Genomic DNA, 57,348 nt, shown 5'->3' with positions numbered 1-57,348 from the left:
AGGCGCGCAAAAGTTCAGACCTTTGCAAAAATCCCATCGCACTTTCCAAAAAGCCCGGAGTCCGAAACAACACGCTCACTCATCATTGCAGGAGAAACACCATGGCTACTACGTCACTTCGCAAAGCCTCGTTGCAGAGTATGGAAGCTGAAATCGAGAGCCTCCTGAAGTCCCTCGAGGGCCTGAAAGCCGATGCTACCGACGAGTCGCGCAAGACTCTGAAGAATCTGAAAGCCAACGCTGAAAGCGCGCTGAGCCATTCGCGCAGCCTGCTCAGCGATGTCTACGAAGACGTCAAAGAGAAAACCCGCGAAAACGCACTGGCAACTCGTGACTACGCTCAGGAACATCCTTGGACCACCGCCGGCGTTGCGGTAGGTGCCATCGGCCTGATCGCTGCCTACATGCTGTTCAAGCGCGGTAACTGATCAGTTTCTGATCGGTTCCCCGGACCGCTTCAGCTCATTTTTCAACCACTGAGCAAGCTGCTGCGCCCGTCCATCGACGGCACGTCTGGGTACCCAAAGCGCCAGCTGCGCCGGGGTTTCACTGAATCCCCAAGGCGCAGCCAGGCGACCGGCTTTCAGGTCATCAATGACCAGAGGTTCCGGCGCAATTGCAATGCCAAGGCCCGCCACGGCCGCCTCCAGCAAATAATACAAATGCTCGAAACCCTGCCCGTAACGCAATGACTGCGGATCGATACCGTTCTGCTGCGCCCAGCTTGGCCACGCCTGCGGACGCGATGTGGTTTGCAGCAATGATTCTTCCAGCAACGCCTCGACAGGTGCATCGCACAGACGCTCGAATCGCGCGAAGCGTGGGCTCAACACCGGTCCGATCCGCTCGCTTGCCAGTTCGAATACCTGCATGTCTGCCGGCCACGGCGGCTCGGCAAAGATCAACAGGGCATCAAGCCCTGGCCGACGCGGGTCAAGATCACCTTCGCCTGCCGACAAGTGCAGACGCAGGTCCGGCAGTTCGGCGTTCAGGCGGCTCAAGCGTGGGATAAACCAGCGCGCCAGCAGGCTGCCCGAGCACCCCAGCACGAACGGCGCATCTGCGCTGCCCTTGCTCAGCTCTGCACATACACCGCGCAACCGGTCGAACGCGTCGCCGCTGACATCGCGTAGACGAATACCTGCATCTGTGAGTTTCAAGCCTCGTCCGTCCTTGCTGAACAGGCTTACACCCAGGTGCTCTTCAAGGACTTTCAATTGGCGACTGACAGCGCCATGTGTGACGTTCAACTGTTCAGCGGCCTGACTGACACTGCCAAGCCGGGCAGTGCTTTCAAAGGCGCGCAATGCATTGAGGGGAGGGAGGTCGCGGCTCATAATCTGTGAGTTTTCCTGACAGGTTACGGCGATCTTATCGGTTTTCATCCGGCCTTGCGCTGGTTAAAGTGGACCCATTGCCAATACGGCTCAACCTATTCGCCCAATACTGCAACTGGAGCACTTCATGACCCAGACCAATTTCCGCAGCGGCCCCGACGCCAACGGCCTGTTCGGCTCATTCGGCGGCCGCTACGTGGCTGAAACCCTGATGCCGCTGGTGCTCGACCTCAACCGCGAGTACGAAGCGGCCAAGGTAGACCCGGAATTCATCAAAGAAATGGCCTACTTTCAGCGCGATTACGTGGGCCGCCCGAACCCGCTGTACTTCGCTGAACGCCTGACCGAGTTCTGCGGCGGCGCGAAGATCTACTTCAAGCGCGAAGAGCTCAATCACACCGGCGCGCACAAGATCAACAACTGCATCGGCCAGGTGCTGCTGGCCAAGCGCATGGGCAAAAAACGCCTGATCGCCGAAACTGGCGCCGGCATGCACGGCGTTGCCACTGCTACGGTTGCTGCACGTTTCGGCCTGCCTTGTGTGATCTACATGGGTGCTACCGACATCGAGCGTCAGCAGGCCAACGTGTTCCGCATGAGGCTGCTGGGCGCTGAAATCGTTCCGGTCACTTCCGGCACCGGCACCCTGAAAGATGCGATGAACGAAGCGCTGCGTGACTGGGTGACCAACGTTGAAGACACCTTCTACCTGATCGGCACCGTTGCAGGACCGCACCCTTACCCGGCGATGGTCCGTGATTTCCAGGCCATCATCGGCAAGGAAACCAAAGAGCAGATGCTGGAGAAGGAAGGTCGTCTGCCGGACAGCCTGGTCGCCTGTGTCGGTGGCGGTTCCAACGCCATGGGCCTGTTCCATCCGTTCCTGGATGACGCCAGCGTGGAAATCATCGGTGTTGAAGCGGGCGGTCATGGCGTCAGCACCGACAAGCACGCGGCCAGCCTGAACGGCGGCGTACCGGGCGTGCTGCACGGCAATCGTACCTACCTGCTGCAGGATGGCGACGGTCAGATCACCGATGCGCACTCGATCTCTGCCGGTCTGGACTATCCAGGCATCGGCCCGGAACACGCATTCCTGCACGAAGTGAAGCGCGTCGAGTATGTCAGCATCACCGATGATGAAGCGCTGGACGCTTTCCATCAGTGCTGCCTGCTCGAAGGCATCATCCCGGCGCTGGAAACCGCTCACGCCCTGGCCGAGGCCATGAAGCGCGCGACCAACCTGCGCGACGACCACCTGATGGTCGTGTGCCTGTCCGGGCGCGGTGACAAAGACATGCAAACCGTCATGAACCACATGGCCGCCGCCGAACACACACAGGAGCAGCTGGTATGAGCCGTCTAGAACATCGTTTCGCCCAGCTTAAAACTGAAGGTCGTGCGGCGCTGGTCACCTTCATCACCGCCGGTGACCCTGGCTACGACACGTCGCTTAAAGTCCTGAAAGGCCTGCCTGCTGCGGGTGCTGACGTGATCGAGCTAGGCATGCCGTTCACCGATCCGATGGCCGACGGTGTGGCGATTCAGCTGGCGACCCTGCGTGCTCTGGACGCTGGCCAGACCTTGCAGAAAACTCTGCAGATGGTCAGCGAGTTCCGTGTCGACGATCAGACTACGCCGATTGTGCTGATGGGTTACTACAACCCTATCCACCGCTTTGGCGTCGAAGCCTTCGTGGCGCAGGCAAAAGAAGCAGGCGTTGACGGTCTCATCATCGTTGACCTTCCACCCGAGCACGACGCCGAGCTGGCGACACCTGCACAGGCGTCCGGCATCGACTTCATCCGTCTGACCACACCGACCACTGACGATGCGCGTCTGCCGCGTGTGCTGGAGCGCAGCTCCGGGTTCGTCTACTACGTGTCGGTTGCCGGTGTGACCGGTGCTGGCTCGGCCACCAACGAGCACGTCACTGAGGCCATCGCTCGCTTGCGCCGCCACACCGATCTGCCGATCAGCGTCGGTTTCGGTATCCGCACACCCGAGCAGGCCGCGGCGATTGCGCGTCTGGCTGACGGCGTGGTCGTGGGCTCGGCCTTCGTCGACAAGATCGCCAGCGCCGAGTCGCCGGAGCACGCAATCGACGGCGTACTGACGCTGTGCGCGGCACTGGCCGAGGGCGTACGTAGCGCTCGTCGCTGAGGGTAAAGTTTCTGATACAGAGGAATCAAAGCCTGAGCGGCGGCTCTATGTAGCAAGACATAAGGGGTTCATGACCAACGTCATGAACCCCTTTTTGCTGCATCGCGTGAAGCCGAGGAAGCACCATGAAACTGCCAAACCGTTTTATCACCGGACTGGGTATCTTGATGATCAGCGCCAGTCCGCTGCTGCAAGCTGCACCACCTGATCAGCGCGGTAATGGCCCGGACGATAACCGTGGTGCCCAACAGCCAGGACCGCCGAACGACGGCGGGCCTAACCAGCGCGGCAATGACCGTGGACCGGGCAATGACAATGGCAGGGGTCTCGACAAAGGCCCGGCCAGCCAACCAGGCAGACAGGCGCATCAGGACAACCGCGGCGGCAACCGCCCACCGCAGGATTTCGGCCCGGTACGCGAGACCTTCCAGCAACACCGCGACGTCATCGGCCGGGGCCAGCCACTGCCGCCGGGCGTACACATCGCCAAGGGCCGTCCGTTGCCACCCGGTTACGGCAAGCGCCTGGACAGCCGCTCGCTGCACTACCTGCCACAGTATGACGGCTACGAATGGCGCCGCCTGGGCACCGACGTCGTGCTGATCGCCGTGGGTTCGGGGATTGTGTACGCGATTCTGGATGGCGTGTTGAATTGATGGGGTGCTGACGTCCTTGAATGCGCGGCGACGCGCAAACGTGTGACACGGAGCGTCACGCAAGGCATTCCTCATCGTTATACACAAGTCCGCTTTTGATTCTGGCCGAAGGCCGTGGAAGCGAACCGGGCGACGCTTCGCTTGTTCGCGAAAGGGCCAGTATAATCGCCGAAAATGCATCGTCTGAAATACCGTCTTCGCGAACAAGTTCGCTCCCACGCCCTTCGGGCAGAAGCCTGAAAGCGCTGCATTCCCGGTTCTGTGTATAAAAGTGAGCACTACAGCGTGGTAGCGCCTTCAGGGTCTGCATCCGTCCCTGAAGGCGCGGCTCAGCTCAACCCTGCTTCTGGTTAACCCGCGCCAGGAACGTCATCAGCGCACCCGATACGAACGCCGGATTTTCCAGATTGGCGATATGCCCCGCCTCAGGCACCAGCACGTAAGGGCAGCCGATCAGGTTCGCCATCTCATGCGTTTCCTCAGGCGGGCGCGGAATATCTGCATCACCACACATCACCAGCGTGGTGTCGGCATTCAGCTGTTCGATCAACCCGAGCCGGTCATCACGACCGAAAATCATTCTTCCCAGCGGTACCACGGACTGACGCAACTGCTCGGCATTCATGCCAGCAAGCGCTGCACGAAACGACGTGTACACAGGCGACTGCGGATCAATCCCAGGACGGAAGAAGATCGGTACAACGATATCCAGCAGCGGCTCAGGAAAGCTCCCGACTTCTTCCAGCTTGTCGAGCAACGAGAAATAGTAGGCTTTCTTGGCCTCGGTCTCTTTGCCCAGATAGGTGTCCATCAGCACCAGCCCGGTGATGCGCTCTGGCGCGAGCAGTGCAGCGATTGCGCCCCACATACCGCCGACCGACAGCCCGACGATGCTGCAACGCTCGATATTCAAATGATCCAGCAGCGCCAGCGCATGCCGCGCCAGGTCATCGAGATTGCGAGTGCCCTCAGGAAACCCGCTGGAATCGCCATGACCCCACAGATCCGGCACGATCACCCGATACTGGCTGGCCAGGGTATCAATCTGCGCACTCCACATCGCCTTGTCCCAGAGATAGCTGTGACCGAGCAATACCACCGGGCCCGTGCCCTGGTCGGAATAGTGAAGTGTCTTACCGTCGATGAGTAGATCCGGCATTTCTGATGATCCTCTGTTCTGGTCTTTCAGCATTCGGTTCAATCGCCCATGGCAGGCAGCTCATGAGGTTGAAGCGTATGCGTGACCATTTTGTTGATGTGCGCGCGGTGATGGACCGATTGGTCACTTTTCAGCGCGGCAATATTACACCGCAATCGACGGCAATGGCCTACCCGCCAGCGAAACCCCGCTCAACGCCTGCTCGCTGGCCAGCCAGTCCACGAACTGCTGAACGATCTGCACGCGGCGTTTGCGCTGGGGCAGGACCACGTAATAGCCCTGGCCGGAAATCGCCGCGCCGGCGATAGGGCGGCAGAGCAGGCCTTGGTCGAGAAGGTCGTCGACCAGGTGACGCCAGCCGATGGCGATGCCTTGTCCGCCGATGGCCGCCTGGATCAGCAGGGTGTAGTTGTCGAAGCGCAACTGGCCGGGCGCGGGGGCCTGGGGGATGTCCAGGGCGCGGAATACACCCGCCCAGTCAAACCAGTGGTTGATGCTTTCGCCACGCAGATGCAGGAGTGGGAAGTCGCGCAGCGCGTCGTTGGGCAGCGGCGTCTGGCGACCGGCGACCAATTGCGGGCTGCACACCGGGAAGACCTCTTCGCTGAACAGCCAGTGGCTTTCGCCCTGTTTGAAGCGGCCGTCACCGAACAGCACGGCAACGTCGATATCAGCACGTAACATGCTGTGGGTACGCTCGCTGGTGACCAGGCTGACGTCCACGTCCGGGTTAACCTTGTGGAAACGGTGCAAGCGTGGCATCAGCCAGTAGGCGGCGAAGGCGAAGTCGGTCGCCACTTGAAGCACTTCGTGCTGATGGTGTTCGGTGATCGCTATCAATCCGCTGTCGATGGATTGCAGTCCGGCCTGCACATGGCTGAACAGCACTTCACCGGCGTCGGTCAATTCGATGCCACGGTAGATGCGGTCGAACAGCCGTGTAGCGAGTTGCTCTTCGAGGCGCTTGATCTGCTGGCTGACAGCGGGCTGTGTCGTGCCCAGTTCGAGGGCTGCCGCCGTGAAGCTGCGCAAGCGCGCCGCGACCTCAAAGGCACGCAGCAGGTCGAGTGACACATCGCCGAAAGATTCAAACATTAGCTGAGCTTATCCTAGGCATTGCTGTGTATGGGCTTTACCCTGAAACGTATGGACTCCATTCTCATACCCGGCACTTTCGCATAACTTTTCACAATGGGACGCAGCGATTACATGAAGCGCAAAAATATTCTGTTCATCATGGCCGATCAAATGGCCGCGCCAATGTTGCCGTTTTACGCCCGGTCCCCGATTCTGATGCCGAACCTGAGCCGCATGGCTGCCAACGGCGTAGTGTTCGACTCGGCGTATTGCAACAGCCCGCTATGCGCACCGTCGCGCTTTACCCTGGTCAGCGGCCAGTTGCCGAGCAGGATCGGTGCGTACGACAACGCGGCCGACTTCCCGGCCGATATTCCGACTTATGCCCACTACCTGCGTGCGCTGGGTTACAAGACCGCCCTGGCAGGCAAGATGCATTTCTGCGGACCGGATCAACTGCACGGCTACGAAGAACGCCTGACCAGTGACATCTACCCGGCCGATTACGGCTGGTCGGTTAACTGGGACGAGCCGGACGTGCGGCCAAGCTGGTATCACAACATGTCTTCTGTGTTGCAGGCCGGTCCGTGCATTCGCACCAACCAGCTGGACTTCGATGAAGAGGTGCTGTTCAAGTCCCAGCAATACCTTTATGACCATGTGCGCCAGGACGGGGATGCGCCGTTCTGCCTGACCGTTTCCATGACTCACCCTCATGACCCGTACACCATCCCTCTGCCGTTCTGGGACCTGTACGCCGACGACGAAATACCGATGCCCACGCCGCACGCCAATCAGGCCGCGCTGGACCCGCATTCGCAACGGCTGCTCAAGGTCTATGACCTGTGGGACAAGCCCATGCCGACCGACAAGATTCGTGATGCTCGCCGCGCCTACTTCGGTGCGTGCAGCTACATTGACCTCAACGTCGGCAAGCTGATGCAGACGCTCGATGAAGTCGGGTTGGCGGAAGACACCATCGTGGTGTTCTCCGGCGATCACGGCGACATGCTGGGCGAAAAGGGTCTCTGGTACAAAATGCACTGGTTCGAAATGGCCGCGCGCGTACCGCTGGTGGTGTACGCGCCGGGCCAGTTCAAACCGGGAAGGGTCAGTGCGTCGGTGTCGACTGCCGACTTGCTGCCGACCTTCGTGGAAATGGCCAAAGGCAAACTGGACGCCGGTTTGCCATTGGACGGACGCTCGCTGATGCCGCATTTGAAACGCAAGGGCGGACACGATGAGGTCTTCGGCGAGTACATGGCCGAAGGCACCACCAGCCCGCTGATGATGATCCGTCGTGGCGCGTACAAATTCATCTATTCGGAACAGGACCCGTGCCTGCTGTTCGATGTGAAGAAGGACCCGAAAGAGCAGAAGGACCTGAGCCAGTCACCCGCCCATGAAAAGCTGTTCACTGACTTCCTGGCCGAAGCTCGGGCCAAGTGGGACATACCGGCGATACACCAACAGGTGCTCGCCAGCCAGCGCAGAAGGCGCTTCGTCGCCAAATCGCTGGCAACCGGCAAGCTGAAGAGTTGGGATCACCAGCCACTGGTCGACGCCAGTCAGCAGTACATGCGCAACCACATTGATCTGGACGATCTGGAGCGCAAGGCACGTTTTCCGCAACCTTGACCCTGCCCACACCAAAAAAACCAAAGGGGTACATCAATGAAGAAGTTATCCACAGCCGTTGCGGTCGCGGTCATGACCCTCGGCAGCCTTGCAGCGCAGGCAGAGGACGCCAGTTGCAGTACCGTGAAGATGGCCGATCCCGGCTGGAGTGACATTGCGGCCACCAACGCGATTACCAGCGTGGTACTCGAGGGCCTGGGCTACACGCCCAAGGTCGATACCCTGGCCGTGCCGATTGCCTATGGCGGTTTGAAAGACGGCAAGCTCGATGTGTTTCTGGGTAACTGGATGCCGGCGCAGCAGGGCTTTTACGACAAGTTCGTGGCCACCGGTGATGTGACGCAACTGGCGAAAAACCTTGAGGGCACCGAATTCACCCTGGCCGTGCCGGATTACGTCTGGGATGCCGGTGTGCATAACTTTGCCGACCTGAACAAGTTCGCTGACAAGTTCGACAAGAAGATCTACGGCATCGGTTCCGGCGCACCTGCCAACCTGTCGTTGCAGGAGATCATCAAGAAGAACGAATTCGATCTGGGCAAATGGAAGCTGGTGGAATCCAGCGAGACCGCGATGCTGGCCGAGGTCAATCGCAACGTGAAGAAAAAGGCCTTTGTGGTGTTCCTCGGCTGGACGCCGCACCCGATGAACGTGCAGATCAAGGGCATGCACTACCTCAAGGGCGGCGAGAAATATTTCGGCGACACCGGCTCGGTCTTCACCCTGACCCGCAAGGGTTATGCTCAAGCCTGCCCGAACGTCGGCAAGCTGCTGACCAATCTGAGCTTCACCCTGGACATGGAAAACAGCATCATGGCCGAGGTGGTCAACAAGAAGGTCAGCAATAGCGCAGCCGCCAAAGCCTGGATCAAGGCCAACCCGGCGGTGCTGGAAAAGTGGCTGGAGGGCGTACAGACCGCTGATGGCAAGGACGGTCTGGCGACGGTGAAGGCGAAGTTGTAGGCCTCGACACTAAGTAGTGACCCGGCGTCAGGAGTTTCCACTGCGCCAGCTTTTCAGCAATATTAGCGCTCCGAAGCGTCATTCTGGAATAGCAATAAGGAACCAACGAAAGGGGACAAACCACTAGACTGCCGTGAGGCCTGTCCGCTAACTCTGGAGAACAGTATGAAAAAGTCACTTATACCCCTCTCGCAGGCCCTGATTCTGAGCGCATCCTTTGCCTCTGCGGGTAGCTGGCCACCAGAAACCAGCGCCAAAGTGCCTGGAAACGCTCTGGAATATCCGACCAAGCTGGAGGCCGTCAATGTCTCTATGGAAGAGATGCTCAATGCAGGAGCAACGGTCGTTTCTTCGTACGTGGCAGACATTGGTCCGGTAGTGACCCTCAAGAACAAGAAACACTATGTTATCTGCATGCTCAGAGGCGCTGGAACCGGGTCAGACACAAACGTCGCCACCTCGAAATGCTACGCCATGAACTAGCGTTCGCTCACGGCTCCGGGCAGAAACGGTCTGACGTAGTGATGCAGTGACCCATCCAACATGAGGGACCGATGCGCTGGCTCAATCGCCATAAATTTCTACCCTTTCTCGCTTGGCTGCCGCAGCAGAATCGCGTCAGCGTCGGGCGTGATGCGCTGGTGGGCCTGAGTGGCGCCATTCTGGCGCTGCCGCAATCTATCGCTTACGCACTGATCGCCGGGCTGCCGCCTGAGTACGGTCTCTACGCTGCGATTGTTCCAGTCCTCGTGGCCTGTCTGTGGGGATCGTCCTGGCATCTGATCTGTGGGCCGACTGCGGCTATATCCATCGTGCTGTATGCCAGTGTCAGCCCGCTCGCCGTGCCGGCCAGTCAGGACTACATCATGTTGATCCTGCTGCTGACCTTCATCGCCGGTGTGTTTCAGCTGTTGCTGGGGATGATGCGCTTCGGTGCGCTGGTGAATTTCGTTTCGCATTCGGTGGTGCTGGGTTTCACGCTGGGCGCTGCGGTGGTGATTGCGCTCGGGCAGATGCCCAATCTGTTGGGCATCGATCTGCCGAGTCAGACCACCGCCCTCAAAAGCCTGACCGCCGTGCTCGAGCATTGGCGTGAAGTGGATCTGTCTTCGCTGATGCTCGGTCTGTTGACCCTGGCATTGGGCATCGGACTCAAGCTTCTGGTGCCTCGCTGGCCGACGCTATTGATCGCACTGGTATCGAGCAGCCTGCTGGTGTGGCTGTGGCCAGCGATGTTCGGCCATGTCCGTGTGGTCAGCGCCTTCGTCGGCCATCTGCCGCCCTTCAGCCCGTTGCCGCTGGACCTCGAACTGATCCTCAAGCTGCTGCCGACCGCCGTGGCGGTGGGCATGCTCGGGCTGGTCAACAGCCTGTCGATTGCCCGCTCGCTGTCGGCTCGTTCGCAGCAGATGCTCAATGCCAATCAGGAGGTGCGTGCCCAGGGGCTGTCGAACATGGTCGGCTCGCTGTTCTCCGGCTACCTGTCAGCCGGGTCTTTTACCCGTGCGGCATTGAGTTACGAGGCAGGTGCGCGCTCGCCGTTGGCGGGAGTGTTTTCTGCGTTGTGGGTGGCGTTGTTCGCGGTCGCCGGCGCCTCGTTGATATCGCACATTCCGATCCCGGCCATGGCCGCCTCAATTCTGCTGATCTGTTGGGGGCTGGTGGATCGTCGAGGCATTCGTGCGCTGTTCCGCGTCAGCCGCGCCGAGTTTTTCGTGATGGCGCTGACCTGTCTGGCCACCTTGTTGCTGGAGCTGCAAACCGCGATCTACGCCGGTGTACTGGCCTCGCTGTTCTTCTACCTCAAGCGCACCTCGCAACCGCGCGTCCAGCAATGGCGCGAGGGCGACGAGGAGGTCCTGCGGGTCGGCGGATCGATCTTCTTCGGCGCCAGTCACTACCTGCAAACCCGCCTGCAACGTACCGAAGGTGTGCGAGTGGTGATCGATGCGCAGCAGATCAACTTCATCGATTACTCAGGCGTGGAGATGCTTCATCAGGAAGCCAGACGACTGGGCCGGCAGGGCAGAGTGCTGGTTCTGCGCAATGCCAGACCGCAGGTGATCGAGGAATTGCACAAGCTGGAAGGGCCGGAGAACTGCCCGATTCTGTTTGAGGATTGAGCTGTAACTCATCGTCGCGATGCTCTGCGTTCTACAAAGGTCCCGATAAGCCCATAGATTTGGCTTCTGCCCGGAGGGCGTGGGAGCGAACTTGTTCGCGAAAGGGCAGGTATAATCGCCGAAAATACATCATCTGAAATACCGCCTTCGCGAACAAGCGAAGCGTCGCCCGGTTCGCTTCCACGGCCTTCGGCCAAAATCAAAAGCGGACTTGTGTATAACTCGGAGCATTGGCACGATAGTCCGCAGATAGCCGATCAACCCGCAGCCAGCAATCTGCGCAACTCCGCCAATACAGGCGCTGAATCCGGGCGCACACCGCGCCACAGCAGGAAGGCTTCCGCGGCCTGCTCGACCAGCATCCCCAGGCCATCAACCGACTGCGCCGCACCCTGTTCTGTGGCCCAGCGGCAGAAGGCGGTGGGCGCTTTGCTGTACATCATGTCGTAGCAAAAGGTCGCACCAGGCTGGATCAGGCTCGGGGAGATGGGTGGCAGCTCTCCGGCCAAGCTGGCCGAGGTGGCATTGATGATCACGTCCACTGACTCTTCAAGCCAGTCGAAGCTGCTGGCGAATACCGGCCCGAGGTCGGCGAACTCCTGCGCCAGTCGCTCGGCTTTCTCGACCGTACGATTGGCGATCACCAACGCAGCGGGCTGTTGCGCAAGCAACGGCTCCAGCGCGCCACGCACCGCACCGCCCGCGCCCAGCAACAACACGCGCTGACCGCGCAAGCTGCGTGCGCAATTGACCGTCAGGTCGCGCACCAGCCCCGCACCGTCAGTGTTATCACCCAGCAGAGTACCGTCGACGAGCTTGCTCAGGGTGTTGACTGCCCCGGCGCGCTGCGCACGTTGGGTGAGGCTGTCGGCCAGGCGCCAGGCTTCTTCCTTGAACGGTACGGTGACGTTGGCACCACGCCCTGTCTGGAAAAACGCCTGGGCGAACGCGGTGAAATCGTCCAGCGGGGCCAGCGAGGTTTGGTAATCCAGCGTCTGCCCGGTTTGCTCGGCAAACAGGCGATGAATCAACGGCGACTTGCTGTGACCAATAGGGTTACCGAAGACGACATACTGGTCCATCAGTTATCCGCCAGCCAGTCGCGATCGGTCAGAAAGTAATCAGTCAGACGCGCCTCTTCGCTGCCCGGCGCGGCCTTCCAGTCGTAACCCCAGCGCACTTGCGGCGGCAGCGACATGAGGATCGATTCGGTACGCCCACCCGATTGCAGACCGAACAACGTGCCGCGGTCATACACCAGGTTGAACTCGACGTAGCGACCGCGACGGAATTCCTGAAACTCACGCTGCTGCACGGTGTACGCCGCCGCCTTGCGGCGCCGCACGATCGGCAGATAGGCATTGATGAACGCATCACCGATGGCACGGATGAACGCGAAGCTGGTGTCGAAATCCCACTGGTTCACGTCATCGAAAAACAGACCACCGATGCCGCGCGGTTCATCGCGATGCTTGAGGTGGAAGTAACTGTCGCACCAGGCCTTGTAGCGCGGGTAGACATCGTCACCGAAGGGCGCACAGGCGCGCTCGGCAACCCGGTGCCAGTGCACGCAGTCTTCCTCGACGCCGTAATAGGGCGTCAGGTCGAAACCGCCACCGAACCACCAGACGGCCTCTTCACCTTCTTTATCGGCAATGAAGAAGCGCACGTTGGCGTGGGACGTCGGCACGTGCGGGTTATGCGGATGGATCACCAGCGAAACGCCCAGCGCCTCGAAACCACGCCCGGCCAGTTCAGGCCGATGAGCGCTGGCAGACGGCGGCAGATTGCTGCCGAAAACATGGGAAAAGTTAACACCGCCTTTCTCGATGACCGTGCCATTCTCGATCACCCGCGTGCGACCACCGCCGCCCGCCGGACGCGTCCAGGCATCTTCCATGAAGTGTGCGCTGCCATCTTCCTGTTCAAGCGCAGTGCAGATACGGTCTTGCAGGTCGAGCAGGTAGGCTTTTACGGCCTCGGTACGGGTACTCATGAGGATCCCTTACGGCTGACGTCAAACGGCTGAGCCCCCGCAGCAAAAGAGGCGCAGGCAAATTGGCGCGTAGCATACCATCGGCGACGCGGGCTGGCAGTTGACGAAGGTCCGGGGAAGGAGTCCGATGGGGGCTTTCGCAGCTTGTTTTAACCATCAAGGAGAGAGCACATGGCAAAGCGTATCCAGTTCAGCGCTGTCGGAGGACCCGAGGTTCTTGAATATGTCGATTTCGAGCCGGAGGCTCCGGGGCCGCAGGCGGTGGTTGTGCGTAACAAGGCCATCGGCCTGAATTTCATCGATACCTATTACCGCAGCGGGCTGTATCCGACGCCGCTGCCTTCCGGCCTCGGTGCCGAAGGGGCGGGGGTGGTCGAGGCGGTGGGGGCCGAGGTGACGCGCTTCAAGGTTGGTGATCGTGTCGCCTACGGCACCGGGCCGCTGGGGGCGTACAGCGAAGTGCACGTGCTGCCTGAAGCGAATCTGGTGAAGCTGGCTGACTCGATCAGTTTCGAGCAGGCCGCAGCCCTGATGCTCAAGGGCCTGACGGTGCAGTATCTGCTGCGTCAGACGTATCAGGTGAAGCCGGGCGAGATCATTCTGTTTCATGCCGCTGCGGGCGGCGTGGGCTCGCTGGCCTGCCAATGGGTCAAGGCGCTGGGCGCCAAAATGATCGGCACGGTCAGTTCGCCGGAGAAGGCCGCGCACGCCAAGGCGCTGGGTGCCTGGGAAACCATCGATTACAGTCACGAAGACGTCGCCAGGCGCGTGCTGGAACTGACCGACGGCAAGAAATGCCCGGTGGTCTACGACGGGGTGGGCCAAGACACCTGGCTGACGTCACTCGACTGCGTGGCGCCACGCGGGCTGGTAGTGAGCTTCGGCAATGCGTCCGGGCCGGTCTCGGGCGTGAATCTCGGGATTCTGGCGCAAAAGGGTTCGGTGTATGTCACCCGCCCGACGCTGGGCTCTTACGCCAACAATGCGCAGAACCTGCAGGCAATGGCTGACGAGCTGTTCGACATGCTCGCCAGCGGCAAGCTCAAGGTCGATGGCATTCAGCAGTACGCCCTGAAAGACGCCGCCAAGGCGCAGACCGAGCTGTCGGCCCGGCGTACCACTGGCTCGACCATTCTGATCCCTTGATCGTCTACCACTGAACCCGCGCTGTGTGCGTCAGCGTCAGCCGGCGCGCACGATCTGCGCGGTCGCGATATCGCGTATCACGCTGGGGTTCCGACGGCCGCCCAGGCTGCCGCCGAGAACCCCGTCGATCTGCCCGCGGAAATACTGCTCGACGCGCAATCTCGAACGCGCAGCCGGGCGACCCGCCGGGTTGGCGGAGGTGGAGATCAACGGACCGACCAGTGCGCACAGTTCACGCACAGTCGGGTGATCGGTAACACGCAGCGCCACGGTTTCGTGAATACCGGTGATCCATTCGGGCAGCAGGTTCTGATGCGGTACCAGCCAGGTGTTGGGCCCAGGCCAGGTGCTGGCCATGCGGTCAAGCCACAGCTCAGGGAAGTCTTCGAACAGGAAGTCGAACTGGCGAATGTTGTCGGCAATCAGGATCAGGCCTTTTTCCACCGGCCGTGACTTGATCGCCAGCAGACGATAGACCGCTTCTTCATCCCACGGATCGCACCCCAGCCCCCAGACTGCCTCGGTCGGGTAGGCAATCACCGCACCGGCTCGAATATCCTGAGCGGCTTGTTGCACTCGCCAACTGCTGACCATTGTTTGTCTCTCCACTGAATCCTGGGGGCAGTTTAACCTCAGGGCGCTCTGGCGAACCATCGTCCTGCTTCACAGCTTATGCGTCCATCCAGTTCCAGCTCGGTCAGGCCCGCCAATACCTTGGGCAACGGCCAGCCGCATGACACCGACAGCCCCTCGCTGGTGTGCGGTGCGGCGTGCAGCAGCGCCAACAGCGGATGATCGCAAGGGCCAGGCTTCGCCGGCGTGACGGGATCGACGCTGGGCGCAACACGTTTCCAGTGCTGCAGGCCTTCAAGAATGTGCTCGACGGTCTCGACCAGTGTCGCACCGTCACGTATCAACTGATGACAGCCCCTGGCGCCAGGGTGATGAATCGAGCCGGGTATCGCATACACCTCCCGTCCATGCTCGGCGGCCAGCCGCGCGGTAATCAACGAACCGCTGGCGACACTGGCCTCGACCACCAGTATGCCAAGCGACAGGCCGCTGATGATTCGGTTACGTCGCGGGAAGTTGCTGGCCTGCGGTTCGGCGTCCAGCGGGAACTCGGAAATCACCGCGCCGCCCTGGGCCGCCATCTGCGCGGCGAGCGCGCGATGCTGCTGTGGATAAAGTTTTTCGAGCCCGGTGCCGAGCACGCCGATTGTAAGCCCCCCGACATCCAATGCGCCCTGATGCGCGGCGCCGTCGATACCCCGCGCCAAGCCACTAGTGATCACAAAACCGGCAGCCGCCAGGCTGCGCGCAAAAGCGCTGGCGGTGTCCAGCCCGGGCCGGGAGGCGCGACGACTGCCGACCATACCCAACTGCGGACGCTCAAGAATCGAAGGGTCGCCGGCGATAAAGATCAGCGGCGGTGGATCAGCGATCTGCGCCAGCAGTGCGGGGTAGCCAGGGTCGTCCCACATCAGCAAATGCTGGGCCGGACGCTCCAGCCAGGCCAGTGTGGCACTGGCACCATCACGCACTAAAGGATCACGACGCGCCTCGGCACAGGCACCAGGAATGCCCAGCGCACGCCATGCGCTGGCCGGCGCACTGAGCGCCGACGAGGCCGAACCGAAGGCTTCGATCAGTCTGGAAAAGCGTTTCGGCCCTATCTCGGGCAAGCGGTGGATGCGCAAACGCGCTTCCAGCTCTGCGGGCGAAGATGAGGTATTTTCGAACAATGGCATGAGATCGTCCCTGATCCATCGTGCATCCCGAATGATGCACAAACCTGTGGATAACTCTGTTGACAACAATTTGATAAGTGTCTGGTTCGTCACACAAATCCGTGTCAGATCTGAAACATGCGTCTACGGGTTGCGAACCTTGTCCATGATGGCCAAAGATCGGTTGGCTTGCAGGACCAAGGCGTAACTAAGCTTGTCGTAAGTACGGAAAACCATCAGCAGGCCGGCCCGTTCGTCGGGGATTTTTACCAGCTCTCCGGTGATTCGGTCGCGCACAGTCTCGCTGGTCTTGTAGATCGCCAGCACGTTGCCCTCGGTCAGGCCGTCGCGTTTGCCCTTGTCGAGCGTGACCACATCCAGCACGCTGACCTGGGTGACGCCGCGTGGCACATCCAGAATCAAACCGTCTATCGGCGCCTGCGGAGCGCTGGGCAGGAACGTCGAGCTGATGGCGCGCTCTTCGCTGCTTAACAAGCGGTCGCCCAGACGCACTTCCTGCGTGGAGCGCTGCAGAATCAGGGTCGAGACGTCACCCTCGGTGGCGACCACCTCGGCGCTGCCGACGTCATCGGCGTTGATGCCCAGCACTTCCTGGGTCTTGGGATCGATGTAGGTCTTGCCCTGACGGAAGATGCCATAGACGCTGTGCGACGGGTCAAGCGCGCCTCGTGCGTAGGCACGATCACCGTTGCCACTGAGCACGCGCTCGGCATTGCCGGCGACGATGTAGGGGGCTTTTTCGAACTGCTCGGCGTTGTCGACAATCCGATTGCTGATCAGGAATGAGTTGATCGCACCCAGCGGAATGCTCGGAATGGCCTCGACCATCGGCGTACTGCGCACACGCGGTGACAATTTGATGGTGCCACGCGATTCGCCGCGATTGAGCGTCACACGCGGCTGACCATCGACCCAGATCAGCGCGAGCGTGTCACCGGGGTAGATCAGGTCGGGGTCGTGGACTTGCGGATTGGCCCGCCAGATCTCGCGCCATTTCCACGGTTCACGCAAGAATTTTCCGGAAATGTCCCAGAGTGTGTCCCCGGCGACAACGGTGTAGCTCTGCGGATAGCCTTCCCTGAGTTGCACTTGCGCCTGCGCAAGACCGCTGGCGGTCAGCAGCAGCAGGGCGAGTAGTGATTTCCTCATGCGGTGAATCCCTTTATCATGTTGCCTCACGCGAACCCTAGAGTCCTGTCCTGGGCTGCCTGCCTTGAACTCCCGGGCCCGGCACCCAACATTGACTTTACCTTAACAGTGCAGCTCTTACGTATATGGCCATTCTAAACATCCTCGAATTTCCCGATTCGCGCCTGCGCACCATCGCCAAACCTGTGGCGATGGTAGACGAAGGCATTCGCCAGTTGGTCGACGACATGTTTGAAACCATGTACGAAGCGCCAGGTATCGGCCTGGCCGCGACTCAGGTCAACGTCCACAAGCGCGTAGTCGTCATGGACCTGAGCGAAGACCGCAGCGAACCGATGGTCCTCATCAATCCTGAAATCGAAAAACTGACCGATGAAATGGATCAGTATCAGGAAGGCTGCCTGTCGGTTCCCGGTTTCTACGAGAACGTCGACCGCCCGCAAAAGGTCCGCGTCAAGGCACTGGACCGTGACGGCAAGCCTTACGAACTGGTCGCCGAGGGCCTGCTCGCCATCTGTATCCAGCATGAATGCGATCACCTGAACGGCAAGCTGTTCGTCGATTACCTTTCCAACCTCAAGCGTGACCGGATCAAGAAGAAGCTCGAAAAGCAGCACAAGCTCAACGCCTGATCCGTCGTTACCCCAAAAGGCCTGAACAGGCCTTTTTTTATAATGAGAACTCCATGACTGAGCCACTGCGCATCGTCTTCGCCGGCACCCCGGAATTCGCCGCCGAACACCTCAAGGCCCTGCTCGACAGCCCTCACCAGATCGTCGCCGTGTACACCCAGCCCGATCGCCCGGCCGGTCGTGGACAAAAGCTGATGCCCAGCACGGTCAAGCAACTGGCGCTGCAACACGACGTACCGGTCATGCAGCCGCCCACACTGCGCGATCCTGCTGCGCAGGCTGAACTGGCAGCGCTGCAACCGGATTTGATGGTGGTCGTCGCCTACGGCCTGATCCTGCCGCAAGTGGTGCTGGATATTCCGCGCCTGGGTTGCATCAACAGCCATGCGTCGCTGCTGCCGCGCTGGCGCGGTGCGGCGCCGATTCAGCGTGCGGTGCAGGCCGGTGATGCAGAGAGCGGCGTGACCGTGATGCGCATGGAAGCGGGCCTGGACACCGGGCCGATGCTGCTCAAGGCCGTCACCCCGATTACCGCGCAGGACACGGGCGGCACGCTGCATGATCGCCTGGCCGAACTCGGTCCGCCTGCTGTGTTGCAGGCCATTGCCGGTCTGACGGACGGTTCGCTGGTCGGCGAGGTTCAGGATGACAGCCTGGCCAACTACGCCCACAAACTGAACAAGGACGAAGCGCGTCTGGACTGGACACGTCCGGCTGATGAGCTCGAGCGTCTGGTCCGCGCCTTCAACCCCTGGCCGATCTGCCACAGCACGCTGAACGAAGAAACCCTGAAAGTCCTGGCCGCCGATCTGGCCGAAGGGCAGGGCGCGCCGGGGACGATTCTCGGCGCCAGCAAGGATGGACTTATCGTCGCCTGCGGGCAGAACGCGCTGCGCCTGACCCGACTGCAATTGCCGGGCGGCAAGCCGCTGAACTTCACGGATCTGTTCAACAGCCGCCGCGAGAAATTTGCCATCGGCACGGTGCTGAGCCAATGAACCCGCGTCTGGCCGCCGCCAAGGCACTGGCTGCCGTGCTCAGCGGCAAGGCCTCGCTGAACAGCTCGCTGCCCACTCAACTGGACAAGGTCGAGGTACGTGATCGTGGCCTGACTCAGGACCTCGCATTCGGCACCGCGCGCTGGCAGCCGCGCCTGTCGGCACTGGCGGCCAAGCTGCTGCAAAAGCCCTTCAAAGCCGCCGACGCCGACGTTGAAGCCTTGTTGCTGGTCGGCCTTTATCAGCTGTTCTACAGCCGCATTCCGGCCCACGCCGCCATCGGCGAAACCGTGGGTTGCGCCGACAAGTTGAAAAAGCCCTGGGCCAAAGGCTTGCTTAACGCCGTGCTGCGCAATGCGCAACGTGATGGCGAGGCGCTGCTGATCGAACTGGAACACGACCCGGTGGTGCGTACGGCCCACCCGCGCTGGCTGCAGAAAGCCCTGAAAGCCGCTTGGCCGGAACAGTGGGAAGCCATCTGCGCGGCCAACAATGCGCACCCGCCGATGATCTTGCGCGTCAACCGACGCCACAACCGTCGCGATCAATACCTCGAACTGCTCAACACTACCGGCCTGCAAGCCAGCGCGTGCACGTTCAGTCAAGACGGCATCGTCCTCGCCGAGCCGTGCGATGTGCGCTCGCTGCCCGGTTTTGCCGAAGGCTGGATCAGCGTGCAGGACGAAGCAGCGCAACTGGCCGCAGACCTGCTGGAGCTCGCCCCCGGGCAACGAGTACTCGATGCCTGCTGCGCACCGGGCGGCAAGACCTGCCATTTGCTGGAAGTGCAGCCGCAACTGAGCGGCGTGGTGGCGGTGGATCTGGAAGCCAAGCGTCTGGTGCGCGTGCGTGAAAACCTCGATCGCCTGGGTCTGGATGCCGAGCTGATTGCAGCCGATGCGCGCGAGGCAGCGCAGTGGTGGGACGGCAAACCGTTCCAGCGCATCCTGCTCGACGCACCGTGCTCGGCGACCGGCGTGATTCGTCGGCACCCAGACATCAAACTGACTCGCCAGGCAGACGACATCGCCGCGCTGGCGACGTTGCAGGGCGAGCTGCTCGACGCGTTGTGGCCTACGCTGCAGGTAGGCGGCATGCTGGTGTACGCGACCTGCTCGACACTGCCGACCGAAAACACCGACGTCATCGAGGCGTTTCTGGCGCGCACCTCCGGGGCCAGAGAGCTGGACATCGCCGGGCAGGCCGGACAGCCGCCCGCGGGTATCAAGCAAGCCCATGGTCGCCAGCTGCTGGCCCAGCAAGGCGGCCACGACGGTTTCTACTACGCCAAACTGATCAAGATCGCGGCGGCGCGGGAGTAAGCGCGTGAAAATCATCATTCTGGGTGCAGGTCAGGTAGGCGGTACGCTGGCCGAGCATCTGGCGGGCGAAGCCAACGACATCACCGTGGTCGACACTGACGGCGACCGGTTGCGCGATCTGGGCGACCGCCTGGACATCCGCACCGTGCAGGGCAAGGGCTCCTACCCGGCGGTATTGCGTCAGGCCGGCGCAGACGACGCCGACATGCTGGTCGCGGTGACCAGCAGCGACGAAGCCAACATGATCGCCTGTCAGGTGGCCCACACGCTGTTCCACACGCCGACCAAGATCGCACGCATCCGTGAGGCGGCGTACCTGACACGCGCAGGCCTGTTCGATAAAAACGCGATCCCGGTCGACGTGCTGATCAGTCCGGAGCAGGTCGTCACCAACTACATCAAGCGTCTGATCGAATACCCCGGTGCGCTGCAAGTGATCGACTTCGCCGAAGGCAAAGCGCAGCTGGTCGCGCTCAAAGCCTACTACGGCGGCGCGTTGGTCGGACAGCCGCTGCGCCAGCTACGGGCGCACATGCCGAATGTCGACACACGCATCGCGGCAATCTATCGCCGCGATCGGGCGATACTGCCGCATGGCGACACGGTCATCGAGGCCGACGACGAGGTGTTCTTCATCGCCGCCAAGGCTGACATTCGCGCCGTGATGGGCGAGCTGCGGCGCCTGGACGAGAACTACAAACGTATTGTCATCGCCGGTGGCGGCAACATCGGCGAGCGTCTGGCTGAAGCCATCGAAAGCCGCTATCAGGTGAAGATCATCGAAGTGAGCCCGGCGCGCTGCCGCTATCTGTCGGAGCACCTGGACAGTACAGTGGTTCTGCAGGGCAGCTCATCGGACCGCGATCTTCTGCTGGAAGAAAACATCAGCAACACAGACCTGTTCCTGGCGCTGACCAACGACGATGAAGCCAACATCATGTCGTCGCTGCTGGCCAAGCGTCTGGGCGCACGCAAGGTAATGACGCTGATCAATAACCCGGCTTACGTCGACCTGGTGCAAGGCGGCGAAATCGACGTTGCGGTCAGCCCGCAACTGGCAACCATCGGCACGCTGCTGGCCCACGTGCGCCGCGGTGATATCGTCAGCGTGCATTCGCTGCGACGCGGTGCAGCCGAAGCCATCGAGATCGTCGCTCACGGCGACTCGAAATGCAGCAAGGTCGTCGGCCGCGCCATCAAAGACATCAACCTGCCGACCGGTACGGCAATCGGTGCAGTCATCCGCGACGAACAGGTGCTTATCGCTCATGACATCACCGTGATCGAATCCGGTGACCATGTGATCATGTTCCTTGTGGACAAGAAGTGCATCCGCGAGGTCGAGCGGCTGTTTCAGGTCGGCCTGAGCTTTTTCTGAACCGCTCCTGAACAGGGTATGACCCTGACTGAACCTCTTGCCGACGCGCCCTGTCGGCAACGCTCGTCGACTCGGGCGAATTCTCTCTGAGCCCGTGTATCTCAGACACACGAGCATCATGCCTTCACGGGCTTTATGAGAGAGAACACACCCCATGTCCGAATCGGAAAATTCCCAGGCCCCGCTTCAGGGATCACAGACCGACGGCACACCGGCGGGTGGCTGGCCCGCGCTCAGTGCGGTCAACAAGCACCTGCTGCACCAGCATGTGCTGATCAAGGGCAACCGCACGCTGATGTCCATGAACAAGCCTGGCGGCTTCGACTGCCCCAGTTGCTCCTGGCCGGACCCAAAGAAGCCGCATACCTTTGAATACTGCGAGAACGGTGCCAAGGCACTGGCCTGGGAATCGACCAAGAAACGTGTGACGCCCGAGTTCTTCGCCCGGCACACGGTCAGCGAACTGGCGACCTGGAGCGATCATGACCTGGAAGCAGAAGGCCGTATTACCGAGCCGATGCGCTACGACGCCGCCACTGACAAATACCTGCCGGTCACCTGGGACGAGGCATTCGCCGAGATCGGCGAAGAGCTACGCGGCCTGAGCGACCCGTGGAAGCTGGAGCTGTACACCTCCGGGCGCACGTCGAACGAAGCCGCCTTTCTGTATCAGTTGTTCGGTCGCCTGTACGGCATGGCCAACTTCCCCGACTGCTCGAACATGTGCCATGAGACCACTACAGCGGCGCTGCCCGAGTCGATCGGGGTCGGCAAAGGCACCACGACGCTGGAAGATTTCGAGAACGCCGACGCGATTTTCATCATCGGCCAGAACCCCGGGACCAACAGCCCGCGCATGATGTCCGAGCTGCACGCCGCCGCGCGCCGGGGCGCGAGCATCATCTCCTTCAACCCGCTGCGGGAAAGGGCGCTGGTACGTTTTGCGGCGCCGCAGGACCCGCGCGACATGCTCAGTCTGCATGGGGTGGAAATCAGCTCGCAGTACCATCAGGTCAGGATCGGCGGCGACATGATCGCCCTGCAAGGCGTTTGCAAGGCCGTGATCGAAGCCGATGACGTGGCGCAGCGTGAAAACCTGCCGCGTGTCCTCGATGTGGCGTTCATTGAAGAACATACCCATGGCTTTGAGCAGTACGCCGATTATTGCCGACAGTTGCCCTGGGACATCATCGAGCGCCATTCGGGTCTGACGCGTCAGGCCATCGAAGAGGTGGCGACGGTCTATAAGCGCTCGAAGGGGGTCATCTGCTGCTGGGGGATGGGCGTCACTCAGCACAAGCGTGGCGGTGATGCCATGCAGCAGATCATCAACCTGCTGCTGTTGCGCGGCAACATCGGCAAGCTCGGTGCGGGCGCTTGCCCGGTACGTGGACACTCCAACGTACAGGGCGACAGAACGATGGGCATCTATGAAAAGGCCGGCGAACCGTTTCTGGCCAGCATGAGCAAGGTGTTCGGTTTCGAAGCATCCAGAAAAAAAGGCCATGCCGTGGCCGAGACCTGCGAAGCCCTGTTGCGTGGCGAGGTGGAAGCGCTCATTTCCATGGGCGGCAATTTCTTCCGCGCCATTCCGGACACCGATGTGATCTGCCCGACCGTCAGCCGCCTGAAAATGACGGTGCTGGTCAACACCAAGCTCAACCGCAGTGCGACGGTACATGGACAGAAGGCCTTTCTGCTGCCATGCGTAGCGCGTTCGGAACGCGACCTGCAGAACGGCGTGGCGCAAACCATTACGGTGGAGGACTCGATGTCGATGGTGCACGGTTCGACCGGCATGCTGGAGCCTGCGTCGAAACATCTGATTTCCGAAATAGCCATCATTGCCGGCATCGCCAAAGCGACGCTTGCGCCCAATCCCAAGGTGGACTGGGACAGCTATATGGGCGACTACGCCAGGATTCGCGACAAGATCGAAGAAGTGCTGCCCGAACAGTTCCATGACTTCAATCAGCGCATCCTCGAACCTGGAGGGTTCCGTCTGCCCAATGCTGCCAGTGAGCGCAAGTGGGACACCGAGTCGGGCAAGGCCAACTTCCTCTTTCCCGAAGGCATTTACGACGAAGACGACACGCCGCCGGGCGCCGAGCATTTGCAGTTGATGACGATCCGCAGCCATGACCAGTTCAACACCACGGTGTATTCCAACGATGACCGTTATCGGGACATCTTTGGCGATCGCATGGTGGTGATGCTCAACCCGCAGGACATCGAACGCCTGGGGCTGAAGGCCGGGGACTACATCGAGTTTCAGACGGCGCTCGACCCGACCACGGCGCGGCGTGCAGCGGGTTTCAAAGTCATTCCCTACGACGTGCCGCAGGGTTGCTGCGCCGCGTACTACCCGGAAACCAACGGCCTGCTGCCACTGGCCAACCGGGATAAACACGGCAACACCCCTGCAGCCAAATCCATCCCGGTGAACCTGGTGCGGATGACCCCGGAAGGGACTCAGGTGGCGCTGGGACGACGCGGGTTGATTGCGGCGGCCAGTTGAGGGAAACACTATCGTGCCCATGCTGGAGCGTGGGCACGCCGTTCCGGACGCTCCGCATCCGTTCTTTCCTAGTACCAGCGCGCCTCGCCTGGCGGGCGTTTCTTGAAGCGCTTCATGGTCCACATGTACTGGCTCGGGTACGCCCGCACGTATTTCTCGACCACTTTGCTCATCGCCGCTGCCGAGGTTTCGGTGTCGGTGCTGTACATGGCTTCGGGAGCCGCTTCGAGTACCACTTTGTAACCCGATCCGTCCGGCAGGCGCATGGCGTGCAGGAATACGCCGACTGCCTTGCCACCGGCCAGCATGTTCGGCACGAACTTGCTGGTCAGCGCCTGGGTACCGCAGAAGGGCACGAAGATGCCGGCTGATTCGGCCGGCTCCGGATCGGCCGGAATGCCCACCGAGCCGCCTTTGCGCACTTCCTTGATGACACTGAGAATGCCTTCCTTGGTCGACGCCGCCACCCGGTTGCCCAACTGCACACGCTGCTTGCGCAACAGATCGTCCACGGCTTTCAGCTTGGGTGGACGATAGAAAATGATCGGTTTGCACTGGCTGCAATAGAAGTGATTGAGCACTTCCCAGTTGCCCAGGTGACTGGTGATGCCGACCACGCCCTTGCCGGAGGCCAGCGCGTCCTTGAGCACATCGAGCCCTTCGACTTCACGCACCAGGTCGATCGATTTCTGTGCCGGCCAGATCCACGCACAGGCGCTTTCGGTCAAGGTCTTGCCGATGTCCATGAGACTGCGGCCGACGAGCTTTTCCAGCTCTGGCTCGCTCAACTCGGGGAAGCACTTGGACAGATTGATCCGCGCCACTTCCCGCGAACGGTTGGGCAGCTTCCACATCAGCCAGCCAATCGCGGTGCCTGTCCACTGCACAGCGCGCCATGGCAACAGCGCAAACAATCGCAACGCCCCGACCATTACGGCGCCTTTGAACTTATCCACAGATGACTCCCAGATTCTCGAGGCGGGTAGTGTAACCGTCAGCGGCTCAGGATCGCATACCGATCGCAATCGACGGTGTGGTCCATGACCATGCCGCTGGCCTGCATGTAGGCGTAACAGATGGTCGGGCCGACAAAGGTGAAACCGGCCTTTCTCAGTGCCTTGCTCATCGCTTCGGCCTCGGCGGTAATCGCCGGGACTTCGCTGCGATCCTTGAAGTGATTGATCTTCGGGGTACCGCCAACAAACGACCAGAGCAGAGCGACCGGATCTTCCAGCGCCAGCCAGGCCCGCGCATTGGTGCGCACGGCCTTGAGTTTGAGGCGGTTGCGGATGATGCTCGGATCGAGCATCAGCGCCTCTATTTCGGCATCGCTCAGCTGCGCCAGGCGCTCAACGTCAAAACCGTGCAGCACTTCGCGATAACGCGCCCGCCGCTTGAGAATCGTGATCCACGACAGCCCGGCCTGGAACCCTTCGAGCAAAAGCAACTCGAAGAGCTTCTGCGCATCGCGCAGCGGCACTCCCCACTCCTGATCGTGATATGCGATGTACAGGGGGTCTTCGTTGCACCAAAAGCAGCGTGTCATAGGGCTCCCAACGAGTGGACGTGCGGCCGAATCGGGTATACTCCCGCTCTTTGAATCGCAGCCCAGCACAGGTGAAATTTGTGAGCCAGCCTACGCCAGCCGTGCGTACCTTCCAAGACTTGATCCTCGCCCTCCAGCAATACTGGGCAGAACAAGGTTGCGTGGTACTTCAGCCCTACGATATGGAAGTAGGCGCCGGCACGTTCCACACTGCCACGTTTCTGCGCGCCGTAGGCCCGGAAACCTGGAACGCCGCTTACGTACAGCCAAGCCGTCGCCCGACTGACGGCCGCTACGGCGAAAACCCGAACCGCCTGCAGCACTATTACCAGTTTCAGGTGATTCTCAAGCCGAATCCGGACAACTTCCAGGAACTGTACCTGGGCTCGCTCAAGCACATCGGCCTCGATCCGCTGGTGCACGACGTGCGCTTCGTCGAAGACAACTGGGAATCGCCGACGCTGGGCGCCTGGGGTCTGGGCTGGGAGATCTGGCTCAACGGCATGGAAGTCTCGCAGTTCACCTACTTCCAGCAGGTCGGTGGTCTGGAGTGCTACCCGGTCACCGGCGAAATCACCTACGGCCTCGAGCGTCTGGCGATGTACCAGCAGGGCGTGGACTCGGTCTACGATCTGGTCTGGGCTGACGGCCCGTTCGGCAAAGTGACCTACGGCGACGTGTTCCACCAGAACGAGGTGGAGCAGTCGACCTACAACTTTGAACACGCCAACGTCGACAAGCTGTTCGAGCTGTTCGACTTCTACGAAAGCGAAGCCGCACGCCTGATTGAGCTGGAGCTGCCATTGCCCGGCTACGAAATGGTCCTCAAGGCCTCGCACACCTTCAACCTGCTGGATGCCCGTCGCGCGATTTCCGTGACGGCACGTCAGCAATACATCCTGCGCGTACGCACGCTGGCCCGCTCAGTGGCTCAGGCCTACCTGCAGGCCCGGGCCCGTCTCGGCTTCCCGATGGCGCCGCCCGATCTACGCGATGAAGTGTTGGCCAAGCTGGAGGCAGCGCAATGAGTGCTCAAGATTTTCTGGTCGAACTGGGCACCGAAGAACTGCCACCCAAGACCCTCGTCTCACTGGCCGATGCATTTCTCGCCGGCATTGAAAAAGGCCTCGCTGGCGCAGGTCTGACCTACAGCGCCAAACAGGTCTACGCCGCACCGCGTCGTCTGGCCGTACTGATTACCGCACTGGCCACGCAACAACCGGATCGCAGCGTCAACCTCGACGGCCCGCCGCGTCAGGCAGCGTTCGATGCCGACGGTAATCCGACTCAGGCCGCCCTGGGCTTCGCCAAGAAGTGCGGCGTCGACCTGAGTGAAATCGATCAGAGCGGCCCGAAACTGCGTTACAGCCAGACCATCCTCGGCAAGCCGACGACGTCCCTGTTGCCGACCATCGTCGAAGACTCGCTGAACGACCTGCCGATCGCCAAGCGCATGCGCTGGGGGGCTCGCAAGGAAGAGTTCGTGCGGCCGACCCAGTGGCTGGTGATGCTGTTCGGTGATCAGGTAGTCGATTGCACGATCCTCGCCCAGAGCGCGGGTCGTCATTCGCGCGGTCATCGCTTTCATCATCCGCAAGACGTGCGCATTTCTTCGCCTGCCGGTTACCTCAGTGACCTGCGCGCCGCTCATGTACTGGCCGACTTCAACGAACGTCGCCAGATCATCAGTAAACGCGTCGACGAACTGGCCGCCCAGCAGGAAGGTACCGCCATCGTGCCGCCAAGCCTGCTGGACGAAGTCGCCGGTCTGGTCGAGTGGCCGGTTCCGCTGGTGTGCTCGTTCGAAGAGCGCTTCCTGGAAGTCCCTCAGGAAGCCTTGATTACCACCATGCAGGACAACCAGAAGTATTTCTGCCTGCTGGACGGCACCGGCAAACTGCTGCCGCGCTTCATCACCGTGGCCAACATCGAGAGCAAGGACCCGGCACAGATCATCGCCGGTAACGAGAAGGTGGTTCGTCCACGCCTGACCGACGCCGAGTTCTTCTTCAAGCAGGACAAGAAGCAGAAGCTGGAAACCTTCAACGATCGCCTGAAGAACGTCGTGTTCCAGGCGCAATTGGGCAGTGTGTTCGACAAGGCCGAACGCGTGTCGAAACTGGCCGCCTACATCGCCCCCCGCATTGGCGGCGACGCCCAGCGTGCAGCGCGGGCCGGTCTGCTGTCCAAGTGCGATCTGTCGAGCGAGATGGTCGGCGAGTTTCCGGAAATGCAGGGCATTGCCGGTTACTACTACGCCAAGGCCGACGGCGAACCTGAAGACGTCGCACTGGCGCTCAACGAGCAGTACATGCCACGTGGCGCGGGTGCCGAACTGCCGACCACGCTGACTGGCGCTGCGGTAGCCATTGCCGACAAGCTCGACACACTGGTCGGCATCTTCGGGATCGGCATGCTGCCTACCGGCAGCAAAGACCCTTATGCACTGCGTCGCGCTGCGCTGGGCATCCTGCGTATCCTGATCGAGAAGAAGCTCGACCTGAACCTGATCGAAACGGTGAAATTCGCCGTTACGCAGTTCGGCGCGAAGATCAAGCCAGCCGGTCTGGCGGAACAGGTCCTCGAGTTCATCTTCGATCGTCTGCGCGCGCGTTACGAAGACGAAGGCGTCGACGTGGCGGTGTACCTCTCGGTACGCGCCCTGCAACCCGCTTCGGCGCTGGATTTCGATCAGCGCGTCCAGGCGGTCCAGGCCTTCCGCAAACTGCCACAGGCCGCTGCACTGGCCGCAGTGAACAAGCGTGTATCGAATCTCTTGAGCAAGGCCGAGGGCAGCATTGCCCAGACCGTCGAGCCCAAGTATTTCGACAACGCCAACGAGTTCTCGCTGTACTCGGCCATCCAACAGGCCGATCACGCGACCCAGCCGATGGCTGCCGAGCGTCAGTACAGCGAATCGCTGGCGCGTCTGGCGATGTTGCGTGAGCCGGTCGATGCATTCTTCGAAGCCGTCATGGTCAACGCGGAAGACGCCAACGTGCGTGCCAACCGTTATGCCCTGTTGTCGCGTTTGCGCGGTCTGTTCCTCGGCGTCGCCGACATCTCGCTGCTGGGCTGACAAGGAGTCGCTGTGAAACTTCTGATACTCGATCGGGATGGCGTGATCAATCATGACTCCGACACTTACATAAAGTCGGTGGCGGAGTGGCTGCCCATTCCTGGCTCGATCGAAGCTATCGCAGCGCTGAGCAAGGCCGGCTGGACGGTGGCCGTCGCCACCAACCAGTCGGGCATTGCCCGAGGTTATTACGATCTGGCCACTCTGGATGCCATGCACGTGCGCTTGCGCAAGCTGGTGGCGGAGCAGGGCGGCGAGCTCGGTTTGATCGTCTATTGCCCGCATGGGCCAGACGATGGCTGTACCTGCCGCAAGCCAAAACCCGGCATGCTGCAGGCCATCGCCCGTCATTACACAGCGGACCTCAAAGGTCTCTGGTTCGTGGGCGACAGCAAGGGTGACCTGCAGGCCGCATTGGCCGTCGATTCGCAGCCTGTGCTGGTGATGACCGGCAAAGGACGCAAGACGCTGGAAGGCGGAGTGCCGGCAGGCACATTGATTTTTGACGATCTGGCGGCAGTTGCCGCAGAACTTATCCACAATAGCGCTCACTGAACAGTCAGCTCTTCAGGTTCAGGACGCTCAAGGAGCGGGCACCTGCCCGTACGGTAAACGTAACTATGTCGATCATGCAGGCAATCAGGACCTTCTTCTTTTACCTGTTGCTGGGCACCAGCTCGCTGTTGTGGTGCACGTTGAGTTTTTTCATTGCGCCTTTTCTGCCGTTCAAAGCCCGCTATCGCTTCATTAACGTCTACTGGTGCCGCTGCGCCATCTGGCTGACCAAGGTGTTCCTTAACATCAAGGTCGAAGTGACTGGCGCTGAAAACGTCCCGAAAACCCCCTGCGTGATCATCTCCAACCATCAGAGCACCTGGGAGACCTTCTTTCTGTCGGCGTATTTCGAGCCCATGAGTCAGGTCCTTAAGCGTGAACTGCTGTATGTGCCGTTCTTTGGCTGGGCGATGGCAATGCTGCGCCCGATCGCCATCGACCGCGAAAACCCGAAAGCCGCACTCAGGGAAATTGCCAAGAAGGGCGACGAGCTGCTCAAGGATGGCGTCTGGGTATTGATCTTCCCGGAGGGCACACGCGTGCCTTACGGCCAGGTCGGCAAATTCTCTCGAGGCGGTACTGCACTGGCAGTGAACGCTGATCTGCCTGTGCTGCCTGTCGCGCACAACGCAGGCAAGTACTGGCCTCGCGACGGCTGGGCGAAAAAACCAGGCACCATTCAATTGGTAATCGGCGAGCCAATGTATGCAGAAGGCACAGGCCCACGCGCCATTGCAGCGTTGAATGACCGTGTGCAGACCTGGAATGAAAACACACAACGCGCGATGGGTTCGCCTGTCGAGCCTGCAGCAACTCCCGAAAAAGTCCCGGCGTGATTTTGTGGATAACCTGTGTACGGTTTTTCTGAAATCGATGAAAAAGACTGCTTAACCTGTTCATTCGTATACATATTTTTTCAGGCTATAAAAACCTGAAAAACGTGCATAAGTTTTAATGATGTATCAGAAACCGACCTGTAAGAGGTCGGTTTTTTATTGGCTCGCAATTAACCATGGCCAGCACAGTACCGACGGACAGCAGTGGAATATGGGTCCGGACCAAGACAGTAAGCTGGCCTGCATCATAGAAGCATAGCTCGTCATCAACCACGATCGACGGCCAGCAGTCTTGCCCATGAGTGGCCGATCCGATCCTACTTGACCAATACAACGTATCTAATCTGTGCAAAAAAGCCGCTAAGCAGGGAACCCAACTCACTCAATGCTTCACTCATTGCACAGGATAGCGACGACTCGGCTCGCGAATCACACACCAGTAAACTCGAATACACAGCGGTGACCATTATGCCAATTGTTTCCAGTGCTGCCTCCATCCAGCGACATCCGGGTATCCAGGATGTCGCCGCGCCTACCGAACTTACTTCAATCCCTTCCGTGGGCGAAAAGCTTGGAAGCGGAAGTCAGAAGGATGTTTATCATTCTCGGCAGGATCCACGGCAATGCATATGCCTGATCCGGCCAGACACAACCGGGATTATTTCCGGAAATGAATACGCAGCAAAAGAGCTGAAGATGACCAAACACCTGAAAGACCTCGGGTTTCCGGTCGTTGATGCATACGCCTTAGTCAAATACGATAACAAGGTCGGGATAGCGAAAGACTACATCCATCATGCGCTGGACTCCGAAGACGTTATCCATAACCGTAAACACATTCCAACTGACATGGCTTTCAATAAAAACGTTATGAAGGACTGTGATGAGATCATATCCAGACTCAGAACCCATAGCCTGCACATTGAAGACTTACAGTTCCTGATCGATGGGTATGGTCGGGTGCGAATCAATGACCCAAGAGATGTGATCCGGTCGTCGCCAGAAAAAAGCATCGCTAAAGTTCGAGAATTGCGCGCCATTGCGTTGAACAACCTGCTGGACGACAGTGATTAAAAGGCCCTGAACAGCCTCAGATGGCGCAGGTTGCATTTTGTAGAAACAGGGAAGGGGGTAGCGCCGTCGACTGACGAGCAGGCCAAACTCCACAAACAAAAACCCCGGCTTTCGCCGGGGTTGGTGTTCGATCACGCTTTCATCAGAAGTCGAGGTTGGACACGGCCAACGCATTACTTTCAATAAAGTCACGGCGTGGCTCGACCGCATCACCCATGAGGGTGTTGAAGATCTGGTCAGCGCCGATGGCGTCTTCGATGGTGACTTTCAGCATGCGGCGCACACTCGGGTCCATGGTGGTTTCCCACAGCTGGTCCGGGTTCATTTCACCCAGACCTTTGTAGCGCTGGATGGTGTGGCGCTTGGTGCTTTCGGCCATCAACCAGGCGAGGGCTTCCTTGAACTCGTTGACGGGCTTCTTGCGCTCGCCACGTTGCACGTAGGCACCTTCTTCCAGAAGCGTGCTGATCTGCGCGCCCAGAGCGGTAACGGTCTTGTAGTCGTTGCTGCCGAAGAAGTCGCGGTTGAAGGTGACGTAGTTCGACAGGCCGTGGGAGATCAGTTCGACCTCTGGCAGCCAGACGTTGCGTTCACGGTCTTCACGCAGGCTGGCCTTGTAGACCAGACCCGACTTCTCGCCGGTGCGCAGACGCGCGTCGAACAGTGCCAGCCAGGCTTGCATGCCCTCGTGGTCAGACAGCTGCTCGAGCGTGATCGGCGGCAGGTAGACGAAGTGCTCGGTCAGTTCCTGTGGGTACAGACGCGACAGGCGCTTGAGGGTCTTCATGACCATGCGGAAGTCGTTGACCAGCTTCTCCAGCGCAGTACCGGAGATACCCGGTGCCGATTCGCTGAGGTGCAGGCTGGCGTCTTCAAGGGCCGACTGGGTCATGTATTCTTCCATGGCCTCGTCGTCCTTGATGTACTGCTCCTGCTTGCCTTTCTTGACCTTGTACAGCGGCGGCTGAGCGATGTAGATGTAGCCACGCTCGATCAGCTCAGGCAACTGACGGAAGAAGAAGGTCAGCAGCAGGGTACGGATGTGCGAGCCGTCGACGTCAGCATCGGTCATGATGATGATGTTGTGATAACGCAACTTGTCGATGTTGTACTCTTCACGGCCAATACCGCAGCCCAGCGCAGTGATCAAGGTGCCCACTTCCTGCGAAGAGATCATCTTGTCGAAACGCGCTTTTTCAACGTTGAGGATCTTGCCCTTGAGCGGCAGGATGGCCTGGGTTCTACGGTTACGCCCCTGCTTGGCTGATCCGCCAGCAGAGTCCCCTTCCACCAGGTACAGTTCGGAGAGGGCAGGGTCTTTCTCTTGGCAGTCCGCCAGTTTGCCCGGCAAGCCAGCGATATCCAGTGCGCCTTTACGACGGGTCATCTCACGCGCCTTGCGCGCAGCTTCACGGGCACGGGCTGCGTCGATCATCTTGCCGACAACCGCTTTGGCTTCGTTCGGGTTTTCCAACAGAAAGTCGGAGAAGTACTTGCCCATTTCCTGTTCGACAGCCGTTTTGACTTCGGACGAAACCAGCTTGTCCTTGGTCTGCGAGCTGAACTTCGGATCAGGCACCTTGACCGAAATGATCGCCGTCAGACCTTCACGCGCATCATCGCCAGTGGTCGCGACCTTGTGCTTCTTGGCCAGACCTTCCTGCTCGATGTAGTTGTTCAGGTTACGCGTCAGCGCAGAACGGAAACCCACCAAGTGAGTACCGCCATCACGCTGCGGAATGTTGTTAGTGAAGCACAGCAGGTTCTCGTTGAAGCTGTCGTTCCACTGCAAAGCAATCTCGACACCGATACCGTCATCACGCTGGATGTTGAAGTGGAACACTTCGTTAACCGGTGTTTTGTTGGTGTTCAGGTACTCAACGAACGCGCGCAGACCGCCTTCGTATTTGAACAATTCTTCCTTACCGCTGCGCTCATCCTTGAGGACAATGCCGACACCGGAGTTCAGGAAGGACAGCTCACGAATCCGCTTGGCCAGAATGTCCCAGCTGAAGTGGATGTTCTTGAACGTTTCAGCGGACGGCTTGAAGTGGATCTGAGTGCCTGTGCTGTCACTTTCACCGACGATCTTCATCGGTTCCTGTGGAACACCATGAACATAGGTCTGTTCCCAGATCTTGCCGCTACGGCGGACCGTCAGCAACAGAAGCTCTGAAAGGGCGTTAACCACAGAGACACCTACACCGTGCAAACCACCGGATACTTTGTAGGAGTTGTCATCGAACTTACCGCCAGCGTGGAGCACGGTCATGATGACCTCGGCTGCCGATACGCCTTCTTCTTTATGCACGTCTACCGGAATACCGCGGCCGTTGTCGCGCACGGTGATAGATTCGTCTGGGTGGATGATGATGCTGATGTCGTCGCAATGGCCTGCCAATGCTTCGTCGATCGAGTTATCAACCACCTCGAACACCATGTGGTGCAGACCGCTGCCATCGTCTGTATCACCGATGTACATTCCGGGACGCTTGCGTACGGCATCAAGTCCTTTCAGCACCTTAATGCTGGACGAGTCGTACGTTTGGTTTTCGCTCATGCAATCACTCCCGATGGTCGTGGGTCTGGGTGATACGGCCTTGTTCCACGTGGAACAAAGCGACTGGCGTTTCCGTCTGCCAGCCTTCCCTCAAAAATTCTTGATCTACACAGGTGATAAAAACCTGGCAGCGTAATTCTTCCAGCAAGCGGCAAAGCGCGCGTCGATGGTTGTCATCCAGTTCGGAGGGCAAATCATCTACCAGGTAAATACACTGGCCTCGACGGACCTGGCTGACCAGATGTCCCTGAGCAATACGCAGTGCGCAGACCACCAGCTTTTGCTGACCGCGAGACAGAATATCTGCCGCATTGTGCGCGCCTAATCTAAGGCGCAGGTCAGCTCGTTGTGGTCCGGCCTGGGTGTGGCCCATTTGCTGATCGCGGTGGAGGGAAGAGGCGAGCACTGTACTTAGCTCTTTTTCCTTGTCCCATCCTCGGTAGTAGCTCAGGGTCAAACCTTCAAGCTCAACAAGTTCGCTCAAAGTCTGTTCAAAGACCGGCTTCAGTGCCTTGATATAAGCCCGACGGAACTCGTCGATCTCATCACTTGCCGAGCACAGCTCACGGTCCCATGCCGCCTGTGAAGCGGCGTCAAGTGTACCATGCCGAAGCCACGAGTTCCGCTGCTTGAGGGCCTTCTGCAGGCGCTGCCACGTAGCCATAAAGCGAGGTTCCACGTGGAACACTCCCCAATCCAGAAACTGCCTGCGTATCTTCGGCGCACCTTCGAGCAATCGGAAGCTGTCGGGGTTGATGAGCTGCAGCGGCAGAATTTCTGCTAGCTGCGCTGCGCTTCTGGCGTTTTGCCCGTTGATACGAATCTGGAACTCGCCTTGGCGGTCGCGTGAAACACCTAGATTGCTGTGTCCACCTTGCGCAAGATCGACCTGCCCGAAAACCGTACATGACGGCTGCTCGTACTGAATGACAGGCAACAGGCGACTGCTGCGAAACGAGCGGGCGATGCCCAGCAGATGGATAGCTTCCAGCACGCTGGTTTTGCCACTGCCGTTTGCGCCGTAGAGGATATTGATACGCGGGGAGGGGGAGAGGGTCACCGGGTGCAGATTGCGCACCCCGGTGACCGAGACGCGACTAAGAGACATCTAGGTTGCGCTGGACATGAAGTTACAGACGCATCGGCATGACAACGTAGGCGGAGTCGTCGTTATCAGACTCTTGCACCAGTGCGCTGCTGTTGGAGTCAGACAGAATCAGGCGAACCTGCTCAGTCGTCATGACGCCCAGCACGTCGAGCAGGTAGCTCACGTTGAAACCAATCTCCAGCGAATCACCGTTGTATTCAACGCTGATTTCTTCTTCTGCTTCTTCCTGCTCAGGGTTGTTGGCCTGAATCTTCAATTGACCGCTGGCCAGTTGCAGACGGATGCCGCGGTACTTCTCGTTGGACAGAATCGCCGTACGGCTGAACGCCTCACGCAGTGCCTGACGATCACCGAGCACCAGCTTGTCACCACCTTTAGGCAGCACGCGCTCGTAGTCGGGGAACTTGCCATCCACCAGTTTGGAGGTGAAGGTGAATTCGCCAGTGGTCGCACGAATGTGATGCTGACCCAGAACGATACTGACCGTGCCGTCCTGCTCGGTCAGCAGGCGCGCCATTTCGAGAATACCTTTACGTGGAACGATCACCTGATGGCGATCGGCATGTTCGATATCGGCAGACATCGAGCACATGGCCAGGCGGTGACCGTCAGTAGCCACTGCGCGCAAGATACCGGCGCTTACTTCCAGCAACATGCCATTGAGGTAGTAACGAACGTCCTGCTGGGCCATCGCAAAGCTGGTGCGCTCGATCAAGCGACGCAGTTTGCTCTGCACCAGAGTGAACGTCAGCGAGCCCGGACCTTCTTCGACGGTAGGGAAGTCATTGGCAGGCAGTGTCGACAGAGTGAAGCGGCTACGACCGGCCTTGACGATCAGTTTCGATTCGTCGAGCTTGATGTCGATCAGCGCGTCATTAGACAGGCTCTTGCAAATGTCCATGAGCTTGCGCGCAGGAACCGTGATCTCTCCAGGCTCGGCAGGCTCTTCCAGCTGGACGCGGCCAACCAGTTCGACTTCCAGATCCGTACCCGTCAGCGACAGTTGCTGACCTTCGACGACCAGGAGAACATTGGAAAGAACCGGCAAGGTCTGGCGGCGTTCGACGACGCCGGCGACCAATTGCAGGGGTTTCAACAGGGCTTCGCGTTGAATGGTGAAATGCATGGTCTAGTCCCTTGCCTTGATGAGCTGCACTGGCGTTATCACGTAGTCAGAGTGCGCAGCAGGTTCTTGTAGTCCTCGCGGATATCCGCATCGGATTCCTTGAGCTCGTTGATCTTTCGGCATGCGTGCAAGACGGTCGTGTGGTCACGGCCACCAAACACATCACCGATTTCCGGAAGACTGTGGTTGGTGAGTTCCTTGGAGAGCGCCATCGCGACCTGGCGAGGCCGGGCGACAGAGCGGGAACGACGCTTGGACAACAAATCGGAGATCTTGATCTTGTAGTACTCGGCGACGGTGCGCTGAATGTTATCCACACTGACCAGCTTGTCCTGCAACGCCAGCAAGTCCTTCAGCGACTCGCGAATCAACTCGATGGTGATGTCGCGGCCCATGAAGTGCGAGTGAGCGATGACGCGCTTGAGCGCACCTTCAAGCTCACGCACGTTGGAGCGAATTCGCTGGGCAATGAAGAACGCTGCGTCATGAGGCAGATCGACCTTGGCCTGATCTGCTTTCTTCATGAGGATCGCCACGCGGGTTTCCAGCTCCGGAGGCTCGACGGCAACCGTCAGGCCCCAGCCGAAACGCGACTTGAGTCGCTCTTCAAGGCCTTCGATTTCCTTGGGATAGCGGTCGCTGGTCAGAATGACCTGTTGTCCGCCTTCCAGCAGCGCGTTGAACGTGTGGAAAAACTCTTCCTGTGAGCGTTCCTTGCGCGCAAAAAACTGGATGTCATCGATCAGCAGCGCATCGACTGAGCGGTAGAAGCGCTTGAACTCGTTGATTGCATTGAGCTGCAACGCCTTGACCATATCTGCGACGAAGCGCTCCGAGTGCAGGTACACGACCTTGGCATTCGGATTCTTCTTCAGCAGGTGGTTACCCACAGCATGCATCAAGTGAGTTTTACCGAGACCCACACCGCCATAAAGGAACAGTGGGTTGTAGCCATGCTTGGGGTTGTCGGCAACCTGCCAGGCCGCAGCGCGTGCCAGCTGGTTGGACTTACCCTCGACGAAATTCTCGAAGGTGAACGTACGGTTCAGGTAACTGGTGTGCTTGAGCGCACCTTCTACCTGAACGGTGCGCTGTTCTGCGCGAGCGGGCGCTTGTTGCGAGCTGGCACCTGCCATCGGATCAAAGCTGTCACGCGACGGCTCGTTGTGTGCTGCAACGTTCTGAACCGGTGCCGGCGTCGCTACGGCAGCAGCTGGCGCAGCCGTGGCAGGAGCCGGTGCCGAGACGCTGCTCACCGAGTTGGCAGACAGCGCCTGGGAGGCTGCAGCGGCCAATGGCGCATTCGGAGCGGCACGGGGTGCGGAGCTGCGCTTGCTTCCTATTAATAAGGAAAGAGCAGGGGCCATGCCTTGACCGTGTTCGCCAAGAAGCTCAAGCAAACGACCAAGGTACTTTTCGTTGACCCAGTCGAGAACAAAACGATTGGGTGCATACACACGCAACTCGTCGCCTTCGGCTTCGACCTGTAGCGGACGGATCCAAGTGTTGAATTGCTGGGCAGGCAGCTCATCGCGCAAAAGCTCCACGCACTGCTGCCAAAGTTCCACTGACACGGATATCCCCTGAGTTGAAAGCCGGTGAGGCAAAAACAGCCGCCATTGTAACGACCCAGAGGCGACTTATCCACATGTAGGTTGCTCACAGACGGCTATAAATCAACGATTTATGCATGGCCCACACGACAAACGGTCAACGCGTAAGCGCTGTGGATAACCCGTCTTCAGCCCGTTGCATAAGTCGGGCTTGAACTCTGTGCATAACTCGCCTGTGGATAAAGAGGCGTTCCATGCACAGCTTTTCCGAGGGTCCGGCACAGGCAAGGCACCGTTTCTCGACAACCTTTCTGACCTCTGTACACATTGAATAACAAGGGCTGTGTGATGTTATCCACAGAAAAGCTCTGCGTAAGAGTTATAAGCTTTATAAAGAAGCTTTAAATACTCTCTTCTTTTTATTTCTATAACAGGAGCGGGTTAGCGTAGCGGTGAATGAGAAGAAGAGGACGTTCAGCTATAAAAAGACGCCTATGAAGAAAAGCTGGTTGGAAATTGACCTGCGGGCCTGCTTTCTCTAGAATCCCCGGTCTCTTAAAACGGGGGCCATTCCGGCCCGTAGTGGACGAACCAGGTAACACGCCATGAAACGTACTTTCCAACCCAGCACTATCAAGCGCGCCCGCACCCACGGTTTCCGTGCACGTATGGCCACCAAAAACGGCCGCGCAGTTCTTTCGCGTCGTCGTGCCAAAGGCCGTAAGCGTCTGGCAGTTTGATAAATCGGCACAGGAGGTGAGTCGAGACTTCAGTCGGGAAAAGCGTTTGCTCACTCCCCGGCATTTCAAGGCAGTCTTTGACTCCCCTACCGGCAAGGTTCCGGGGAAAAATCTCCTGCTCCTTGCGCGCAACAACGACCTCGATCATCCCCGCCTGGGGCTTGTGATAGGTAAAAAGAGCGTGAAGCTCTCCGTCGAGCGCAATCGTTTGAAACGCCTGATGCGCGAATCATTTCGCCAACACCAAGACAGTTTGGTCGGTTGGGATATCGTGATCGTCGCGCGTAAAGGCTTGGGTGACGTAGAAAACCCTGAACTGATTCAGCATTTCGGCAAGCTCTGGAAACGTCTGGCGCGTAGCCGACCCATTCCGGAAGAAAAATCCGAACCTGCAGGGGTAGACAGTCCAGATGCGTAAACTGGCACTCGTTCCGATCCAGTTCTATCGCTATGCCATTAGCCCGCTGATGGCCAGTCACTGTCGTTTCTACCCCAGTTGCTCCTGCTACGCGTATGAAGCCATCGAAAATCATGGCCTTTTGCGCGGTGGCTGGCTGTCAATTCGTCGTCTTGGTCGCTGTCACCCATGGAATCCCGGTGGTTATGACCCGGTTCCAGCTGTCCCCACCTCCCGTTCTTCTTCGATGGCCGAGTAATCATGGATATTAAACGCACGATCCTGATCGTCGCCCTGGCAATCGTGACCTACGTCGGGGTTCTGAAATGGAACCAAGACTATGGCCAGGCTGCCATGCCGACCCAGAATGTTGCAGCCAGCACCACCGCACCGGGTATTCCGGATACGGCCGCTGGTACTAATGGTTCTGCAAGTGCCGATGTTCCAAGCGCAAACGCTACGGCCAATACGGCTGCAGCACCTCTTGAAACTCCGGCCGTAGCCAGCAAAGACCTTATCCACGTCAAGACCGATGTGCTCGATCTGGCGATCGATCCGGTGGGTGGCGACGTCGTTCAGCTTCGTTTGCCTCTGTACCCGCGTCGTCAGGATCGTCCTGACGTTCCGTTTCAGTTGTTCGACAACGGCGGCGAGCGTACTTTTCTGGCACAAAGCGGCCTGACCGGGACCAACGGTCCTGATGCACGCGCTGCCGGTCGTCCGGTTTACACCTCCACACAAAAGACTTATCAACTGGCTGATGGCCAGGACACGATGGTCGTGGATCTGAAATTCTCGGAAAACGGCGTCAATTACATCAAGCGCTTCACCTTCAAGCGCGGTCTGTACGATCTGGTCATGACTTACGTTGTGGATAACCAGAGCGCACAACCCTGGTCGGGTAATCTGTTCGCGCAATTGAAGCGCGATGCCAGCTCCGATCCTTCTTCGACGACTGCTACCGGCACCGCTACCTATCTGGGCGCTGCCCTGTGGACTGCGGCCGAGCCGTACAAGAAAGTGTCGATGAAAGATATCGACAAGGGCCAGGTCAAGGAAACTGTCCAGGGCGGTTGGGTTGCATGGTTGCAGCACTACTTCGTGACTGCGTGGATTCCGGATCACAACGCAACCAACGCCGTTCAGACCCGCAAAGACAGCCAGGGCAACTACATCATCGGCTTCACCAGCCCGACTCTGTCGGTTGCACATGGTGCACAAGGTGAAACCAGTGCCACCCTGTACGCAGGTCCGAAAAGCCAGGCGGTACTCAAAGAGTTATCCCCAGGCCTGGAGCTGACCGTCGATTATGGTTTCCTGTGGTTCATTGCCCAGCCTATCTTCTGGCTGCTGCAACATATCCACGCCATCCTCGGTAACTGGGGCTGGTCGATCATTGTTCTGACCATGCTGATCAAAGGCCTGTTCTTCCCGCTCTCCGCAGCCAGCTACAAGTCGATGGCACGCATGCGCGCCGTGGCTCCGAAGCTTGCATTGCTGAAAGAGCAGCATGGCGATGATCGTCAGAAGATGTCCCAGGCAATGATGGAGCTGTACAAGAAAGAGAAGATCAACCCGTTGGGTGGATGCTTGCCGATTCTTGTGCAAATGCCGGTTTTCCTTTCGCTGTACTGGGTACTCCTGGAAAGCGTGGAAATGCGTCAGGCACCATGGATCCTGTGGATAACCGACCTGTCGATCAAGGACCCGTTCTTTATCCTGCCGATCATCATGGGCGCGACCATGTTCATTCAGCAGCGTCTGAACCCGACTCCGCCGGATCCGATGCAGGCCAAGGTCATGAAAATGATGCCGATCATTTTCACGTTCTTCTTCCTGTGGTTCCCTGCCGGTCTGGTTCTGTACTGGGTTGTGAACAACACCCTGTCGATCGCTCAGCAGGCTTACATCACTCGCAAGATCGAAGCGGCTACCAAGAAAGCAGCTGCCTGATCTAACCTGTGAATAAGTTCTACAAGACGCCCCCTCGTGGGGCGTTTTGCTATCCGTCATTTGCCCGGGAGCCGGAGCATGAACGTTCCTCGTGAAACCATTGCCGCCATCGCCACAGCCCAAGGGCGTGGCGGTGTCGGTATCGTCCGGGTGTCAGGTCCTCTGGCGGGCAAGGCCGCCGAAGCCATTATCGGCCGGACCCTCAAGCCCCGATTTGCCCACTACGGCCCCTTTGTCGACGATGCCGGACAGGTACTCGACGAAGGCATAGCGCTATATTTTCCGGGACCCAACTCGTTCACCGGCGAAGACGTGCTGGAACTTCAGGGCCACGGCGGCCCCATCGTTCTGGACATGCTGCTGCAACGCTGCCTGCAACTGGGCAGCCGACTGGCTCGTCCGGGCGAGTTCAGTGAGCGCGCCTTTCTCAATGACAAGCTCGATCTTGCTCAGGCAGAAGCGATTGCCGACCTGATCGAGGCAAGTTCTGCACAGGCAGCGCGTAATGCACTGCGCTCACTGCAGGGTGCTTTCTCAAGGCGTGTGGATAACTTGACCGAGAAATTGATCAGCCTGCGCATCTACGTAGAGGCTGCAATCGACTTCCCCGAAGAGGAAATCGACTTCCTTGCCGATGGCCACGTTCTGAACATGCTCGATGACGTGCGTGCCGAGTTATCCACAGTGCTGCGTGAAGCCGGGCAGGGTGCCTTGTTACGCGACGGCATGACCGTGGTGATTGCCGGACGCCCCAATGCGGGCAAATCCAGTCTGCTGAACGCTCTGGCGGGCAGGGAGGCGGCGATTGTCACCGAGATCGCCGGCACAACCCGCGATGTACTGCGTGAACATATCCACATAGATGGAATGCCCTTGCACGTCGTCGACACTGCAGGGCTGCGGGATACTCAAGATCAGGTGGAAATGATCGGCGTGCAGCGCGCACTCAAGGCCATCGGCGAAGCTGACCGGATTCTGCTGGTGGTGGATGCGACCGCGCCGGAGGCAGCAGACCCGTTTGCACTGTGGCCCGAATTCCTCGAGCAGCGTCCGGACCCGTCGAAAGTCACGCTGATACGCAACAAGGCAGATCTGAGTGGAGACCCCGTCGATCTGCAGACCAGCGTTGATGGCCACGTCACCATCAGCCTGAGCGCCAGGTCTGGTGGCGAAGGGCTTGAACTGCTGCGCGAGCATCTCAAGGCCTGCATGGGCTATGAACAAACCTCGGAAAGCAGCTTCAGCGCGCGTCGACGCCATCTTGAGGCGCTGCGCCATGCCAGTGACTCGCTGGAACACGGCAGGGCTCAACTCACCCTGGCGGGCGCTGGAGAGCTACTGGCCGAAGACCTGCGTCAGGCACAGCAAGCGCTTGGCGAGATTACCGGCGCATTCAGTTCCGACGACCTGCTTGGCAGAATCTTCTCTAGCTTCTGCATCGGTAAGTAAACCTCCTGGCATGGCCCGCCCTGGGTCATGCCTTCAAGCACCACAAGACGCCTCTTTCAGCGGCAGCGTTATCCACATACTCGGCTATTTCCTCCTTTAATTTTGCCTCGACACCTGAATCTGACGAGCAGACATGCCCGAGGGAGGGATTTTCTGTGCCTGATTTTTGCTGAAGAGCCGTTTTTTTGTGGATTAAGCCCTGTGAATAACTGCCCTTCAGCTCGGTGGGTAAGCAGGGTGCAAACCTGAAGATAAATGCCCCTGTGGACAAGTGGCTATCTTATCAACAGGCTCAGGACGGTTATCCAAACCCCTCATCCCCACATGAACACAGGCTTTTGAATCTCTGTACACGTTGAAAATAAAGGCCTGTAGAGATCTATCCACAGAAAGGTGGCTCAGTAAGAATAAACATAAAAACAAGGCTTTATAAACTTTCTTTCCTTTTTATTTTCTTTATTCGCGAGTTTTCCACAGCTGGTTAAATTTTGTCCAACGGGTTTCATTCAGGTGGGGTAAGTCCCTATACTTGTCAGCTATCCCAATTTCTCATCGACAACAGGCACGAGGTGCGTGGTGGATTTCCCTTCCCGTTTTGAAGTGATCGTCATCGGTGGCGGTCATGCCGGTACCGAGGCCGCACTGGCGTCGGCACGCATGGGTGTCAAAACCCTGTTGCTGACCCACAACGTGGAAACACTCGGCCAGATGAGTTGCAACCCGGCCATAGGTGGTATCGGTAAAAGCCATCTGGTCAAGGAAATCGACGCCTTGGGCGGCGCCATGGCCATGGCTACTGACAAGGGCGGTATCCAGTTCCGCGTGCTGAACAGCCGCAAGGGGCCGGCCGTACGAGCTACCCGTGCACAGGCTGATCGCGTGCTGTACAAGGCAGCCATCCGCGAAATCCTGGAAAACCAGCCGAATCTGTGGATATTTCAGCAAGCCTGCGATGACCTGATCGTCGAACAGGATCAAGTGCGCGGCGTCGTGACCCAGATGGGTATGCGCATATTTGCCGAGTCCGTGGTGTTGACCACAGGTACGTTCCTTGGCGGACTTATCCACATCGGTATGCAAAATTACTCGGGCGGTCGGGCAGGTGATCCTCCCTCGATCGCACTGGCGCAACGACTGCGTGAACTACCGCTACGCGTCGGCCGCCTGAAAACCGGGACCCCGCCACGCATTGACGGGCGTTCTGTGGATTTCTCGGTGATGACCGAGCAGCCAGGTGACACACCGATCCCGGTCATGTCGTTCCTGGGCAACAAGGAACAGCATCCGCCGCAGGTCAGTTGCTGGATTACGCACACCAACGCGCGGACTCACGAAATCATTGCGTCCAACCTCGATCGCTCGCCGATGTATTCGGGTGTTATCGAAGGTATTGGTCCACGTTACTGCCCGTCGATCGAAGACAAGATCCACCGGTTTGCCGACAAGGAAAGCCATCAGGTCTTCATCGAGCCGGAAGGGTTGACCACGCACGAGCTGTACCCGAACGGTATTTCCACGTCGTTGCCATTCGACGTGCAATTGCAGATCGTCCAATCGATTCGCGGCATGGAGAACGCACACATCGTTCGCCCTGGTTACGCCATCGAATACGACTATTTCGACCCGCGTGATCTGAAATACAGCCTGGAAACCAAGGTCATCGGCGGTCTGTTCTTCGCTGGCCAGATCAACGGCACGACCGGTTACGAAGAGGCAGGCGCTCAGGGTTTGCTGGCCGGGACCAATGCCGCGCTGCGCGCACAGGGTCGAGACAGCTGGTGCCCGCGTCGCGATGAAGCGTACATCGGCGTTCTGGTCGACGACCTGATCACGCTCGGTACGCAAGAGCCTTACCGGATGTTCACTTCCAGGGCCGAATACCGTTTGATCCTGCGCGAAGACAACGCTGACCTGCGACTTACCGAAAAGGGCCGCGAACTGGGCCTGGTCGACGATGCCCGCTGGGCTGCGTTCTGCACCAAGCGTGAAAGCATCGAGCTGGAAGAACAGCGTTTGAAAAGTACCTGGGTGCGTCCCGGTACCGAGCAGGGCGATGCGATTGCTGCACACTTCGGCACGCCGCTGACCCACGAATACAATTTGCTCAACCTGCTGACTCGTCCGGAAATCGACTACGCCAGCCTGATTTCAATCACTGGCCAGGGCTGCATCGATCCCCAGGTCGCCGAGCAGGTCGAGATCAAGACAAAATATGCCGGTTACATTGACCGCCAGCAGGACGAAATTGCCCGTCTGCGCGCCAGTGAAGACACTGGTCTGCCGGAAGACATCGACTACGCCGCGATCTCCGGCCTGTCGAAAGAAATCCAAAGCAAGCTGGGGATAACTCGTCCGCAAACACTCGGACAGGCATCGCGCATCCCCGGCGTTACGCCTGCAGCGATATCGCTGTTGATGATCCATTTGAAAAAACGCGGCGCGGGCCGTCAGTTGGAGCAAAGCGCTTGAGTTCTATGGTCACCCCGCAACACGCCCAAGAGTTATCCACCGGTGCCCGGGAATTGGGGATTGACCTCAGCCCGGCACAGCACGAGCAATTGCTGGCGTATCTGGCGTTGTTGATCAAGTGGAACAAGGCCTACAACCTGACTGCGGTACGCAACCCGGACGAAATGGTATCGAGGCATCTGCTCGACAGTCTCAGTGTGGTGCCCTTCATCGAAGGTACACGCTGGATCGACGTCGGCAGCGGCGGTGGGATGCCCGGCATTCCCATGGCCATCCTGTTTCCGGAGCGCAAAGTGGCGCTGCTGGACAGCAATGGCAAGAAAACCCGGTTTCAGACCCAGGTCAAACTTGAGCTGAAACTGGATAATCTTGAAGTTATCCACAGCCGTGCAGAAAGTTATCAGCCTGAAGTGCCTTTCGACGGGATCATCTCCCGTGCGTTCAGCAGCCTGGAAGACTTCACCGGCTGGACGCGTCACATGGGCGACGTCAATACACGCTGGCTGGCAATGAAAGGGCTGCATCCTGACGATGAGCTGGTAGCATTGCCCTCGGATTTTCACCTCGATAGCGCACACGCCTTGACCGTTCCGGGTTGCCAAGGCCAACGCCATCTGCTGATACTGCGCCGCACGGCATGACTGGGAACACAAGCAAGAATGGCTAAGGTATTCGCGATAGCGAACCAGAAAGGTGGGGTCGGCAAGACCACCACATGCATCAACCTCGCCGCGTCACTGGTCGCGACCAAGCGCCGTGTGCTGTTGATCGATCTCGATCCCCAGGGCAATGCGACCATGGGCAGCGGTGTGGATAAACACAACCTGGAAAACTCCGTCTACGACCTGTTGATCGGCGAATGCGATCTGGGCGAGGCCATGCAGTTTTCCGAGCACGGTGGTTATCAACTGCTTCCGGCCAACCGTGATCTGACGGCGGGCGAAGTGGTTCTGCTGGAAATGCAGATGAAAGAGAGTCGTCTGCGCAATGCGCTGGCGCCTATCCGCGAGAATTACGATTACATTCTCATCGATTGCCCACCTTCGCTGTCGATGCTGACCCTGAACGCACTGGTCGCGGCAGACGGCGTAATTATCCCCATGCAGTGCGAGTACTTTGCACTCGAAGGTCTCAGTGACCTTGTGGATAACATCAAGCGCATCGCTGAACTGCTCAACCCGCAGCTGAAAATCGAAGGCCTGCTGCGCACCATGTATGATCCGCGGCTGAGCCTGATCAACGACGTTTCGGCGCAGCTCAAGGAACACTTCGGCGAGCAGCTGTACGACACCGTGATACCGAGGAACATCCGCCTGGCCGAGGCACCGAGTTTCGGCATGCCGGTACTGGCGTATGACAAGTCGTCTCGTGGTGCGCTGGCCTATCTGGCCCTGGCAAGTGAACTGGTTCGTCGTCAACGTCGCGGCGCAAAAACCGCTCAGCCAACCTAAGGAATTCCCATGGCCGTCAAGAAACGAGGTCTCGGACGTGGGTTGGACGCACTTCTGAGCAGTCCAACCGTCAGTTCGCTGGAAGAACAGGCCGTCAAGGCCCCGCCAAGTGAGTTGCAGCATGTGCCGCTGGACCTGATCCAGCGCGGCAAGTACCAGCCGCGCCGTGACATGGACCCGCAGGCACTCGAAGAACTTGCGCAGTCGATCAAGTCGCAGGGCGTGATGCAGCCGATCGTGGTGCGTCCTATCGGTGACAACCGCTTCGAGATCATCGCGGGTGAGCGTCGCTGGCGTGCCAGCCAGCAGGCAGGTGTGGAGACGATCCCGGCGATGGTCCGCGATGTACCGGACGAAACCGCGATTGCGATGGCGCTGATCGAGAACATCCAGCGTGAGGACCTCAACCCGATTGAAGAGGCCATGGCGCTGCAGCGCTTGCAGCAGGAGTTTCAACTGACCCAGCAGCAGGTGGCTGATGCCGTCGGCAAGTCGCGAGTCAGTGTCGCCAACCTGTTACGCCTGATCGCCTTGCCGGAGGCCATCAAGACGATGCTGTCTCATGGCGATCTGGAAATGGGCCATGCGCGTGCATTGCTCGGACTGGGTGAAGATCGGCAGGTCGAAGGTGCGCGACATGTTGTCGCACGCGGGCTTACCGTACGCCAGACCGAAGCACTGGTCAGGCAGTGGCTGAGTGGCAAGGCAGAGGCCGCCGAGCCGGTGAAGACCGACCCGGACATCAGCCGCCTCGAACAGCGCCTGGCCGAGCGTCTGGGCTCTGCGGTGCAGATTCGTCACGGTCAGAAGGGCAAAGGTCAATTGGTTATCCGTTACAACTCGCTGGACGAGCTTCAGGGAGTGCTCGCTCACATCCGCTGAAACAATTGCTCTGTAGCGTATAGTCGGAAATCACTACCCGACTGTTGAATAGGGGCTTAACCGCCCCTATACTCTGCGCGCATTTTGTCGGCACAAATTATGCCAAGTTATTGATCATGGCGACCGACATCAAAGGAGCAGTTGCGATGGAATCCCGCATGCCAGACCGCTTGCCGTTCTATCGCCTGGCGGTTTTCCCGCTTTTGCTGGCTCAATTGATCGTGCTGCTCATGGCCGCATTGGTGCTGTGGCAGTGGCAAGGAGTCGTTGCAGGATATTCGGGACTCTGCGGAGGCCTGATAGCCTGGCTACCCAATTTATACTTTGCTCACAAGGCATTCCGGTTTTCCGGGGCCAGAGCAGCGCAAGCCATCGTTCGGTCGTTCTACGCCGGCGAGGCAGGCAAACTGATTTTCACGGCAGTGCTTTTTGCATTGACGTTCGCAGGTGTGAAGCCTTTGGCGCCGCTGGCTGTATTCGGCGTGTTCATGTTGATCCAGGTGGTCAACTGGTTCGCTCCCCTGCTTACGAGAACAAGACTTTCGAGACCTTAGGGCGTTTGAGGCAACCATGGCAGAGCAAACAGCTTCGGGCTATATCCAGCACCACTTGCAGAACCTTACATTCGGGCACCTGCCCAATGGCGAATGGGGCTTTGCCCACACCGCAGCGGAAGCCAAGGAAATGGGTTTCTGGGCCTTCCACGTCGATACCCTCGGCTGGTCGGTTGCGTTGGGTCTGATTTTCGTTCTGATCTTCCGCATGGCGGCCAAGAAGGCAACTTCCGGTCAGCCTGGCGCACTGCAGAACTTCGTCGAAGTTCTGGTCGAGTTCGTCGACGGCAGCGTGAAAGACAGCTTCCACGGCCGCAGCGCGGTCATCGCGCCACTGGCGTTGACCATTTTCGTCTGGGTATTCCTGATGAACGCGGTCGACCTGGTACCGGTGGACTGGATTCCACAGCTGGCGATGATGATCTCGGGTGACTCGCACATTCCGTTCCGTGCCGTGTCGACCACTGACCCGAACGCCACGCTGGGCATGGCCCTGTCCGTGTTCGCACTGATCATTTTCTACAGCATCAAGGTCAAGGGCATCGGCGGTTTCATCGGCGAGCTGACCCTTCACCCGTTTGGCAGCAAGAACCTGTTCGTTCAGGCGCTGTTGATCCCGGTCAACTTCCTGCTGGAATTCGTGACGCTCATCGCCAAGCCGATTTCCCTGGCTCTGCGTCTGTTCGGCAACATGTATGCTGGCGAGCTGGTCTTCATTCTGATCGCCGTGATGTTCGGCAGCGGTCTGTTGTGGCTCAGCGGTCTGGGTGTAGTGCTGCAGTGGGCGTGGGCTGTGTTCCACATCCTGATCATCACCCTGCAAGCGTTCATCTTCATGATGCTGACCATCGTCTACCTGTCGATGGCTCACGAAGATAACCATTGAGATTCGTCTCAGGACGCGTCTGATGACCGTCTCGCCAGTGGCGAGGCGGTGCCCGCAAGGGCTGATGTAGAAACGATTTTGTTTTACCGCTTCAATTAAAAAAACCTAACCAATACGACGTAAAAGTCGGGAGGAAAGATGGAAACTGTAGTTGGTCTAACCGCTATCGCTGTTGCACTGTTGATCGGCCTGGGCGCACTGGGTACTGCAATCGGTTTCGGCCTGTTGGGCGGCAAGTTCCTGGAAGGCGCAGCGCGTCAGCCGGAAATGGTTCCAATGCTGCAAGTTAAAATGTTCATCGTTGCGGGCTTGCTCGACGCCGTGACCATGATCGGTGTCGGTATCGCTCTGTTCTTCACCTTTGCGAACCCCTTCGTTGGTCAACTCGCTGGCTGATCACTCGAATTTTCGAGTTGATTGGTGTGATGGACAACGAACGAGCGAGGTGTTGGCGTGAACATTAATGCAACCCTGATTGGCCAGTCCGTTGCGTTCTTCATTTTTGTGATTTTCTGCATGAAGTTCGTGTGGCCTCCGGTCATCGCGGCTTTGCACGAACGTCAGAAGAAGATCGCGGATGGACTGGACGCTGCTTCCCGAGCAGCTCGCGACCTGGAGCTGGCCCAAGAAAAAGCGGGTCAACAACTGCGCGAAGCTAAAGCTCAAGCAGCCGAGATCATTGAGCAAGCCAAGAAACGCGGTACTCAGATTGTCGACGAAGCCCGTGAAACGGCACGCGTTGAAGCTGACCGTGTGAAGGCTCAGGCTCATGCCGAGATCGAGCAGGAACTGAACGGTGTCAAAGACGCCTTGCGCGCCCAGTTGGGTAGCCTGGCAGTCAATGGCGCAGAGAAGATCCTGGGTGCCACAATCGATCAAAACGCGCACGCGGAGCTGGTTAACAAACTGGCTGCTGAAATTTAAGCGAGGGCGATCATGGCAGAACTGACCACGTTGGCCCGACCTTACGCGAAGGCGGCCTTCGAGCATGCGCAGGCCCACCAGCAGCTGGCCAATTGGTCAGCCATGCTCGGCCTGGCTGCTGCGGTGTCACAAGACGACACCATGCAGCGCATGCTCAAGGCCCCGCGACTGACGAGCGCACAAAAGGCCACCACTTTTATTGAAGTGTGTGGCGAAAAGTTCGATGCCAAGGCACAGAATTTCATTCACGTCGTTGCTGAAAACGACCGCCTCCCGCTTTTGCCGGAGATCGCCGAACTGTTCGACCTGTACAAGGCCGAGCAGGAAAAATCGGTCGATGTGGATGTCACCAGTGCTTTCGCATTGAACCAAGAACAGCAAGACAAACTCGCCAAGGTTCTCAGTGCACGGCTCGGCCGGGAAGTGCGCCTGCATGCTGCGGAGGATGCCTCTCTTATAGGGGGTGTCGTCATCCGCGCCGGCGACCTGGTTATCGATGGCTCAGTTCGTGGCAAGATCGCGAAACTAGCCGAAGCATTGAAATCTTGAGTTTGAAGGGGCAGCAGAGCAATGCAGCAACTCAATCCTTCCGAAATAAGTGAAATCATCAAGGGTCGCATCGACAAGCTCGATGTAACCTCCCAAGCCCGTAACGAAGGCACAGTCGTCAGCGTGTCTGACGGTATCGTGCGGATTCATGGTCTGGCCGACGTAATGTACGGCGAAATGATCGAGTTTCCGGGCGGCGTCTACGGTATGGCGCTGAACCTTGAGCAAGACTCCGTGGGTGCCGTTGTACTGGGCGCTTACACGACTCTGGCTGAAGGCATGAGCGCCAAGTGCACTGGCCGCATCCTCGAGGTTCCGGTGGGTAAGGAACTGCTGGGTCGCGTTGTCGATGCACTGGGTAATCCAGTTGACGGCAAAGGTCCGCTGAACAACACCGAGACCGATGCGGTCGAGAAAGTTGCTCCAGGCGTGATCTGGCGTAAGTCGGTAGACCAGCCTGTACAGACTGGCTACAAGGCTGTCGATGCCATGATTCCTGTCGGCCGTGGCCAGCGTGAGCTGATCATCGGTGACCGTCAGATCGGTAAAACCGCTCTGGCCATCGACGCAATCATCAACCAGAAGAACAGCGGCATCTTCTGCGTCTACGTAGCGATCGGTCAGAAGCAATCGACCATCGCCAACGTTGTTCGCAAGCTCGAAGAAAACGGCGCACTGGCTAACACCATCGTCGTGGCTGCAAGTGCTTCCGAATCCGCTGCGCTGCAGTTCCTTGCACCGTACTCGGGTTGCACCATGGGCGAGTTCTTCCGCGACCGCGGTGAAGACGCGTTGATCGTTTATGACGATCTGTCCAAGCAAGCAGTGGCTTACCGCCAGATTTCCCTGCTGCTGCGCCGTCCACCAGGCCGTGAAGCTTACCCAGGCGACGTGTTCTATCTCCACTCCCGTCTGCTGGAGCGCGCATCGCGTGTTTCCGAAGAGTACGTAGAGAAGTTCACCAACGGCGCAGTGACCGGCAAAACCGGTTCCCTGACCGCACTGCCGATCATCGAAACCCAGGCTGGCGACGTTTCCGCGTTCGTTCCGACCAACGTGATTTCCATCACCGACGGTCAGATCTTCCTGGAATCGGCCATGTTCAACTCCGGCATCCGTCCGGCTGTGAACGCCGGTGTTTCGGTATCCCGTGTGGGTGGTGCCGCTCAGACCAAGATCATCAAGAAGCTTTCCGGTGGTATCCGTACCGCTCTGGCTCAGTACCGTGAACTGGCGGCATTCGCCCAGTTCGCTTCTGACCTGGACGAGGCGACCCGCAAGCAACTTGAGCATGGTCAGCGCGTCACCGAGCTGATGAAGCAGAAGCAATACGCACCAATGTCGATCGCTGACATGGCGCTGTCGCTGTATGCCGCTGAGCGTGGGTTCCTGACTGACGTCGAAATCACCAAGATCGGCAGCTTTGAACAAGCGCTGATTGCTTACTTCAACCGCGATCACGCCGATTTGATGGCGAAGATCAACGTGAAGGGTGACTTCAATGACGAAATCGATTCTGGCATGAAAGCCGGCATCGAGAAGTTCAAGGCCACCCAAACCTGGTAAGCCGCAGCGGGGGCCGCAAGGCTCCCGCTTGCTAACCTGATAGGTGTTACATGGCAGGCGCAAAAGAGATTCGCAGCAAGATTGCGAGCATCAAAAGCACGCAAAAGATCACCAGCGCCATGGAAAAAGTGGCGGTCAGCAAAATGCGCAAGGCTCAAATGCGCATGGCTGCTAGCCGTCCTTACGCGGAGCGCATTCGTCAGGTGATTGGTCATCTGGCAAACGCCAACCCGGAGTACCGCCACCCGTTCATGATCGAGCGCCCTGTTAAGCGCGTCGGTTATGTCGTAGTGAGCAGTGACCGTGGTCTGTGTGGTGGCTTGAATACCAACCTGTTCAAGACTCTGGTCAAGGACATGGCGGTGAACCGTGAAAACGGTGTAGAGATCGATCTGTGCGTGGTCGGCAGCAAAGGTGCGGCATTTTTCCGCAACTTCGGCGGTAACGTCGTCGCTGCGATCAGCCACCTGGGCGAAGAGCCGTCGATCAACGACTTGATCGGCAGCGTCAAGGTGATGCTGGATGCCTACCTGGATGGCCGTATTGATCGCCTGTCCGTGGTATCCAACAAGTTCATCAACACCATGACCCAGCAACCAACAGTGGAGCAATTGATTCCGCTGGTGGCAACCCCGGATCAAGGGCTCAAGCACCACTGGGACTATCTCTACGAACCCGATGCCAAAGAGCTGCTAGACGGCCTTATGGTTCGCTACGTGGAATCGCAGGTGTACCAGGCGGTGGTCGAGAACAACGCAGCTGAACAAGCAGCGCGGATGATCGCGATGAAGAACGCCACAGACAACGCCGGTGATTTGATCAGCGATTTGCAGCTGATCTACAACAAGGCGCGTCAGGCAGCGATCACCCAAGAGATCTCGGAAATCGTCGGCGGCGCTGCCGCGGTTTAACGGTTCAAATATTAGAGGAACCAGCTAATGAGTAGCGGACGTATCGTTCAAATCATCGGCGCCGTGATCGACGTGGAATTCCCACGCGATAGCGTACCGAGTATCTACAACGCGCTGGAAGTTCAGAGCGCGGCAGGAACCACCCTGGAAGTTCAGCAGCAGCTGGGCGACGGCGTGGTTCGTACCATTGCGATGGGCTCCACTGAGGGCTTGAAGCGTGGTCTGGAAGTAACAGACTCTGGCGCAGCCATCTCCGTACCGGTCGGTAAAGCGACGCTGGGCCGGATCATGGACGTGCTGGGCAACCCGATCGACGAAGCTGGCCCGATCGCCACCGAAGAGCGCTGGGGCATTCACCGTCCTGCACCGTCCTTCGCTGAGCAGGCAGGCGGCAACGACCTTCTGGAAACCGGCATCAAGGTTATCGACCTGGTCTGCCCGTTCGCCAAGGGCGGTAAAGTCGGTCTGTTCGGTGGTGCCGGTGTCGGCAAGACCGTAAACATGATGGAACTGATCCGTAACATCGCCATCGAGCACAGCGGTTATTCCGTGTTCGCCGGTGTGGGTGAGCGTACTCGTGAGGGTAACGACTTCTACCACGAGATGAAGGACTCCAACGTTCTGGACAAAGTGGCACTGGTCTACGGTCAGATGAACGAGCCGCCGGGTAACCGTCTGCGCGTAGCACTGACCGGCCTGACCATGGCCGAGAAGTTCCGTGACGAAGGTAACGACGTTCTGCTGTTCGTCGACAACATCTATCGTTACACCCTGGCCGGTACCGAAGTATCCGCACTGCTGGGCCGTATGCCTTCCGCAGTAGGTTACCAGCCGACCCTGGCTGAAGAGATGGGCACTCTGCAAGAGCGCATCACTTCCACCAAGAATGGTTCGATCACCTCGATCCAGGCCGTATACGTACCAGCGGATGACTTGACTGACCCATCGCCAGCTACCACGTTTGCCCACTTGGACGCCACCGTCGTACTGTCCCGTGACATCGCCTCTCTGGGTATCTACCCGGCGGTAGATCCACTGGATTCGACTTCGCGCCAGCTGGACCCGAACGTCATTGGCCAGGAACACTACGACACCGCTCGCGGCGTTCAGTACGTGTTGCAGCGTTACAAAGAGCTGAAAGACATCATCGCGATCCTGGGTATGGACGAGCTCTCGGAGACCGACAAGCAGTTGGTTAACCGTGCTCGTAAGATCCAGCGCTTCCTGTCCCAGCCTTTCTTCGTGGCAGAAGTCTTCACCGGTGCTTCGGGTAAATACGTTTCCCTGAAAGACACCATTGCTGGCTTCAAAGGCATCCTCAACGGTGACTACGACCACCTGCCAGAACAAGCGTTCTACATGGTCGGCGGCATCGAAGAAGCGATCGAGAAAGCCAAGAAACTGTAATCCCGGCGCCCGGCAACGGGCGCTATTAGGTTGAGGCAAGCAAATGGCTATGACAGTCCATTGCGACATCGTCAGCGCGGAAGGGGAAATCTTCTCCGGTCTGGTCGAGATGGTGATTGCGCACGGCAACCTGGGTGATATCGGTATCGCTCCAGGCCACGCGCCGCTGATCACTGATCTGAAGCCGGGCCCGATCCGCTTGATCAAGCAGGGTGGGGAAGCCGAGGTGTTCTACATCTCCGGTGGTTTCCTTGAAGTTCAGCCGAACATGGTCAAGGTGCTTGCCGATACTGTGCAACGTGCTGCCGACCTGGATGAAGCTTCTGCTCAGGCAGCCGTACTGGCTGCAGAGAAGGCCCTGAACGAGAAGGGCGCAGATTTCGATTACGGATCTGCAACTGCTCGTCTGGCCGAGGCTGCAGCTCAGCTGCGCACCGTTCAGCAAATTCGCAAGAAGTTCGGCGGCTAACCCTGCTGCACTCGATGCGCGATTGAGAAAAAGGGTAGCCTCGGCTACCCTTTTTCTTTTTTCAGATTTCCTCTTTCAAGTCAGCCCGTCTTCGGTCCGGTTGCCGCTCAGTTGGTAGTCCTATCATGTCTCTCGATATCGTTATTCTCGCTGCTGGCCAAGGTACCCGGATGCGTTCCGCGCTGCCGAAGGTTCTGCACCCCGTGGCCGGCAATTCCATGCTGGGTCATGTTATCCACAGCGCACGTCAGTTATCCCCAAGTGGAATACACGTCGTGATCGGGCACGGCGCTGATGCCGTGCGTGAACAGCTGGCAGCCGATGACTTGAATTTCGTGATGCAGGACAAGCAACTCGGTACCGGCCATGCGGTTGCTCAGGCGCTGCCCGCGCTGACGGCTGACACCGTATTGATTCTTTATGGCGATGTACCGTTGATCGAAGTGGAAACGCTTTCGCGCCTGCTCGAACTGGTCAATCCGCAGCAACTGGGTCTGCTGACCGTTACGCTGGATGACCCGACCGGTTACGGCCGTATCGTTCGCGACGATCAGAATCGTGTCTGTGCCATCGTCGAGCATAAGGACGCGAGCGACGCACAGAAGGCTATCACCGAAGGTAATACCGGAATTCTCGCGGTGCCTGCCGCTCATCTCGCTGACTGGCTAGGGCGGCTGTCCAACAACAATGCCCAGGGTGAGTATTACCTCACCGACGTGATTGCCATGGCGGCTAATGACGGCCTGGTGGTTGCCACAGAGCAGCCCCACGACGCGATGGAAGTGCAGGGCGCCAATGATCGCAAGCAGCTTTCCGAGCTGGAACGTCATTACCAGATGCGCGAAGCCCGTCGTCTGATGGCGGCTGGCGTGACCCTGCGCGACCCTGCGCGCTTCGATGTGCGCGGTGAAGTCAGCGTCGGGCGCGACGTGCTGATCGATATCAATGTGATTCTTGAAGGCAAGGTCGTGATCGAGGATGACGTGGTCATCGGTCCGAACTGCGTCATCAAGGACAGCACCCTGCGCAAGGGTGTCGTCGTTAAAGCCAACAGCCACATCGAAGGCGCAATCCTGGGTGAGGGCAGTGATGCAGGTCCGTTTGCGCGCCTGCGACCAGGCAGCGTGCTGGGTGCCAAGGCGCATGTGGGTAACTTTGTCGAGCTCAAGAATGCGAACCTCGGCGAGGGTGCAAAGGTCGGCCACCTGACGTACCTGGGCGACGCCGAAGTTGGCGCGCGCACCAATATCGGTGCCGGCACCATCACCTGTAACTACGATGGTGCCAACAAGCACAAGACCACGTTGGGTGCAGACGTCTTCATCGGTTCCAACAACTCTCTGGTTGCGCCTGTGGATATCCTGGACGGTGCGACGACTGCAGCCGGTTCGACCATCACGCAGAACGTGCCTGCTGAACAACTTGGCGTGGCCCGCGCCCGCCAACGCAACATCGAAGGCTGGAAGCGGCCGGTGAAAATCAGGAAAGACTGAGTTATCCACAGCCCCTTATGACCCGCGTGCCAATGCTCAACATTGGCACGCGGCCCTAACTATCCACACCTGACACTCAAGCCAGGACGCAGAGCGTCCAGAACCGCATACCCACGCGGAGCATGGGTACGATAGCGTTCCGTCAGACACCTATCGTTCCTCACGCTCCAGCGCGGGAATGCCGTTCTTGACGCTCCGCGTCACACCCCAGGCTCAAAAGCCGGTGTCACAAGTATCTGATAGAAATTGCGCCGCCCCATCCCGAAACCTTGACCAAACCCCAAAAATAGGTTTTTATTGCCTTCGTTATCTTTCGAAACGAAACTTAAGGCAGTCATGTCGAAGCGTAATACACCACAACGTCGCCACAACATTCTCGCCCTGCTCAACGAGCAAGGTGAAGTAAGTGTCGACGACTTGGCCAGACGCTTTGAAACTTCCGAAGTTACGATTCGAAAGGACCTCGCTGCGCTTGAAACCAACGGTCTGCTGTTGCGCCGCTACGGGGGCGCAGTGCAGCTTCCTCACGAGCTTATAAGCGATGGCAGTCAGCCGGTTTCCCGTTACAAACAAGCCATCGCCCGCGCTGCGGTTTGCAGAATTCGCGAGCACGCCAGAATCATCGTCGACAGCGGCAGCACCACGGCGGCATTGATTCCTGAGCTGGGCCAGCAACCCGGCCTGGTGGTCATGACCAATTCCCTGCATGTTGCACGCGCCCTGACCGAGCTGGAACACGAACCGGTCCTGTTGATGACGGGCGGAACGTGGGACCCACACTCGGAGTCTTTTCAGGGGCAGGTCGCAGAGCAGGTACTGCGCTCCTACGACTTTGATCAGCTGTTCATCGGTGCCGACGGCATCGATCTGGTGCGTGGCACCACCACCTTCAACGAGCTGCTGGGCTTGAGCCGGGTCATGGCGGAAGTCGCCCGGGAAGTGGTGGTCATGGTCGAAGCCGACAAGGTCGGTCGCAAGATCCCCAATCTGGAGCTGCCCTGGAGCAGTATCCACACCCTTATTACTGATGATCGCCTGTCCAGTGAGGCACGCGATCAGATACAGGCCCGCGGCATCAATTTGATTTGTGCTGCTGTCAGCTAGGAGATAACCATGTGTGGAATCGTCGGCGCCGTTGCTGAACGTAATATCACGGCCATTTTGCTCGAGGGCCTCAAGCGCCTTGAATACCGCGGCTATGACAGCGCGGGCGTGGCAGTCTTCAGCAACGAAGGCATCCTTGAGCGCCGTCGTCGCTCGGGCAAGGTCAGTGAACTGGAACAGGCACTTGCCGGCGAGCCGCTGATCGGCCGTCTGGGCATCGCCCACACGCGTTGGGCGACCCACGGCGCCCCGTGTGAGCGTAACGCCCACCCACATTTCTCGGCTAACACGCTGGCAGTTGTCCACAACGGCATCATCGAGAATCACGAAGCGCTGCGTGAACAGCTGAAAGGCCTGGGTTACGTCTTCGCATCCGATACCGACACCGAAGTCATCGTCCACCTGCTGCACCACAAGCTCAAGGACACCGCCGATCTGGCGGTTGCCCTGAAGGCTGCGGTGAAAGAACTTCACGGTGCTTATGGGCTTGCGGTCATCAATGCCGCGCAGCCGGATCGCCTGCTGGCCGCTCGCAGTGGCAGCCCGCTGGTCGTCGGCATAGGTCTGGGTGAAAACTTCCTGGCCTCCGACCAACTGGCGCTACGTCAGGTCACCGACCGTTTCATGTACCTGGAAGAGGGCGACATCGCCGAGATCCGTCGCGACAGCGTGCAGATCTGGAACGTCGACGGAGTGTCGGT

At 58.9% G+C, this 57,348-nt stretch carries 54 protein-coding genes (1 of these 54 running past the window's edge); 40 read left to right on the top strand and 14 right to left on the bottom strand.

Annotated elements, in window-relative coordinates:
* Nucleotides 1-101: 101 nt before the first annotated feature.
* Nucleotides 102-428 (top strand): DUF883 family protein, encoded by a 327-nt coding sequence (locus tag JOE39_RS19805; protein ID WP_003318456.1) that lies wholly within the window; start codon nt 102-104, stop codon nt 426-428.
* Here the strand turns inward: JOE39_RS19805 and JOE39_RS19800 are convergent, their stop codons facing one another.
* Nucleotides 429-1,385 carry a LysR family transcriptional regulator gene (locus JOE39_RS19800; RefSeq protein ID WP_210078395.1) on the bottom strand — a complete coding sequence of 319 codons (957 nt, stop codon included), beginning with the start codon at nt 1,383-1,385 and terminating at the stop codon, nt 429-431.
* A 79-nt stretch (nt 1,386-1,464) separates the two neighbouring features.
* Here JOE39_RS19800 and trpB point away from each other — a divergent pair, with 79 nt between their 5' ends.
* The 3 genes from trpB to JOE39_RS19785 all read left to right on the top strand — a co-directional run bounded on the left by trpB (nt 1,465) and on the right by JOE39_RS19785 (nt 4,156).
* Nucleotides 1,465-2,694 (top strand): tryptophan synthase subunit beta, encoded by a 1,230-nt coding sequence (gene trpB, locus JOE39_RS19795; protein ID WP_003318458.1) that lies wholly within the window; start codon nt 1,465-1,467, stop codon nt 2,692-2,694.
* Complete coding sequence (gene trpA, locus JOE39_RS19790; protein WP_210078397.1) at nt 2,691-3,500, top strand: tryptophan synthase subunit alpha; 810 nt, start codon at nt 2,691-2,693, stop codon at nt 3,498-3,500. The genes trpB and trpA overlap by 4 nt, the downstream gene beginning before the upstream one ends.
* A 125-nt stretch (nt 3,501-3,625) precedes the next feature.
* Nucleotides 3,626-4,156 carry an anti-virulence regulator CigR family protein gene (locus tag JOE39_RS19785; protein ID WP_210078399.1) on the top strand — a complete coding sequence of 177 codons (531 nt, stop codon included), beginning with the start codon at nt 3,626-3,628 and terminating at the stop codon, nt 4,154-4,156.
* Nucleotides 4,157-4,490: 334 nt separating this feature from the next.
* Here JOE39_RS19785 and JOE39_RS19780 read toward each other — a convergent pair whose 3' ends face one another.
* Both JOE39_RS19780 and JOE39_RS19775 read right to left on the bottom strand, forming a co-directional pair.
* Nucleotides 4,491-5,315, bottom strand: a complete 825-nt coding sequence (locus JOE39_RS19780; RefSeq protein WP_210078401.1) for an alpha/beta fold hydrolase — start codon at nt 5,313-5,315, stop codon at nt 4,491-4,493.
* A 144-nt stretch (nt 5,316-5,459) separates the two neighbouring features.
* Nucleotides 5,460-6,410 (bottom strand): LysR family transcriptional regulator, encoded by a 951-nt coding sequence (locus JOE39_RS19775; RefSeq protein ID WP_003421557.1) that lies wholly within the window; start codon nt 6,408-6,410, stop codon nt 5,460-5,462.
* A 114-nt stretch (nt 6,411-6,524) separates the two neighbouring features.
* Between JOE39_RS19775 and betC the strand changes: the two genes are divergently transcribed.
* The 4 genes from betC to JOE39_RS19755 all read left to right on the top strand — a co-directional run bounded on the left by betC (nt 6,525) and on the right by JOE39_RS19755 (nt 11,116).
* Nucleotides 6,525-8,030, top strand: coding sequence for a choline-sulfatase (gene betC, locus JOE39_RS19770; protein ID WP_024663968.1), 1,506 nt, complete (start codon nt 6,525-6,527; stop codon nt 8,028-8,030).
* 36 nt (nt 8,031-8,066) lie between these two features.
* Complete coding sequence (locus JOE39_RS19765) at nt 8,067-8,993, top strand: choline ABC transporter substrate-binding protein (RefSeq protein ID WP_198705629.1); 927 nt, start codon at nt 8,067-8,069, stop codon at nt 8,991-8,993.
* 165 nt (nt 8,994-9,158) lie between these two features.
* Complete coding sequence (locus JOE39_RS19760) at nt 9,159-9,476, top strand: hypothetical protein (RefSeq protein ID WP_198705630.1); 318 nt, start codon at nt 9,159-9,161, stop codon at nt 9,474-9,476.
* A 71-nt stretch (nt 9,477-9,547) separates the two neighbouring features.
* Nucleotides 9,548-11,116 carry a SulP family inorganic anion transporter gene (locus JOE39_RS19755; RefSeq protein WP_198700092.1) on the top strand — a complete coding sequence of 523 codons (1,569 nt, stop codon included), beginning with the start codon at nt 9,548-9,550 and terminating at the stop codon, nt 11,114-11,116.
* A 257-nt stretch (nt 11,117-11,373) separates the two neighbouring features.
* On the opposite strand, the gene aroE is transcribed toward JOE39_RS19755, so the two are convergent.
* Nucleotides 11,374-12,198, bottom strand: a complete 825-nt coding sequence (gene aroE, locus JOE39_RS19750) for a shikimate dehydrogenase (protein WP_122336479.1) — start codon at nt 12,196-12,198, stop codon at nt 11,374-11,376.
* Nucleotides 12,198-13,112: an oxygen-dependent coproporphyrinogen oxidase gene (gene hemF / locus JOE39_RS19745; RefSeq protein ID WP_210078404.1), complete on the bottom strand. Its 915-nt coding sequence runs from the start codon at nt 13,110-13,112 to the stop codon at nt 12,198-12,200. Before hemF ends, aroE begins: the two co-directional genes overlap by 1 nt.
* A gap of 171 nt (nt 13,113-13,283) precedes the next feature.
* Between hemF and JOE39_RS19740 the strand changes: the two genes are divergently transcribed.
* Entirely contained in the window at nt 13,284-14,258 is a 975-nt protein-coding gene (locus tag JOE39_RS19740; RefSeq protein ID WP_103689322.1) for an NADPH:quinone reductase, read from the top strand.
* A gap of 36 nt (nt 14,259-14,294) precedes the next feature.
* On the opposite strand, the gene JOE39_RS19735 is transcribed toward JOE39_RS19740, so the two are convergent.
* The 3 genes from JOE39_RS19735 to JOE39_RS19725 all read right to left on the bottom strand — a co-directional run bounded on the left by JOE39_RS19735 (nt 14,295) and on the right by JOE39_RS19725 (nt 17,158).
* Nucleotides 14,295-14,852: an L-threonylcarbamoyladenylate synthase gene (locus JOE39_RS19735; protein ID WP_003340101.1), complete on the bottom strand. Its 558-nt coding sequence runs from the start codon at nt 14,850-14,852 to the stop codon at nt 14,295-14,297.
* 38 nt (nt 14,853-14,890) lie between these two features.
* Nucleotides 14,891-16,009, bottom strand: coding sequence for a DNA-processing protein DprA (dprA, locus tag JOE39_RS19730; protein WP_210078406.1), 1,119 nt, complete (start codon nt 16,007-16,009; stop codon nt 14,891-14,893).
* 123 nt (nt 16,010-16,132) lie between these two features.
* Nucleotides 16,133-17,158 carry a LysM domain-containing protein gene (locus JOE39_RS19725; protein WP_003318473.1) on the bottom strand — a complete coding sequence of 342 codons (1,026 nt, stop codon included), beginning with the start codon at nt 17,156-17,158 and terminating at the stop codon, nt 16,133-16,135.
* A gap of 125 nt (nt 17,159-17,283) precedes the next feature.
* Here JOE39_RS19725 and def point away from each other — a divergent pair, with 125 nt between their 5' ends.
* The 5 genes from def to JOE39_RS19700 all read left to right on the top strand — a co-directional run bounded on the left by def (nt 17,284) and on the right by JOE39_RS19700 (nt 24,006).
* On the top strand, nt 17,284-17,790 hold the full coding sequence (gene def / locus JOE39_RS19720) for a peptide deformylase (RefSeq protein ID WP_003318474.1): 507 nt from the start codon (nt 17,284-17,286) through the stop codon (nt 17,788-17,790).
* 53 nt (nt 17,791-17,843) lie between these two features.
* The gene (fmt, locus tag JOE39_RS19715; protein ID WP_032659509.1) at nt 17,844-18,788 is read left to right on the top strand and encodes a methionyl-tRNA formyltransferase; all 945 of its coding nucleotides are present in this window, start codon (nt 17,844-17,846) and stop codon (nt 18,786-18,788) included.
* Nucleotides 18,785-20,110, top strand: a complete 1,326-nt coding sequence (gene rsmB / locus JOE39_RS19710; protein WP_032659507.1) for a 16S rRNA (cytosine(967)-C(5))-methyltransferase RsmB — start codon at nt 18,785-18,787, stop codon at nt 20,108-20,110. Before fmt ends, rsmB begins: the two co-directional genes overlap by 4 nt.
* 4 nt (nt 20,111-20,114) lie before the next feature.
* Entirely contained in the window at nt 20,115-21,488 is a 1,374-nt protein-coding gene (trkA, locus tag JOE39_RS19705; RefSeq protein ID WP_003315933.1) for a Trk system potassium transporter TrkA, read from the top strand.
* Nucleotides 21,489-21,642: 154 nt separating this feature from the next.
* Entirely contained in the window at nt 21,643-24,006 is a 2,364-nt protein-coding gene (locus JOE39_RS19700) for an FdhF/YdeP family oxidoreductase (protein WP_210078408.1), read from the top strand.
* A gap of 68 nt (nt 24,007-24,074) precedes the next feature.
* On the opposite strand, the gene JOE39_RS19695 is transcribed toward JOE39_RS19700, so the two are convergent.
* Together JOE39_RS19695 and JOE39_RS19690 are read right to left on the bottom strand one after the other, a co-directional pair.
* Nucleotides 24,075-24,962, bottom strand: coding sequence for a lysophospholipid acyltransferase (locus JOE39_RS19695; RefSeq protein WP_003304634.1), 888 nt, complete (start codon nt 24,960-24,962; stop codon nt 24,075-24,077).
* Between the two features lie 38 nt (nt 24,963-25,000).
* Nucleotides 25,001-25,552 (bottom strand): DNA-3-methyladenine glycosylase I, encoded by a 552-nt coding sequence (locus JOE39_RS19690; protein ID WP_010422981.1) that lies wholly within the window; start codon nt 25,550-25,552, stop codon nt 25,001-25,003.
* An 80-nt stretch (nt 25,553-25,632) separates the two neighbouring features.
* Here JOE39_RS19690 and glyQ point away from each other — a divergent pair, with 80 nt between their 5' ends.
* The 5 genes from glyQ to hopBF1 all read left to right on the top strand — a co-directional run bounded on the left by glyQ (nt 25,633) and on the right by hopBF1 (nt 31,096).
* Complete coding sequence (glyQ, locus tag JOE39_RS19685; protein WP_002551326.1) at nt 25,633-26,580, top strand: glycine--tRNA ligase subunit alpha; 948 nt, start codon at nt 25,633-25,635, stop codon at nt 26,578-26,580.
* Entirely contained in the window at nt 26,577-28,631 is a 2,055-nt protein-coding gene (gene glyS / locus JOE39_RS19680) for a glycine--tRNA ligase subunit beta (protein WP_010422975.1), read from the top strand. The genes glyQ and glyS overlap by 4 nt, the downstream gene beginning before the upstream one ends.
* A gap of 12 nt (nt 28,632-28,643) precedes the next feature.
* Nucleotides 28,644-29,186, top strand: coding sequence for a D-glycero-beta-D-manno-heptose 1,7-bisphosphate 7-phosphatase (gmhB, locus tag JOE39_RS19675; protein ID WP_003340124.1), 543 nt, complete (start codon nt 28,644-28,646; stop codon nt 29,184-29,186).
* A 65-nt stretch (nt 29,187-29,251) separates the two neighbouring features.
* Nucleotides 29,252-30,022, top strand: a complete 771-nt coding sequence (locus tag JOE39_RS19670) for a lysophospholipid acyltransferase family protein (RefSeq protein WP_010422968.1) — start codon at nt 29,252-29,254, stop codon at nt 30,020-30,022.
* 468 nt (nt 30,023-30,490) lie between these two features.
* Nucleotides 30,491-31,096, top strand: coding sequence for a T3SS effector protein kinase HopBF1 (gene hopBF1 / locus JOE39_RS19665; protein WP_096115555.1), 606 nt, complete (start codon nt 30,491-30,493; stop codon nt 31,094-31,096).
* Nucleotides 31,097-31,238: 142 nt separating this feature from the next.
* On the opposite strand, the gene gyrB is transcribed toward hopBF1, so the two are convergent.
* Genes gyrB through dnaA form a run of 4 tightly spaced genes read right to left on the bottom strand, consistent with a single transcriptional unit; the run spans nt 31,239 to nt 37,464 of the window.
* Nucleotides 31,239-33,656 (bottom strand): DNA topoisomerase (ATP-hydrolyzing) subunit B, encoded by a 2,418-nt coding sequence (gene gyrB / locus JOE39_RS19660; protein WP_003340175.1) that lies wholly within the window; start codon nt 33,654-33,656, stop codon nt 31,239-31,241.
* A 4-nt stretch (nt 33,657-33,660) separates the two neighbouring features.
* On the bottom strand, nt 33,661-34,764 hold the full coding sequence (gene recF / locus JOE39_RS19655; protein WP_010422957.1) for a DNA replication/repair protein RecF: 1,104 nt from the start codon (nt 34,762-34,764) through the stop codon (nt 33,661-33,663).
* 22 nt (nt 34,765-34,786) lie between these two features.
* The gene (gene dnaN / locus JOE39_RS19650) at nt 34,787-35,890 is read right to left on the bottom strand and encodes a DNA polymerase III subunit beta (RefSeq protein ID WP_032659497.1); all 1,104 of its coding nucleotides are present in this window, start codon (nt 35,888-35,890) and stop codon (nt 34,787-34,789) included.
* A 38-nt stretch (nt 35,891-35,928) separates the two neighbouring features.
* Entirely contained in the window at nt 35,929-37,464 is a 1,536-nt protein-coding gene (gene dnaA, locus JOE39_RS19645; protein ID WP_003437057.1) for a chromosomal replication initiator protein DnaA, read from the bottom strand.
* Nucleotides 37,465-38,048: 584 nt separating this feature from the next.
* Here dnaA and rpmH point away from each other — a divergent pair.
* From rpmH to glmS, 21 genes are all read left to right on the top strand, one after another.
* Complete coding sequence (gene rpmH / locus JOE39_RS19640) at nt 38,049-38,183, top strand: 50S ribosomal protein L34 (RefSeq protein WP_002551315.1); 135 nt, start codon at nt 38,049-38,051, stop codon at nt 38,181-38,183.
* A gap of 16 nt (nt 38,184-38,199) precedes the next feature.
* Nucleotides 38,200-38,601, top strand: coding sequence for a ribonuclease P protein component (rnpA, locus tag JOE39_RS19635; RefSeq protein WP_002551314.1), 402 nt, complete (start codon nt 38,200-38,202; stop codon nt 38,599-38,601).
* Nucleotides 38,594-38,839 carry a membrane protein insertion efficiency factor YidD gene (gene yidD, locus JOE39_RS19630; RefSeq protein WP_002551313.1) on the top strand — a complete coding sequence of 82 codons (246 nt, stop codon included), beginning with the start codon at nt 38,594-38,596 and terminating at the stop codon, nt 38,837-38,839. Before rnpA ends, yidD begins: the two co-directional genes overlap by 8 nt.
* A 2-nt stretch (nt 38,840-38,841) precedes the next feature.
* The gene (gene yidC, locus JOE39_RS19625) at nt 38,842-40,533 is read left to right on the top strand and encodes a membrane protein insertase YidC (protein ID WP_210078410.1); all 1,692 of its coding nucleotides are present in this window, start codon (nt 38,842-38,844) and stop codon (nt 40,531-40,533) included.
* A gap of 78 nt (nt 40,534-40,611) precedes the next feature.
* On the top strand, nt 40,612-41,982 hold the full coding sequence (gene mnmE / locus JOE39_RS19620; protein WP_017279505.1) for a tRNA uridine-5-carboxymethylaminomethyl(34) synthesis GTPase MnmE: 1,371 nt from the start codon (nt 40,612-40,614) through the stop codon (nt 41,980-41,982).
* A 576-nt stretch (nt 41,983-42,558) separates the two neighbouring features.
* Nucleotides 42,559-44,451 carry a tRNA uridine-5-carboxymethylaminomethyl(34) synthesis enzyme MnmG gene (gene mnmG, locus JOE39_RS19615; RefSeq protein WP_032659633.1) on the top strand — a complete coding sequence of 631 codons (1,893 nt, stop codon included), beginning with the start codon at nt 42,559-42,561 and terminating at the stop codon, nt 44,449-44,451.
* Complete coding sequence (gene rsmG, locus JOE39_RS19610) at nt 44,448-45,092, top strand: 16S rRNA (guanine(527)-N(7))-methyltransferase RsmG (protein ID WP_003367844.1); 645 nt, start codon at nt 44,448-44,450, stop codon at nt 45,090-45,092. Before mnmG ends, rsmG begins: the two co-directional genes overlap by 4 nt.
* 18 nt (nt 45,093-45,110) lie before the next feature.
* Nucleotides 45,111-45,902, top strand: coding sequence for a ParA family protein (locus JOE39_RS19605; RefSeq protein WP_002555991.1), 792 nt, complete (start codon nt 45,111-45,113; stop codon nt 45,900-45,902).
* A 9-nt stretch (nt 45,903-45,911) separates the two neighbouring features.
* A complete protein-coding gene (locus JOE39_RS19600; RefSeq protein WP_003315951.1) occupies nt 45,912-46,784 on the top strand; it encodes a ParB/RepB/Spo0J family partition protein in 873 nt (290 codons plus the stop codon).
* Nucleotides 46,785-46,930: 146 nt separating this feature from the next.
* The gene (locus tag JOE39_RS19595; RefSeq protein ID WP_002555989.1) at nt 46,931-47,338 is read left to right on the top strand and encodes a F0F1 ATP synthase subunit I; all 408 of its coding nucleotides are present in this window, start codon (nt 46,931-46,933) and stop codon (nt 47,336-47,338) included.
* Between the two features lie 16 nt (nt 47,339-47,354).
* Nucleotides 47,355-48,224 carry a F0F1 ATP synthase subunit A gene (gene atpB, locus JOE39_RS19590; RefSeq protein WP_003315954.1) on the top strand — a complete coding sequence of 290 codons (870 nt, stop codon included), beginning with the start codon at nt 47,355-47,357 and terminating at the stop codon, nt 48,222-48,224.
* 138 nt (nt 48,225-48,362) lie between these two features.
* Nucleotides 48,363-48,620 carry a F0F1 ATP synthase subunit C gene (gene atpE / locus JOE39_RS19585; protein WP_002555987.1) on the top strand — a complete coding sequence of 86 codons (258 nt, stop codon included), beginning with the start codon at nt 48,363-48,365 and terminating at the stop codon, nt 48,618-48,620.
* A gap of 57 nt (nt 48,621-48,677) precedes the next feature.
* Entirely contained in the window at nt 48,678-49,148 is a 471-nt protein-coding gene (locus JOE39_RS19580) for a F0F1 ATP synthase subunit B (protein ID WP_003315955.1), read from the top strand.
* A gap of 12 nt (nt 49,149-49,160) precedes the next feature.
* Nucleotides 49,161-49,697: a F0F1 ATP synthase subunit delta gene (locus JOE39_RS19575; RefSeq protein ID WP_003315956.1), complete on the top strand. Its 537-nt coding sequence runs from the start codon at nt 49,161-49,163 to the stop codon at nt 49,695-49,697.
* A gap of 21 nt (nt 49,698-49,718) precedes the next feature.
* Entirely contained in the window at nt 49,719-51,263 is a 1,545-nt protein-coding gene (gene atpA / locus JOE39_RS19570) for a F0F1 ATP synthase subunit alpha (protein ID WP_003315957.1), read from the top strand.
* Between the two features lie 50 nt (nt 51,264-51,313).
* Nucleotides 51,314-52,174 (top strand): F0F1 ATP synthase subunit gamma, encoded by an 861-nt coding sequence (gene atpG, locus JOE39_RS19565; RefSeq protein ID WP_003367855.1) that lies wholly within the window; start codon nt 51,314-51,316, stop codon nt 52,172-52,174.
* A 27-nt stretch (nt 52,175-52,201) separates the two neighbouring features.
* Nucleotides 52,202-53,581, top strand: coding sequence for a F0F1 ATP synthase subunit beta (gene atpD / locus JOE39_RS19560; RefSeq protein WP_002555982.1), 1,380 nt, complete (start codon nt 52,202-52,204; stop codon nt 53,579-53,581).
* Nucleotides 53,582-53,624: 43 nt separating this feature from the next.
* A complete protein-coding gene (locus JOE39_RS19555; RefSeq protein ID WP_003413751.1) occupies nt 53,625-54,050 on the top strand; it encodes a F0F1 ATP synthase subunit epsilon in 426 nt (141 codons plus the stop codon).
* 125 nt (nt 54,051-54,175) lie between these two features.
* On the top strand, nt 54,176-55,543 hold the full coding sequence (gene glmU, locus JOE39_RS19550) for a bifunctional UDP-N-acetylglucosamine diphosphorylase/glucosamine-1-phosphate N-acetyltransferase GlmU (RefSeq protein WP_004403369.1): 1,368 nt from the start codon (nt 54,176-54,178) through the stop codon (nt 55,541-55,543).
* Nucleotides 55,544-55,879: 336 nt separating this feature from the next.
* Nucleotides 55,880-56,647: a DeoR family transcriptional regulator gene (locus JOE39_RS19545; RefSeq protein ID WP_032659490.1), complete on the top strand. Its 768-nt coding sequence runs from the start codon at nt 55,880-55,882 to the stop codon at nt 56,645-56,647.
* Between the two features lie 9 nt (nt 56,648-56,656).
* Nucleotides 56,657-57,348, top strand: partial view of a glutamine--fructose-6-phosphate transaminase (isomerizing) gene (gene glmS / locus JOE39_RS19540; RefSeq protein WP_010422860.1) — the start only. It continues 1,144 nt past the right edge of the window; only the first 692 of its 1,836 coding nucleotides appear in the window; the start codon lies at nt 56,657-56,659; the stop codon falls past the right edge of the window.

The organism is Pseudomonas sp. PvP100, assembly GCF_017833055.1.
Classification (GTDB): Bacteria; Pseudomonadota; Gammaproteobacteria; order Pseudomonadales; family Pseudomonadaceae; genus Aquipseudomonas; species Aquipseudomonas syringae.
Note: the sequence above shows the minus strand (reverse complement) of the source record. Positions and strands in the feature narration are given on the sequence as shown.

Excerpts from the sequence above, each read along its gene's own strand:
- JOE39_RS19805 (WP_003318456.1), top strand. The coding sequence starts at position 102 with ATGGCTACTACGTCACTTCGCAAAGCCTCGTTGCAGAGTATGGAAGCT.
- JOE39_RS19800 (WP_210078395.1), bottom strand. The coding sequence starts at position 1,385 with ATGAAAACCGATAAGATCGCCGTAACCTGTCAGGAAAACTCACAGATT.
- trpB (WP_003318458.1), top strand. The coding sequence starts at position 1,465 with ATGACCCAGACCAATTTCCGCAGCGGCCCCGACGCCAACGGCCTGTTC.
- trpA (WP_210078397.1), top strand. The coding sequence starts at position 2,691 with ATGAGCCGTCTAGAACATCGTTTCGCCCAGCTTAAAACTGAAGGTCGT.
- JOE39_RS19785 (WP_210078399.1), top strand. The coding sequence starts at position 3,626 with ATGAAACTGCCAAACCGTTTTATCACCGGACTGGGTATCTTGATGATC.
- JOE39_RS19780 (WP_210078401.1), bottom strand. The coding sequence starts at position 5,315 with ATGCCGGATCTACTCATCGACGGTAAGACACTTCACTATTCCGACCAG.
- JOE39_RS19775 (WP_003421557.1), bottom strand. The coding sequence starts at position 6,410 with ATGTTTGAATCTTTCGGCGATGTGTCACTCGACCTGCTGCGTGCCTTT.
- betC (WP_024663968.1), top strand. The coding sequence starts at position 6,525 with ATGAAGCGCAAAAATATTCTGTTCATCATGGCCGATCAAATGGCCGCG.
- JOE39_RS19765 (WP_198705629.1), top strand. The coding sequence starts at position 8,067 with ATGAAGAAGTTATCCACAGCCGTTGCGGTCGCGGTCATGACCCTCGGC.
- JOE39_RS19760 (WP_198705630.1), top strand. The coding sequence starts at position 9,159 with ATGAAAAAGTCACTTATACCCCTCTCGCAGGCCCTGATTCTGAGCGCA.
- JOE39_RS19755 (WP_198700092.1), top strand. The coding sequence starts at position 9,548 with ATGCGCTGGCTCAATCGCCATAAATTTCTACCCTTTCTCGCTTGGCTG.
- aroE (WP_122336479.1), bottom strand. The coding sequence starts at position 12,198 with ATGGACCAGTATGTCGTCTTCGGTAACCCTATTGGTCACAGCAAGTCG.
- hemF (WP_210078404.1), bottom strand. The coding sequence starts at position 13,112 with ATGAGTACCCGTACCGAGGCCGTAAAAGCCTACCTGCTCGACCTGCAA.
- JOE39_RS19740 (WP_103689322.1), top strand. The coding sequence starts at position 13,284 with ATGGCAAAGCGTATCCAGTTCAGCGCTGTCGGAGGACCCGAGGTTCTT.
- JOE39_RS19735 (WP_003340101.1), bottom strand. The coding sequence starts at position 14,852 with ATGGTCAGCAGTTGGCGAGTGCAACAAGCCGCTCAGGATATTCGAGCC.
- dprA (WP_210078406.1), bottom strand. The coding sequence starts at position 16,009 with ATGCCATTGTTCGAAAATACCTCATCTTCGCCCGCAGAGCTGGAAGCG.
- JOE39_RS19725 (WP_003318473.1), bottom strand. The coding sequence starts at position 17,158 with ATGAGGAAATCACTACTCGCCCTGCTGCTGCTGACCGCCAGCGGTCTT.
- def (WP_003318474.1), top strand. The coding sequence starts at position 17,284 with ATGGCCATTCTAAACATCCTCGAATTTCCCGATTCGCGCCTGCGCACC.
- fmt (WP_032659509.1), top strand. The coding sequence starts at position 17,844 with ATGACTGAGCCACTGCGCATCGTCTTCGCCGGCACCCCGGAATTCGCC.
- rsmB (WP_032659507.1), top strand. The coding sequence starts at position 18,785 with ATGAACCCGCGTCTGGCCGCCGCCAAGGCACTGGCTGCCGTGCTCAGC.
- JOE39_RS19700 (WP_210078408.1), top strand. The coding sequence starts at position 21,643 with ATGTCCGAATCGGAAAATTCCCAGGCCCCGCTTCAGGGATCACAGACC.
- JOE39_RS19690 (WP_010422981.1), bottom strand. The coding sequence starts at position 25,552 with ATGACACGCTGCTTTTGGTGCAACGAAGACCCCCTGTACATCGCATAT.
- glyS (WP_010422975.1), top strand. The coding sequence starts at position 26,577 with ATGAGTGCTCAAGATTTTCTGGTCGAACTGGGCACCGAAGAACTGCCA.
- JOE39_RS19670 (WP_010422968.1), top strand. The coding sequence starts at position 29,252 with ATGTCGATCATGCAGGCAATCAGGACCTTCTTCTTTTACCTGTTGCTG.
- hopBF1 (WP_096115555.1), top strand. The coding sequence starts at position 30,491 with ATGCCAATTGTTTCCAGTGCTGCCTCCATCCAGCGACATCCGGGTATC.
- gyrB (WP_003340175.1), bottom strand. The coding sequence starts at position 33,656 with ATGAGCGAAAACCAAACGTACGACTCGTCCAGCATTAAGGTGCTGAAA.
- recF (WP_010422957.1), bottom strand. The coding sequence starts at position 34,764 with ATGTCTCTTAGTCGCGTCTCGGTCACCGGGGTGCGCAATCTGCACCCG.
- dnaN (WP_032659497.1), bottom strand. The coding sequence starts at position 35,890 with ATGCATTTCACCATTCAACGCGAAGCCCTGTTGAAACCCCTGCAATTG.
- rpmH (WP_002551315.1), top strand. The coding sequence starts at position 38,049 with ATGAAACGTACTTTCCAACCCAGCACTATCAAGCGCGCCCGCACCCAC.
- yidD (WP_002551313.1), top strand. The coding sequence starts at position 38,594 with ATGCGTAAACTGGCACTCGTTCCGATCCAGTTCTATCGCTATGCCATT.
- yidC (WP_210078410.1), top strand. The coding sequence starts at position 38,842 with ATGGATATTAAACGCACGATCCTGATCGTCGCCCTGGCAATCGTGACC.
- mnmE (WP_017279505.1), top strand. The coding sequence starts at position 40,612 with ATGAACGTTCCTCGTGAAACCATTGCCGCCATCGCCACAGCCCAAGGG.
- JOE39_RS19605 (WP_002555991.1), top strand. The coding sequence starts at position 45,111 with ATGGCTAAGGTATTCGCGATAGCGAACCAGAAAGGTGGGGTCGGCAAG.
- JOE39_RS19600 (WP_003315951.1), top strand. The coding sequence starts at position 45,912 with ATGGCCGTCAAGAAACGAGGTCTCGGACGTGGGTTGGACGCACTTCTG.
- JOE39_RS19595 (WP_002555989.1), top strand. The coding sequence starts at position 46,931 with ATGGAATCCCGCATGCCAGACCGCTTGCCGTTCTATCGCCTGGCGGTT.
- atpB (WP_003315954.1), top strand. The coding sequence starts at position 47,355 with ATGGCAGAGCAAACAGCTTCGGGCTATATCCAGCACCACTTGCAGAAC.
- atpE (WP_002555987.1), top strand. The coding sequence starts at position 48,363 with ATGGAAACTGTAGTTGGTCTAACCGCTATCGCTGTTGCACTGTTGATC.
- JOE39_RS19575 (WP_003315956.1), top strand. The coding sequence starts at position 49,161 with ATGGCAGAACTGACCACGTTGGCCCGACCTTACGCGAAGGCGGCCTTC.
- atpA (WP_003315957.1), top strand. The coding sequence starts at position 49,719 with ATGCAGCAACTCAATCCTTCCGAAATAAGTGAAATCATCAAGGGTCGC.
- atpG (WP_003367855.1), top strand. The coding sequence starts at position 51,314 with ATGGCAGGCGCAAAAGAGATTCGCAGCAAGATTGCGAGCATCAAAAGC.
- atpD (WP_002555982.1), top strand. The coding sequence starts at position 52,202 with ATGAGTAGCGGACGTATCGTTCAAATCATCGGCGCCGTGATCGACGTG.
- JOE39_RS19555 (WP_003413751.1), top strand. The coding sequence starts at position 53,625 with ATGGCTATGACAGTCCATTGCGACATCGTCAGCGCGGAAGGGGAAATC.
- glmU (WP_004403369.1), top strand. The coding sequence starts at position 54,176 with ATGTCTCTCGATATCGTTATTCTCGCTGCTGGCCAAGGTACCCGGATG.
- JOE39_RS19545 (WP_032659490.1), top strand. The coding sequence starts at position 55,880 with ATGTCGAAGCGTAATACACCACAACGTCGCCACAACATTCTCGCCCTG.